The sequence below is a fragment of the Citrobacter sp. 506 genome (genome assembly GCF_050434985.1).
Lineage (GTDB): Bacteria > Pseudomonadota > Gammaproteobacteria > Enterobacterales > Enterobacteriaceae > Citrobacter > Citrobacter braakii.
Map to the genome: position 1 here is coordinate 1 of NZ_JBNDJN010000003.1, position 57,083 is coordinate 57,083.

Annotated in this window: 55 protein-coding genes, 4 tRNA genes and 1 rRNA gene (1 of these 60 running past the window's edge); 38 read left to right on the forward strand and 22 right to left on the reverse strand. The window is 52.0% G+C overall.

Going from position 1 to position 57,083, the window contains the following annotated elements; translation table 11 throughout:
- Positions 1 to 86 (forward strand): 5S ribosomal RNA (rrf, locus tag ABIE10_RS12930); the annotation flags it as partial.
- A gap of 409 nt (positions 87 to 495) precedes the next feature.
- Here the strand turns inward: rrf and ABIE10_RS12935 are convergent.
- The 6 genes from ABIE10_RS12935 to aspA form a co-directional block, all read right to left on the reverse strand.
- Positions 496 to 571: transfer RNA gene (locus ABIE10_RS12935), tRNA-Phe, on the reverse strand.
- A gap of 393 nt (positions 572 to 964) precedes the next feature.
- Positions 965 to 1,540, reverse strand: a complete 576-nt coding sequence (locus ABIE10_RS12940; RefSeq protein WP_008785982.1) for a transcriptional regulator — start codon at positions 1,538 to 1,540, stop codon at positions 965 to 967.
- 36 nt (positions 1,541 to 1,576) lie between these two features.
- Complete coding sequence (locus ABIE10_RS12945) at positions 1,577 to 3,286, reverse strand: protein-disulfide reductase DsbD (protein WP_429155974.1); 1,710 nt, start codon at positions 3,284 to 3,286, stop codon at positions 1,577 to 1,579.
- Positions 3,262 to 3,609, reverse strand: coding sequence for a divalent cation tolerance protein CutA (cutA, locus tag ABIE10_RS12950; RefSeq protein ID WP_003025447.1), 348 nt, complete (start codon positions 3,607 to 3,609; stop codon positions 3,262 to 3,264). Before cutA ends, ABIE10_RS12945 begins: the two co-directional genes overlap by 25 nt.
- A gap of 131 nt (positions 3,610 to 3,740) precedes the next feature.
- Positions 3,741 to 5,042, reverse strand: coding sequence for an anaerobic C4-dicarboxylate transporter DcuA (gene dcuA, locus ABIE10_RS12955; RefSeq protein WP_016151387.1), 1,302 nt, complete (start codon positions 5,040 to 5,042; stop codon positions 3,741 to 3,743).
- A 115-nt stretch (positions 5,043 to 5,157) separates the two neighbouring features.
- Entirely contained in the window at positions 5,158 to 6,594 is a 1,437-nt protein-coding gene (aspA, locus tag ABIE10_RS12960) for an aspartate ammonia-lyase (RefSeq protein ID WP_016151388.1), read from the reverse strand.
- 338 nt (positions 6,595 to 6,932) lie between these two features.
- Between aspA and ABIE10_RS12965 the strand changes: the two genes are divergently transcribed.
- Positions 6,933 to 7,409, forward strand: a complete 477-nt coding sequence (locus tag ABIE10_RS12965) for an FxsA family protein (RefSeq protein ID WP_103766926.1) — start codon at positions 6,933 to 6,935, stop codon at positions 7,407 to 7,409.
- 48 nt (positions 7,410 to 7,457) lie between these two features.
- Here ABIE10_RS12965 and yjeH read toward each other — a convergent pair whose 3' ends face one another.
- Entirely contained in the window at positions 7,458 to 8,723 is a 1,266-nt protein-coding gene (gene yjeH / locus ABIE10_RS12970) for an L-methionine/branched-chain amino acid transporter (protein ID WP_095715376.1), read from the reverse strand.
- A gap of 275 nt (positions 8,724 to 8,998) precedes the next feature.
- On the opposite strand from yjeH, the gene ABIE10_RS12975 reads away from it, so the two are divergent.
- The 3 genes from ABIE10_RS12975 to ABIE10_RS12985 all read left to right on the forward strand — a co-directional run bounded on the left by ABIE10_RS12975 (position 8,999) and on the right by ABIE10_RS12985 (position 11,588).
- Positions 8,999 to 9,292 carry a co-chaperone GroES gene (locus tag ABIE10_RS12975; protein WP_000027827.1) on the forward strand — a complete coding sequence of 98 codons (294 nt, stop codon included), beginning with the start codon at positions 8,999 to 9,001 and terminating at the stop codon, positions 9,290 to 9,292.
- A 43-nt stretch (positions 9,293 to 9,335) separates the two neighbouring features.
- Positions 9,336 to 10,982: a chaperonin GroEL gene (gene groL / locus ABIE10_RS12980; RefSeq protein ID WP_003025464.1), complete on the forward strand. Its 1,647-nt coding sequence runs from the start codon at positions 9,336 to 9,338 to the stop codon at positions 10,980 to 10,982.
- A 252-nt stretch (positions 10,983 to 11,234) separates the two neighbouring features.
- Complete coding sequence (locus tag ABIE10_RS12985; RefSeq protein ID WP_016151391.1) at positions 11,235 to 11,588, forward strand: DUF4156 domain-containing protein; 354 nt, start codon at positions 11,235 to 11,237, stop codon at positions 11,586 to 11,588.
- Positions 11,589 to 11,674: 86 nt separating this feature from the next.
- On the opposite strand, the gene yjeJ is transcribed toward ABIE10_RS12985, so the two are convergent.
- Together yjeJ and epmB are read right to left on the reverse strand one after the other, a co-directional pair.
- A complete protein-coding gene (gene yjeJ, locus ABIE10_RS12990) occupies positions 11,675 to 12,538 on the reverse strand; it encodes a YjeJ family protein (RefSeq protein ID WP_429155980.1) in 864 nt (287 codons plus the stop codon).
- 183 nt (positions 12,539 to 12,721) lie between these two features.
- Positions 12,722 to 13,750 (reverse strand): EF-P beta-lysylation protein EpmB, encoded by a 1,029-nt coding sequence (gene epmB, locus ABIE10_RS12995; RefSeq protein WP_046275849.1) that lies wholly within the window; start codon positions 13,748 to 13,750, stop codon positions 12,722 to 12,724.
- Positions 13,751 to 13,791: 41 nt separating this feature from the next.
- On the opposite strand from epmB, the gene efp reads away from it, so the two are divergent.
- The 3 genes from efp (at position 13,792) to ecnB (ending at position 14,804) form a co-directional block, all read left to right on the forward strand.
- Positions 13,792 to 14,358, forward strand: coding sequence for an elongation factor P (efp, locus tag ABIE10_RS13000; RefSeq protein WP_003025478.1), 567 nt, complete (start codon positions 13,792 to 13,794; stop codon positions 14,356 to 14,358).
- A gap of 57 nt (positions 14,359 to 14,415) precedes the next feature.
- Positions 14,416 to 14,550 carry a lipoprotein antitoxin entericidin A gene (gene ecnA / locus ABIE10_RS13005; RefSeq protein ID WP_016151394.1) on the forward strand — a complete coding sequence of 45 codons (135 nt, stop codon included), beginning with the start codon at positions 14,416 to 14,418 and terminating at the stop codon, positions 14,548 to 14,550.
- A 107-nt stretch (positions 14,551 to 14,657) separates the two neighbouring features.
- Positions 14,658 to 14,804 (forward strand): lipoprotein toxin entericidin B, encoded by a 147-nt coding sequence (gene ecnB / locus ABIE10_RS13010; RefSeq protein ID WP_016151395.1) that lies wholly within the window; start codon positions 14,658 to 14,660, stop codon positions 14,802 to 14,804.
- Positions 14,805 to 14,834: 30 nt separating this feature from the next.
- Here ecnB and ABIE10_RS13015 read toward each other — a convergent pair whose 3' ends face one another.
- Complete coding sequence (locus ABIE10_RS13015) at positions 14,835 to 15,434, reverse strand: helix-turn-helix transcriptional regulator (RefSeq protein WP_046275848.1); 600 nt, start codon at positions 15,432 to 15,434, stop codon at positions 14,835 to 14,837.
- A gap of 256 nt (positions 15,435 to 15,690) precedes the next feature.
- On the opposite strand from ABIE10_RS13015, the gene sugE reads away from it, so the two are divergent.
- Positions 15,691 to 16,008, forward strand: coding sequence for a quaternary ammonium compound efflux SMR transporter SugE (gene sugE, locus ABIE10_RS13020; RefSeq protein WP_016151397.1), 318 nt, complete (start codon positions 15,691 to 15,693; stop codon positions 16,006 to 16,008).
- On the opposite strand, the gene ABIE10_RS13025 is transcribed toward sugE, so the two are convergent.
- Positions 16,005 to 16,538, reverse strand: a complete 534-nt coding sequence (locus tag ABIE10_RS13025) for a lipocalin family protein (protein ID WP_016151398.1) — start codon at positions 16,536 to 16,538, stop codon at positions 16,005 to 16,007. The two genes, sugE and ABIE10_RS13025, sit on opposite strands and share 4 nt — an antisense overlap.
- 93 nt (positions 16,539 to 16,631) lie before the next feature.
- Positions 16,632 to 17,777, reverse strand: coding sequence for a CMY-2 family class C beta-lactamase (blaCMY, locus tag ABIE10_RS13030; protein ID WP_181636024.1), 1,146 nt, complete (start codon positions 17,775 to 17,777; stop codon positions 16,632 to 16,634).
- 131 nt (positions 17,778 to 17,908) lie between these two features.
- Here blaCMY and ampR point away from each other — a divergent pair, with 131 nt between their 5' ends.
- On the forward strand, positions 17,909 to 18,781 hold the full coding sequence (ampR, locus tag ABIE10_RS13035; protein WP_429155984.1) for a LysR family transcriptional regulator AmpR: 873 nt from the start codon (positions 17,909 to 17,911) through the stop codon (positions 18,779 to 18,781).
- A 44-nt stretch (positions 18,782 to 18,825) separates the two neighbouring features.
- Here ampR and frdD read toward each other — a convergent pair whose 3' ends face one another.
- The 4 genes from frdD to frdA are packed head-to-tail and all read right to left on the reverse strand — an operon-like array spanning position 18,826 to position 22,116.
- Positions 18,826 to 19,182: a fumarate reductase subunit FrdD gene (gene frdD / locus ABIE10_RS13040; protein ID WP_003025535.1), complete on the reverse strand. Its 357-nt coding sequence runs from the start codon at positions 19,180 to 19,182 to the stop codon at positions 18,826 to 18,828.
- A 10-nt stretch (positions 19,183 to 19,192) separates the two neighbouring features.
- Entirely contained in the window at positions 19,193 to 19,588 is a 396-nt protein-coding gene (frdC, locus tag ABIE10_RS13045; protein ID WP_016151401.1) for a fumarate reductase subunit FrdC, read from the reverse strand.
- Between the two features lie 10 nt (positions 19,589 to 19,598).
- Entirely contained in the window at positions 19,599 to 20,333 is a 735-nt protein-coding gene (frdB, locus tag ABIE10_RS13050) for a fumarate reductase iron-sulfur protein (RefSeq protein WP_016155500.1), read from the reverse strand.
- Positions 20,326 to 22,116 carry a fumarate reductase (quinol) flavoprotein subunit gene (gene frdA, locus ABIE10_RS13055; RefSeq protein ID WP_016151402.1) on the reverse strand — a complete coding sequence of 597 codons (1,791 nt, stop codon included), beginning with the start codon at positions 22,114 to 22,116 and terminating at the stop codon, positions 20,326 to 20,328. The genes frdB and frdA overlap by 8 nt, the downstream gene beginning before the upstream one ends.
- 324 nt (positions 22,117 to 22,440) lie before the next feature.
- On the opposite strand from frdA, the gene epmA reads away from it, so the two are divergent.
- On the forward strand, positions 22,441 to 23,418 hold the full coding sequence (epmA, locus tag ABIE10_RS13060) for an elongation factor P--(R)-beta-lysine ligase (protein ID WP_003830517.1): 978 nt from the start codon (positions 22,441 to 22,443) through the stop codon (positions 23,416 to 23,418).
- A gap of 214 nt (positions 23,419 to 23,632) precedes the next feature.
- A complete protein-coding gene (gene yjeM, locus ABIE10_RS13065; RefSeq protein WP_155574772.1) occupies positions 23,633 to 25,135 on the forward strand; it encodes a glutamate/gamma-aminobutyrate family transporter YjeM in 1,503 nt (500 codons plus the stop codon).
- An 80-nt stretch (positions 25,136 to 25,215) separates the two neighbouring features.
- On the opposite strand, the gene mscM is transcribed toward yjeM, so the two are convergent.
- The 3 genes from mscM to rsgA form a co-directional block, all read right to left on the reverse strand.
- The gene (gene mscM / locus ABIE10_RS13070; protein WP_016151404.1) at positions 25,216 to 28,530 is read right to left on the reverse strand and encodes a miniconductance mechanosensitive channel MscM; all 3,315 of its coding nucleotides are present in this window, start codon (positions 28,528 to 28,530) and stop codon (positions 25,216 to 25,218) included.
- A gap of 17 nt (positions 28,531 to 28,547) precedes the next feature.
- Positions 28,548 to 29,516 carry an archaetidylserine decarboxylase gene (gene asd / locus ABIE10_RS13075; protein ID WP_016155504.1) on the reverse strand — a complete coding sequence of 323 codons (969 nt, stop codon included), beginning with the start codon at positions 29,514 to 29,516 and terminating at the stop codon, positions 28,548 to 28,550.
- A 92-nt stretch (positions 29,517 to 29,608) separates the two neighbouring features.
- Positions 29,609 to 30,661 (reverse strand): small ribosomal subunit biogenesis GTPase RsgA, encoded by a 1,053-nt coding sequence (gene rsgA, locus ABIE10_RS13080; protein ID WP_019078196.1) that lies wholly within the window; start codon positions 30,659 to 30,661, stop codon positions 29,609 to 29,611.
- A gap of 105 nt (positions 30,662 to 30,766) precedes the next feature.
- Here rsgA and orn point away from each other — a divergent pair, with 105 nt between their 5' ends.
- The 4 genes from orn (at position 30,767) to ABIE10_RS13100 (ending at position 31,979) form a co-directional block, all read left to right on the forward strand.
- The gene (orn, locus tag ABIE10_RS13085) at positions 30,767 to 31,312 is read left to right on the forward strand and encodes an oligoribonuclease (protein WP_016151407.1); all 546 of its coding nucleotides are present in this window, start codon (positions 30,767 to 30,769) and stop codon (positions 31,310 to 31,312) included.
- 240 nt (positions 31,313 to 31,552) lie between these two features.
- Positions 31,553 to 31,628, forward strand: a tRNA-Gly gene (locus tag ABIE10_RS13090).
- Between the two features lie 156 nt (positions 31,629 to 31,784).
- Positions 31,785 to 31,860, forward strand: a tRNA-Gly gene (locus tag ABIE10_RS13095).
- A 43-nt stretch (positions 31,861 to 31,903) separates the two neighbouring features.
- Positions 31,904 to 31,979: transfer RNA gene (locus tag ABIE10_RS13100), tRNA-Gly, on the forward strand.
- Between the two features lie 269 nt (positions 31,980 to 32,248).
- Here the strand turns inward: ABIE10_RS13100 and queG are convergent.
- The gene (gene queG / locus ABIE10_RS13105; RefSeq protein ID WP_137380230.1) at positions 32,249 to 33,388 is read right to left on the reverse strand and encodes a tRNA epoxyqueuosine(34) reductase QueG; all 1,140 of its coding nucleotides are present in this window, start codon (positions 33,386 to 33,388) and stop codon (positions 32,249 to 32,251) included.
- Here queG and nnr point away from each other — a divergent pair.
- The 22 genes from nnr (at position 33,387) to ABIE10_RS13215 (ending at position 56,265) form a co-directional block, all read left to right on the forward strand.
- Complete coding sequence (gene nnr / locus ABIE10_RS13110) at positions 33,387 to 34,934, forward strand: bifunctional ADP-dependent NAD(P)H-hydrate dehydratase/NAD(P)H-hydrate epimerase (RefSeq protein ID WP_094761028.1); 1,548 nt, start codon at positions 33,387 to 33,389, stop codon at positions 34,932 to 34,934. The two genes, queG and nnr, sit on opposite strands and share 2 nt — an antisense overlap.
- On the forward strand, positions 34,906 to 35,367 hold the full coding sequence (tsaE, locus tag ABIE10_RS13115; RefSeq protein ID WP_016151410.1) for a tRNA (adenosine(37)-N6)-threonylcarbamoyltransferase complex ATPase subunit type 1 TsaE: 462 nt from the start codon (positions 34,906 to 34,908) through the stop codon (positions 35,365 to 35,367). Before nnr ends, tsaE begins: the two co-directional genes overlap by 29 nt.
- Positions 35,368 to 35,383: 16 nt before the next feature.
- Positions 35,384 to 36,715 (forward strand): N-acetylmuramoyl-L-alanine amidase AmiB, encoded by a 1,332-nt coding sequence (gene amiB, locus ABIE10_RS13120; protein WP_141876169.1) that lies wholly within the window; start codon positions 35,384 to 35,386, stop codon positions 36,713 to 36,715.
- A gap of 9 nt (positions 36,716 to 36,724) precedes the next feature.
- Positions 36,725 to 38,587, forward strand: coding sequence for a DNA mismatch repair endonuclease MutL (gene mutL / locus ABIE10_RS13125; protein WP_326978790.1), 1,863 nt, complete (start codon positions 36,725 to 36,727; stop codon positions 38,585 to 38,587).
- On the forward strand, positions 38,580 to 39,530 hold the full coding sequence (miaA, locus tag ABIE10_RS13130; RefSeq protein WP_429155991.1) for a tRNA (adenosine(37)-N6)-dimethylallyltransferase MiaA: 951 nt from the start codon (positions 38,580 to 38,582) through the stop codon (positions 39,528 to 39,530). The genes mutL and miaA overlap by 8 nt, the downstream gene beginning before the upstream one ends.
- 84 nt (positions 39,531 to 39,614) lie before the next feature.
- Positions 39,615 to 39,923 carry an RNA chaperone Hfq gene (gene hfq / locus ABIE10_RS13135; RefSeq protein WP_003025584.1) on the forward strand — a complete coding sequence of 103 codons (309 nt, stop codon included), beginning with the start codon at positions 39,615 to 39,617 and terminating at the stop codon, positions 39,921 to 39,923.
- Between the two features lie 74 nt (positions 39,924 to 39,997).
- On the forward strand, positions 39,998 to 41,278 hold the full coding sequence (hflX, locus tag ABIE10_RS13140) for a ribosome rescue GTPase HflX (RefSeq protein ID WP_016151415.1): 1,281 nt from the start codon (positions 39,998 to 40,000) through the stop codon (positions 41,276 to 41,278).
- A gap of 189 nt (positions 41,279 to 41,467) precedes the next feature.
- The gene (hflK, locus tag ABIE10_RS13145; protein WP_200080260.1) at positions 41,468 to 42,721 is read left to right on the forward strand and encodes an FtsH protease activity modulator HflK; all 1,254 of its coding nucleotides are present in this window, start codon (positions 41,468 to 41,470) and stop codon (positions 42,719 to 42,721) included.
- A gap of 2 nt (positions 42,722 to 42,723) precedes the next feature.
- Complete coding sequence (gene hflC / locus ABIE10_RS13150; protein ID WP_047500009.1) at positions 42,724 to 43,728, forward strand: protease modulator HflC; 1,005 nt, start codon at positions 42,724 to 42,726, stop codon at positions 43,726 to 43,728.
- A gap of 81 nt (positions 43,729 to 43,809) precedes the next feature.
- The gene (locus ABIE10_RS13155; RefSeq protein ID WP_019078201.1) at positions 43,810 to 44,007 is read left to right on the forward strand and encodes a DUF2065 domain-containing protein; all 198 of its coding nucleotides are present in this window, start codon (positions 43,810 to 43,812) and stop codon (positions 44,005 to 44,007) included.
- A 102-nt stretch (positions 44,008 to 44,109) separates the two neighbouring features.
- Positions 44,110 to 45,408, forward strand: coding sequence for an adenylosuccinate synthase (purA, locus tag ABIE10_RS13160; protein WP_429155995.1), 1,299 nt, complete (start codon positions 44,110 to 44,112; stop codon positions 45,406 to 45,408).
- A 216-nt stretch (positions 45,409 to 45,624) separates the two neighbouring features.
- Positions 45,625 to 46,050, forward strand: a complete 426-nt coding sequence (nsrR, locus tag ABIE10_RS13165; RefSeq protein WP_003025609.1) for a nitric oxide-sensing transcriptional repressor NsrR — start codon at positions 45,625 to 45,627, stop codon at positions 46,048 to 46,050.
- A gap of 38 nt (positions 46,051 to 46,088) precedes the next feature.
- Positions 46,089 to 48,551: a ribonuclease R gene (gene rnr, locus ABIE10_RS13170; RefSeq protein WP_047500007.1), complete on the forward strand. Its 2,463-nt coding sequence runs from the start codon at positions 46,089 to 46,091 to the stop codon at positions 48,549 to 48,551.
- Positions 48,552 to 48,621: 70 nt separating this feature from the next.
- Positions 48,622 to 49,353, forward strand: coding sequence for a 23S rRNA (guanosine(2251)-2'-O)-methyltransferase RlmB (gene rlmB / locus ABIE10_RS13175; RefSeq protein WP_137380234.1), 732 nt, complete (start codon positions 48,622 to 48,624; stop codon positions 49,351 to 49,353).
- Between the two features lie 124 nt (positions 49,354 to 49,477).
- Entirely contained in the window at positions 49,478 to 49,882 is a 405-nt protein-coding gene (locus ABIE10_RS13180) for a DUF2170 family protein (RefSeq protein WP_149381742.1), read from the forward strand.
- 15 nt (positions 49,883 to 49,897) lie between these two features.
- Positions 49,898 to 50,596: a PspA/IM30 family protein gene (locus tag ABIE10_RS13185; RefSeq protein WP_429155997.1), complete on the forward strand. Its 699-nt coding sequence runs from the start codon at positions 49,898 to 49,900 to the stop codon at positions 50,594 to 50,596.
- Positions 50,596 to 51,663 carry a potassium channel family protein gene (locus ABIE10_RS13190; protein ID WP_181221122.1) on the forward strand — a complete coding sequence of 356 codons (1,068 nt, stop codon included), beginning with the start codon at positions 50,596 to 50,598 and terminating at the stop codon, positions 51,661 to 51,663. Before ABIE10_RS13185 ends, ABIE10_RS13190 begins: the two co-directional genes overlap by 1 nt.
- Positions 51,663 to 52,322 (forward strand): YjfK family protein, encoded by a 660-nt coding sequence (locus tag ABIE10_RS13195; RefSeq protein ID WP_191221218.1) that lies wholly within the window; start codon positions 51,663 to 51,665, stop codon positions 52,320 to 52,322. The genes ABIE10_RS13190 and ABIE10_RS13195 overlap by 1 nt, the downstream gene beginning before the upstream one ends.
- Before the next feature lie 17 nt (positions 52,323 to 52,339).
- Positions 52,340 to 52,738, forward strand: coding sequence for a DUF350 domain-containing protein (locus tag ABIE10_RS13200; RefSeq protein ID WP_410398956.1), 399 nt, complete (start codon positions 52,340 to 52,342; stop codon positions 52,736 to 52,738).
- A 9-nt stretch (positions 52,739 to 52,747) separates the two neighbouring features.
- Complete coding sequence (locus ABIE10_RS13205; protein ID WP_181221124.1) at positions 52,748 to 53,389, forward strand: DUF1190 domain-containing protein; 642 nt, start codon at positions 52,748 to 52,750, stop codon at positions 53,387 to 53,389.
- Between the two features lie 2 nt (positions 53,390 to 53,391).
- Positions 53,392 to 54,558, forward strand: a complete 1,167-nt coding sequence (locus tag ABIE10_RS13210) for a glutathionylspermidine synthase family protein (RefSeq protein WP_149381752.1) — start codon at positions 53,392 to 53,394, stop codon at positions 54,556 to 54,558.
- An 84-nt stretch (positions 54,559 to 54,642) separates the two neighbouring features.
- On the forward strand, positions 54,643 to 56,265 hold the full coding sequence (locus ABIE10_RS13215; RefSeq protein WP_429155999.1) for an isovaleryl-CoA dehydrogenase: 1,623 nt from the start codon (positions 54,643 to 54,645) through the stop codon (positions 56,263 to 56,265).
- Between the two features lie 85 nt (positions 56,266 to 56,350).
- Here the strand turns inward: ABIE10_RS13215 and yjfN are convergent, their stop codons facing one another.
- Both yjfN and bsmA read right to left on the reverse strand, forming a co-directional pair.
- The gene (gene yjfN / locus ABIE10_RS13220; RefSeq protein ID WP_016151420.1) at positions 56,351 to 56,626 is read right to left on the reverse strand and encodes a DUF1471 family protease activator YjfN; all 276 of its coding nucleotides are present in this window, start codon (positions 56,624 to 56,626) and stop codon (positions 56,351 to 56,353) included.
- Positions 56,627 to 56,773: 147 nt separating this feature from the next.
- Positions 56,774 to 57,083, reverse strand: the 3' portion of a protein-coding gene (bsmA, locus tag ABIE10_RS13225) for a biofilm peroxide resistance protein BsmA (RefSeq protein ID WP_029139740.1). The gene runs 20 nt beyond the window's last position; only the last 310 of its 330 coding nucleotides appear in the window; its start codon lies off the right edge, out of view — the gene reads right to left on this strand; it ends in the stop codon at positions 56,774 to 56,776.

Consider the following 57,083-nt stretch of genomic DNA (forward strand, 5'->3'; position numbering starts at 1 on the left):
GACCCCATGCCGAACTCAGAAGTGAAACGCCGTAGCGCCGATGGTAGTGTGGGGTCTCCCCATGCGAGAGTAGGGAACTGCCAGGCATCAAATAAGTGAAGAAGCCCATCCTGCCGGATGGGCTTTTTTGCGTCTTCAGGGAATGAAAACTGCCGGATGCAGCGTACCATTTTATCCAGCCCATCATGTTGTAACCGGTGTGCAGGCCTGAGAAGCGCAGCACACCTGGCTCTCCCGGCAGCACATTGCCTGCTATCCGTGCACGGGATTGAGTAACAGGTACTGTCGCTCAGGATCGCGGACCTCTGTACATCCCATCACGTTAAACCCCATCTTCTTATAGAACCCAGATGTCAGCTTGTTAACAGGCACGACTAATCTTGCATATGGATTTTGTGAGGGGTAGAGCAGTAAAGATATTGAGAGATGATCGGTTGGAAAGTATCAGAAACTATAAAAGCAAAAACCCGCCTCTAGGGCGGGTTCTTTAAATAGTGGTGCCCGGACTCGGAATCGAACCAAGGACACGGGGATTTTCAATCCCCTGCTCTACCGACTGAGCTATCCGGGCAACGGGGCGCATTAAACCGTATTCACGTCTGCCAGTCAATCAAATTTCGGGAAAAGATGTTCAACCGCTTAATATTGCGACAATCTGTGCGATTATGCCTGAAGTTTGCACAAAACTTCCAGGCAATTTACCTATCTGACCTTCTATATGAGCAAAGGCTGACGAAAACGTTACGCGGCCTGTATTACTCCCGCACACAACCGCAAGTTGTGCACAAACCTTTCCGACGTTTCCAGTAACTAACGGTGCAATTGCTGCGGCAGGACCCGCTGGTGTGTCGGGCGATGAGTTGGGCGGGCGTTTAACAGTGTATTTCGCACCACCGTGGCGATGGTGCGTTTTAGAGACTGATGGCGCTGTGTTTACTCATTTCGGCTTGTCGGGCATGCTTGCTTAGGTCAGCGCACCGCCCATACGGCACTGAGCAAAGCGCAGGATATCTTCTGCCAGGCGGTGTGCCGTTTCGACATCAGCATGGCTACGATTCACCAGCATGCGGCTCAGACAGCCCTCCAGCACCAGTTCCATCTGTTTGGCAACCATTGCAGGGTCGTCAACTTCCAGCGTCGTCAGCAGCTCATGGGTGAAGTCATGTGCCGCCTTTTTTTGCTGATCGGCTAACTGATGGATCGGATGCCCGGGATCGGGGTAAAACGTACAGGCGGCGATAAACAGGCAGCCTGGGTAGCGATTATTGCTCACGCATTCGGACAGCGCGGTGTAGCGTGCCAGTAATTTCTGTTCAGCGCTCAGGGTGTCATCCAGCAAAAGTTGACGCCGCCAGATATCCACCCGCTGGCTGAGGTAACGTAACGCATCGTACAGAATGGCCTCTTTGTCGGGCCAAAAGCGTTGTAGTTCATCAAGAGGATAATCGATACGTTCGGCCACCATTTCCAGTGTGGTATTGGCTATCCCTTGAACCTCAAGTAATTTCAGGGCTTCTCCCAGGACATCTTCACGTTGCACGGTATTCTCCTCCGTATTTCCTGTTGCAAGTGTCGCTCACGGTTGGCGATCGCGCAAATGTGCGCTGAAGGTCGCGGCATCCATAAAGCCGGTTACCCGAGCCTCCGGATGCTCTTTCCCCTCGGCGTCAAAGAACAAAATAGTCGGCAAACCTAAAACTTGTAGATGTTTCAGCAGAGCGACATCCTGGGCATTATTTGCAGTCACATCCGCCTGCAAAAGCACCGTGTCGCCTAGCGCTTGCTGAACCTGCTGATTGCTAAACGTATACTTCTCAAACTCCTTACAGGCCACGCACCAGTCAGCATACAGATCCAACATCACGGGCTTGCCTTTAGCTTGTGCCAGCGCCTGATTTAGCGCATCTACCGAAGCCACAGGCGTGAAGTTAAGGTGTGTCTGGGTTTGAGCTTGCGGCACGCCGAACGCCCAGTCCTGCAATGGCCGTACGCTTACCAGCGCTGCAGCTAACAGGATAATTTGCACGATGCGCATCCAGGCGTGCTTTGCCTGCAGGCTGGTGATAAATGCCCAGCTAAAGAATGCGACGCCCAACAGCGACCACAGGCGAGCGCCCCAGTCGTCGCCAATGATGCGTTCGAGTAAGAAGACGGGGAGCGCCAGAATGACAAAGCCAAAAGCGGTTTTGACATGTTCCATCCATGGGCCGCTTTTAGGTAACAGACGATTACCGAATACGGTAATTAGCATCAGAGGTAATCCCATCCCCAGCGCGTACAGATACAGCGTGCCGCCTCCCAGCCACATGTTCCCGCTCTGAGCGATATACAGCAAAATCGCGCTTAGCGGGGCTGTTGTACAAGGAGAACAGATGAGGCCGGCAATCGCCCCCATCGCAAAGACGCTACCGGGGGAACCGCCTTGCTGACGGTTACTCAACAATGTGAGGCGTGTTTGCAGCGATGAAGGGAGCTGCAGCGTGAACAAGCCAAACATCGAAAGGGCCAGCAGCGTAAAGACGACGGCAAGGCCAATCAGGACGTAAGGATGCTGTAGCGCAGCCTGGAACTGCAATCCGGCGGCCGCAACAACCAGACCCAGCGCGGTATAAGTGAGCGCCATTCCCTGGACGTAGATAAACGTCAGCAGCAGCGCGCGTCCGGTTGATAAGCGTTGTTTGCCGCCCAGCACGATACCGGAAATCAGCGGATACATCGGCAATACGCAAGGTGTAAACGCGATGCCAATTCCGATTAGCAATGCCCACAGCGCAGAGAAGGGAAGCTGGGTTGCGGGTTGTGGTCTCTCTTGCAAAGCATCGGTGGCAGGCACTGGCACAGGTGTCGCCCTGGTATTGGCAGACACTTCACTTAATGGCACCGTTTTAGTTTCAGGCGGATAGCAAAAACCGGCGTCGGCACAACCCTGGTATGTGACCGTTAATGTTGCGCCAGATTTAGCCTGATTGACCGTGACCGGGATAGTCAATTGCTTACGGTAAATCTCACTTTTGCCATAAAACTCATCTTCATGCCAGACGCCTGGCGGTAGTTTTACCTCGGCGATATCGGCCTGAGATGGCGTAATGCTTATCTGTTTGCGATACAGATAGTAGCCATCTTTAACCTGCCATGAGAGGTTCAGATCGTGTTGGTTTTGCTGAAAATCAAAAACAAACGCCCGATCGGCAGGAACAAACTGCGAGCGGCCAGGCGCGTCAAATAATCCGGCAAAGGTAGATGTGCTGCACAGCAGCAGGATCAGCGTAAGGATGCGTTGAGCCATGAGCGGTAATCAAAGTCTCCGTGAGTGACGGGTAAAACCAGAAGTTCAGGCGTTTGGTATGGATGATGTGACTTCAGGCAATCGAGAAGGGCTTGCTGGTGTGTGACGGTGGTTTTTAAAATCATCTGGACTTCATATTCCTGCTCCAGTTTACCTTCCCAATAATAGAGGGAGGTCGCGCCAGGCAGCAGCGTCACGCAGGCAGCCAGTTTTTCCGCCAGTACTTTGGCGGCCAGATCCTGGGCGGTTGCTTCATCCGGGGCGGTACAGAGCACCACAACGGTATCGGGGATGGAAATATCCTGACTCTTTACATCAAGCATAAACACCTCGAAAGAACAGAGTAACCAGCTAAAGAGTGGTCACTATACAACGGACGAGGGAAGGATGTTAGTTAAAGCGGGATGATGAGGAGGAGGAACTGCAGGGCGCGAAGGCACCCTGCAGTAAAGTCTTACAGCATGAAGCTGCCCAGCAAGAAGCCGAAGCAGACAGCCAAAAGCACGCCCAGAGTACCCGGGATGAAGAACGGATGGTTAAAGACGAATTTACCGATGCGGGTTGTACCGGTGTCATCCATCTGCACCGCCGCAACCAGAGTTGGGTAGGTTGGCAGAATGAACAGGCCAGAAACAGCGGCGAAAGACGCAACAGCAGTCAGTGGGGAAACGTTCAGAGCCAGAGCCATTGGCATCAGTGCTTTAGCGGTTGCAGCCTGAGAGTACAGCAGTGCAGAAGCAAAGAAGAAGATGACAGCCAGCAACCACGGATGACCCTGAATTACGCTACCTGCAGTATCTTTGATCCAGTCAATGTTGTGAGATACGAAGGTATCACCCAGCCATGCAACACCCAGGATACAAATACAGGCGCTCATACCCGCTTTAAAGGTGCTGGAGTTCAGGATGGAGTCAGTTTCAACGCGGCAGACGATCGTAGTCAGCGTCGCGACGCTCAGCATGATGATCAGGATTGCGTTGGTGGTGTTCATCAGCGGTTTAGCGACCAGGCCGAGGCTTGGGCTGTTGATGATGGCGTATACAACTACGCAAATCACGCCCAGCAGGAACAACCAAACGGAGGTTTTCGCGCCAGCTTTGATTTCAACTTGTCTTTCACCACGCAGTTCAACCAAACCTTCTTCCAGACGCTTACGGTAAATCGGGTCGTCAGACAGTTTGGAGTTGAACAGCATCGTTACCAGGAAGGACATCACCAGAACGGCCAGCAGAGTGGACGGAATGACCACGGACAGCAGGTGAATGTAGCTGATGCCATGACCTTCCATTACGGAAGACATGTAAACCACAGCTGCGGAGATTGGCGACGCCGTAATCGCAATCTGTGCAGAAACCACTGCGGTAGAGAGCGGACGGCAAGGTTTGATACCTTGTTCCTTCGCGACTTCAGCGATAACCGGCAGAGTTGCCAGAGAGATGTTGCCGGTACCGGCAAAGATAGTCAGGAAATAGGTCACGATTGGTGCAAGGATCGTGATGTATTTCGGGTTTTTACGCAGCAGTTTTTCAGTTTGATGAACCAGATAGTCCAGACCACCGGCAATCTGCATGGCAGAGATGGCAGCGATAACCGCCATGATAATGGAAATAACATCGAACGGAATATTACCTGGTTTTACGCCAATAGCGGCAAGAACCAGAACACCCAGCCCACCTGCAAATCCAATACCGATACCCCCAAGTCTGGCACCTAAAAAGATTGCCAGCAAAACGATGATAAGTTCTAAAACTATCATATTAGCCTTCCTTGTTGTTTAACAAGTTGATATTAAATTGTTGTTTTTAAGTAACTTCGAGTAAGAAAAAAGGCACGTCATCATGACGTGCCTTCTCCGGTACTACCCTACACGATTACTGTTCGCTTTCATCAGTATAACGTTTTGCTTTATAAGCAGGGTGCATCAGGTTCTGTGCAGAGAAGATATCGTCCAGTTCAGACTCGGTCAACAGACCGCGTTCCAGGACAACTTCACGTACGCTCTTACCGGTTTCGGCACAAATTTTACCGACGATGTCGCCGTTGTGGTGACCGATGAACGGGTTGAGGTAAGTAACGATGCCGATGGAGTTGAATACAAACGCTTCACAGACTTCTTTGTTAGCAGTGATACCACTAACGCATTTTTCCAGCAGGTTGTAGCAAGCATTGCTCAGAATGTGAATGGATTCAAACATTGCCTGGCCAATGACCGGCTCCATTACGTTCAGCTGCAGCTGACCAGCTTCAGATGCCATAGTAACGGTGATATCGTTACCGATGACTTTAAAGCAAACCTGGTTTACGACTTCTGGAACAACTGGGTTCACTTTTGCTGGCATGATAGAAGAACCAGCCTGCAGTTCCGGCAGGTTGATCTCGTTCAGACCAGCACGTGGGCCAGAGGAGAGCAAACGCAGGTCGTTACAGATTTTGGACATCTTAACAGCCAGACGTTTCAGTGCGCCGTGAACCATAACGTATGCGCCGCAGTCAGAAGTTGCTTCAATCAGGTCTTCTGCCGGAACACAGGCGAAGCCAGTGACTTCAGCCAGTTTCTGTACTGCCAGCGGGGAGTATTCTTTCGGCGTGTTCAGACCCGTACCGATTGCAGTTGCACCGAGGTTAACTTCCAGCAGCAGCTCAGCGGTACGACTAATGTTTTTCACTTCTTCTTTCAACAGTACGCTGAAAGCATGGAATTCCTGACCGAGGGTCATCGGTACAGCATCCTGCAGCTGGGTACGGCCCATTTTCAGGATGTCCTGGAATTCAACAGCTTTTTGTTCGAAGCCTTCACGCAGCTGGTTCAGGGCATCGATCAGTTTGATGATGGATGCGTATACCGCGATACGGAAGCCAGTTGGGTAAGCGTCGTTGGTAGACTGACATTTGTTAACGTGGTCGTTCGGGTTCAGGTACTGATATTCACCTTTCTGGTGACCCATCAGTTCCAGACCGATATTGGCCAGCACTTCGTTGGTGTTCATGTTGACGGAGGTACCCGCACCACCCTGGTAAACATCTACCGGGAATTGATCCATGCATTTTCCGTTATTCAGGACTTCATCACACGCCGCGATGATGGCATTTGCCACACTCTTAGGAATGGTTTGCAGCTCTTTGTTGGCCATTGCCGCTGCCTTTTTAACCATTACCATACCGCGAACAAATTCAGGAATGTCGCTGATTTTGTTGTTGCTAATGTAGAAGTTTTCAATCGCTCTCAGAGTGTGAACACCGTAGTAGGCGTCCGCTGGAACTTCCCTGGTACCCAACAAGTCTTCTTCGATACGAATGTTGTTTAACATGTGAACCTTCTTTTTCAAGCTGCCAATGATTTGACTAAACACACAGGATATATGTGATTTCGATTGTTTCTCGACCGACGATTATCCCCTGCATCGGTCTGATACTCGAGATCATATGCTGGTTCAGGATTTCTACCGTAATCTGGATCACTTAAAGCGTGGAATTTACCCCTTATTTATTATTCTGTGAAATGGATCACCCCTTTAGGATTAATACTAAAAATAAGTGTACAAGCGACTTGAAATTTTGCTAACCACCTCAACATCTAATTGATGTGAGTCACATAATTCATCGGGCAGGCGTTGAAAAAAACGACTGTTATTGACAGGAGAACCCTTTGCGCTGGATACCATTAATTGCCATTTTTCTCTATGTTTACATAGAGATATCTATTTTTATTCAGGTTGCCCATGTCCTGGGTGTCCTGATGACGCTGATTTTGGTTATTTTTACGTCGGTTATCGGTATGTCTCTGGTTCGTAACCAGGGATTTAAAAATTTTTTACTGATGCAACAAAAAATGGCGGCTGGTGAAAGTCCTGCTGCAGAAATGATCAAGAGCGTGTCGCTGATCATTGCTGGTCTGCTGTTGGTACTGCCCGGTTTTTTCACCGATTTCCTCGGTCTTCTTCTTTTATTACCCCCGGTGCAAAAACATCTGACGATGAAACTGCTGCCGCATTTGCGTTTTTCGCGTATGCCGGGCGGTGGTTTCAGCGCCGGAACTGGGGGCGGTGAGACCTTTGATGGCGAATTTCAGCGCAAAGACGACGATCGCAACCGTATTGATCATAAAGACGATCCTCGGGATTAAGCATCAGTATGCGGGCCGGATAAGCGTGAGCACCATCCGGCAAAATGCTTATCTGCCGGATGACGGCGTCAACGTCGCCTTATCCGGCCTGCGGGGTAAAAACAGCCACAGCCCTGCCAGCATAATCAGCGCATACAGGCTCTTCCAGCCAACCATTGCCAACAGCAGCAGACACAGTAGACCGCCAATGACCGCCAGCATGCGATAATGCCCTTTCAGTAATCGACATCCCGCCAGCATGCACAGCAAATAAATCATAATAAAGATGCCGTTAGCATAGACGATTAACGCATCGAGATTGATTTTCAGCATATAGATGCACAACGTACTGATCACGCAGCAGCCCAATACGGCGTTTAGCGCATTGCGCGGAAGGTGACGGGGAGACAGACGCGCCAGATGACTTTCCGGCTTATATTGCGCTTGCGACCAGACGAGCCGGGCGAAGCTTTGAATATAAATGTTGAGACTGGCAAAACAGGCCAGATAACCAATGATGCAGGCGACCCACAGTGCCTGTACGCCAAATAACTGCACGACGATCTCTGGCAGTGAGGCCGCCGCCGCCATTTGCTCACCGTAGGCGCCAAAATGAAGCACGACGACGGTGCATGCCCAATAAACAGAGCCCGCAAGCAGCAGGCCGATCATCAGCGCGCGCGGGAAATCCCGCTCCGGGTTTTTGAATTCAGATGCCAGATGGGCAAACGCTTCAAGGCCAACAAAACACCAGAACATCACCGACAGCGCGGCGAACAGTCCGGGGAGCTCAATCTCGGTTATCGCAGGGAAGGGGATTTCGCCAGGTTTCACATCGCCCGCCCACCAGATGGCGACAATGAGGGCAACAATCAATCCGGCAATGACCGTTTGCAGATTAGCGCTAGAGCTGGCACCGTGGGAGCCGATATACCAAACCAATGCCAGCGTACCGAGCTCTGCCAACAGAAGCTGTTCGTCATGCCAGCCAAACATCGCCTGACCAAATCCGGCGGCAATATGTAATGCCGCAGGCAAGCCGACGGGAATCACCGACAAAAATAGCCATCCGGTGACGCGCTCCAGGCGTGAGCCAAAGGCCATACCAACAAAATGCGCCACGCCACCCGCGCTGGGAAAATGACGACCCAGTACGGCAAAGACAATCGCCACGGGAAAGACTAGAACAATCAGCACCGGCCAGGCCCACAGGCTGTTGTTGCCAGCCACCAGCGCGGCTAGCGCAGGGACGGCGAAAACGCCTGTACCTAGCAATGATGTCGACAACAGGCCAATGCCCTGAGCCAGTCCCAGCTCTTGTTTCAGTCCGCTCATAAGTTGTTATCCGGTTATGCCCATTGACCGGGCTACAGCGCAGATTTTTGATGGTATCACAATCGTATTTGCTTATGACGACGTGACTGAAATCGTTATAAAATGTGATGCGCGTCGGCGTTTTGACGGAATTTTCTGCTGATATAAATTTTTTTTCGCTTGCCCCCTTGAAGGTACAAAGCCCCATCCCCATTTCTCTGGTCACTAGCCGGGAAACCGTTCACGGGCCGGCGTCACCCATAACTGATAAAGACTTTCTCAAAGGAGAGCTATCAATGAGTATTCGTCCGTTACATGATCGTGTGATCGTCAAACGTAAAGAAGTTGAATCTAAATCTGCTGGCGGCATCGTACTGACCGGTTCTGCAGCAGGTAAGTCAACTCGTGGCGAAATCATCGCTGTCGGTAAGGGCCGCATCCTGGACAACGGTACCGTACAGCCGCTGGACGTTAAAGTCGGCGATATCGTTATTTTCAACGATGGCTACGGTGTTAAATCTGAGAAGATCGACAATGAAGAAGTGTTGATCATGTCTGAAAGTGACATCCTGGCAATTGTTGAAGCCTAATCCGCGAACGACACTGAACATACGAATTTAAGGGAAAGAGAAAATGGCAGCTAAAGACGTAAAATTCGGTAACGACGCTCGTGTGAAAATGCTGCGCGGCGTAAACGTACTGGCAGATGCAGTGAAAGTTACCCTCGGTCCAAAAGGCCGTAACGTAGTTCTGGATAAATCTTTCGGTGCACCGACCATCACTAAAGATGGTGTTTCCGTAGCCCGTGAAATCGAACTGGAAGACAAGTTCGAAAACATGGGGGCGCAGATGGTGAAAGAAGTTGCCTCTAAAGCGAACGACGCTGCAGGCGACGGTACCACCACCGCAACCGTACTGGCGCAGTCCATCATCACTGAAGGTCTGAAAGCCGTTGCTGCGGGCATGAACCCGATGGACCTGAAACGTGGTATCGACAAAGCTGTCGCTGCTGCCGTTGAAGAACTGAAAGCACTGTCCGTACCGTGCTCTGACTCTAAAGCGATTGCTCAGGTTGGTACTATCTCCGCTAACTCCGACGAAACCGTAGGTAAACTGATCGCTGAAGCGATGGACAAAGTCGGTAAAGAAGGCGTGATCACCGTTGAAGACGGTACCGGTCTGCAGGACGAACTGGACGTGGTTGAAGGTATGCAGTTCGACCGTGGTTACCTGTCTCCTTACTTCATCAACAAGCCGGAAACTGGCGCAGTAGAACTGGAAAGCCCGTTCATCCTGCTGGCTGACAAGAAAATCTCCAACATCCGCGAAATGCTGCCGGTGCTGGAAGCAGTAGCAAAAGCCGGTAAACCACTGCTGATCATCGCTGAAGATGTTGAAGGCGAAGCGCTGGCAACTCTGGTTGTTAACACCATGCGCGGTATCGTGAAAGTCGCGGCGGTTAAAGCGCCGGGCTTCGGCGACCGTCGTAAAGCAATGCTGCAGGATATCGCTACTCTGACCGGTGGTACCGTTATCTCTGAAGAGATCGGTATGGAGCTGGAAAAAGCAACTCTGGAAGATCTGGGTCAGGCGAAACGCGTTGTTATCAACAAAGACACCACCACCATCATTGATGGCGTGGGTGACGAGGCTGCAATCCAGGGTCGTGTGACTCAGATTCGTCAGCAGATCGAAGAAGCAACTTCCGACTACGACCGTGAAAAACTGCAGGAGCGCGTAGCGAAACTGGCAGGCGGCGTTGCGGTTATCAAAGTTGGTGCTGCGACTGAAGTTGAAATGAAAGAGAAGAAAGCCCGCGTTGAAGATGCCCTGCACGCGACCCGTGCTGCGGTAGAAGAAGGCGTGGTTGCTGGTGGTGGTGTTGCGCTGATTCGCGTAGCGTCTAAAATTGCCGGTCTGAAAGGTCAGAACGAAGACCAGAACGTAGGTATCAAAGTTGCGCTGCGCGCAATGGAATCTCCGCTGCGTCAAATCGTACTGAACTGCGGCGAAGAGCCGTCTGTAGTGGCTAACACCGTGAAAGCGGGTGACGGTAACTACGGTTACAACGCTGCAACTGAAGAATACGGTAACATGATCGACATGGGTATTCTGGATCCAACCAAAGTAACGCGTTCAGCTCTGCAGTACGCGGCTTCTGTTGCGGGTCTGATGATCACCACCGAGTGCATGGTTACTGACCTGCCGAAAGGCGATGCGCCTGACTTAGGTGCTGCTGGTGGTATGGGCGGCATGGGTGGAATGGGCGGCATGATGTAATTTAATCTTCATACTTCAAGCCGCAGGTTTATTGGCTGCGTTCGTTTACCCCAGTCACTTACTCATGTAAGTACCAGGGGATTCATGAACTTGCCGCCTGCCTGCAACTTGAATTATTTGATTAAATACGTATCTCGCGAAAAATGAGAAACCCTCGGGCAGAAATGTCCGGGGGTTTTTCTTTTGGTCATCTTTTTAGTATATGATTCAGCTACGGACATAACGTCCAGCTCATTGATTATGGGGAATGACATGCACGTGAAATATTTAGCAGGGATCGTTGGTGCCGCGCTACTGATGGCGGGTTGTAGCTCCAGCAACGAACTGAGTTCAGCCGGGCAAAGCGTACGCTTCGTCGAAGAGAAGCCTGGCGCAGAGTGTCAACTGATTGGCACTGCAACCGGTACGCAAAGCAACTGGCTTTCTGGCCAGCACGGCGAAGAGGGTGGCTCTATGCGTGGCGCAGCAAACGATCTGCGTAACCAGGCTGCGGCAATGGGTGGTAACGTGATTTATGGCGTCAGCAGCCCATCACAGGGAATGCTGTCCAGCTTTGTTCCTACTGCCAGTGAAATGACCGGGCAGGTTTATAAGTGCCCAAATTGATAAATGCTGTTGATGCCTGATGGCGACGCTAAAACGTCTTATCAGGCCTACGATACAAATTCGTCGGCCTGATAAGCGCAGCGACATCAGGCATTTTGAGCGTTATGCGCTGACTGAGCGCGTAAATGATGCAGCGCGCGCAGGCACTGATCCTGATTGAGCTTTTGCGCCTTATCACGCGTTAACGTTCTGACAAACACCTGGCACGGTACACCAGCAAGCTTTTTCAGCCGTGGGCTGAAATCGAGAAGACGGCGAGTAATGGCTTCGGCCTCTTTGCTGCCGGAAGGGGCGCGAGTTTTTACTACCGAACCACAGAACTGGGCTTTTCCTTGATCATCTGTATAGCGGTAAATAATCGCCAGATAATGATTAAACAGGCTTTTTTTCCATTCGGGGTGCGTATAAGAGTCGTATTCCAGATTGTCGTTTTCTTGGCAATCAACATCGTACAGCGGCAGGAAATCCAGCAGCGATGTAATTCGTAGCGCTAATTCCCGCATGCCAGCATTATTTATTGCATGAATAACAGCATGGACCAGCACCCGAATCTGTCGTTCATTAATCAGTAATTCACGCGTTTGTCCATCATGCAGTGTCAGAGAAAATGTTAAGTTTTCGCCTTTGTCATCCATTAACATCAGCGAATTTACGCGACGATTAATGTCGGCATTTTTTAGCTCATCTTCCTGAATCAAAGGAATATTTTCGTGCATCTTTTGGCTGACTTTATCGCATTCCTTCTCATATTGCGCATGCTCTTCTTCGCTAAGCTGATGTTTGACGGATAGCCTGCTTTCCAGGGCGATAAGCAGATCTCTTAGCCCAAGCGGAGAAAGAAAAAATAACGACGTTTTATTCCTTGGTTCTTTTATCTTTAATGCTAAAGCAATAAATTCATTCTTTTGACGAATAACACCGGTATTAATGCCTTTAATACTTATAGCCATAAAAGGTTCTCCCTAACCATATATTTATTAATATTCTGGATTTTGCTCTAATTATACAAATTATGAATTAATAACTTTATAGCGCTAATTAAAATAGCACAAATTAAAAGCGTGGCTCCACTTGTGAGGATTTAAATAATAAGTAATCGTGGTGAGTGTCCGGATTCGGACACTCAATAATCATTATTGTTGGCGTAGTTGCAGATCCAACGGCGTTTTACTTGGCTCTCCGCCAATTTCACGCGCCAGTTTGGGGACCATATAGCCGGAAACCAACGTCAGCAGTTCACGCATAATGTGACGTGCCTCATCGTCGCTGACCATAAAGTGGGCGGCACCTTGCACTTTGTCCAGTACGTGCAGGTAATAGGGCATCACCCCCGCATCAAACAGGGCGTTGCTCAGGTTCGCCAGCGTTTGTGCGTTATCGTTCACGCCACGCAGCAAAACGCTTTGGTTGAGTAGGGTGACGCCAGCGGTACGCAGTCGGACCATCGCCTGGTGAAACGCCTCATCGACCTCATTGGCGTGGTTAATGTGGTTGACCAGCAGAATCTGCAGGGAGGAACGCGCAAAGCGCTGGGCCAGTCCTTCAGTAATGCGCGCGGGGATCACAATCGGCAAACGGCTGTGAATGCGCAGACGCTTAATGTGCGGGATGGCTTCCAGTTGCGTGAGTAACCAGTCCAGTTCATGGTCCTTGGCCATTAGCGGATCACCACCGGAGAAGATAATCTCATCCAGCTCAGGATGCGCGCTAATGTAGTCCAGGGCGACCTGCCAGTTGCGCTTATTGCCCTGGTTTTCGGCATACGGGAAGTGTCGGCGGAAGCAATAGCGACAATTTACCGCGCAACCGCCTTTAACCAACAACAGCGCCCGATTGCGATATTTATGCAGCAAACCGGGGACCACGCTGTGCTGTTCTTCCAGCGGATCGGTCGAGTAGCCAGGTGCAGCAACAAACTCTTCCTGGGAAGTAAGTACCTGACGCAAAAGCGGATCGTCCGGATTGCCTTTTTCCATACGAGCAATAAAGGCGCGCGGTACGCGCAGGGCGAAAAGTCGTCTCGCGTCGCGTCCGGCCAACAGTTTTTCATCTGCGTCTATATTCAAAAGATGCAGAAGTTCATCAGGATCGGTCACAACATCGGCAAGTTGCGATAACCAATCTTCTCTGGATGGGGTATTTAGGGTTACAATATGCGCCATTTTGTGGCTTAGCTACCAGTTAACAATTTTCAGAGGGCCTTATGGCAACGTACTATAGCAACGATTTTCGTGCTGGTCTTAAAATCATGTTGGACGGCGAACCTTATGCGGTTGAAGCTAGCGAATTCGTTAAACCAGGTAAAGGCCAGGCATTTGCGCGCGTTAAGCTGCGTCGCCTGCTGACCGGTACTCGCGTAGAGAAAACCTTCAAGTCTACCGACTCCGCTGAAGGCGCAGACGTAGCCGACATGAACCTGACCTTCCTGTATAGCGACGGTGAGTTCTGGCACTTTATGAATAACACCACTTTCGAACAGCTGGCTGCAGACGAGAAAGCGGTAGGCGATAACGCTAAATGGCTGCTGGACCAGGCTGAATGCATCGTGACCCTGTGGAACGGTCAGCCGATCTCCGTGACTCCGCCAAACTTCGTTGAGCTGGAAGTCGTTGAAACTGACCCAGGTCTGAAAGGCGATACCGCTGGTACTGGCGGCAAACCGGCTACTCTGTCTACTGGCGCAGTCGTTAAAGTTCCGCTGTTCGTACAGATCGGTGAAGTGATCAAAGTGGATACTCGCTCCGGCGAATACGTTTCTCGCGTAAAATAAGATATCTATTTGATCTTATGGCGCAGGTTGCTGCGCCATACTTTTTCCAGGGCAGGAATGATGAAACGTCTTCTCAGTCTTGTAATGCTCATCCTTTTCACCAGCACTCTCCTGGCGGGTTGTAATACCGCGCGCGGCTTCGGTGAAGACATCAAACATCTTGGCAATTCAATCTCTCACGCCGCCAGCTAACACTCTCTCATAGTCTTAAAAACGGTTGTTTATCCATCACACTTGCGGATCTTGTCTATTATTAATGAGCTATACACAAACAATATTGGCTAGAAAAGGAAGACGTTATGGTTAAAAAGACAATTGCTGCGATCTTTTCTGTGTTGGTTCTTTCTTCAGTGTTGACTGCGTGCAATACCACGAAAGGTGTTGGGCAGGATATCTCTGAGGGCGGTAGCGCAATCTCTGGTGCAGCGACAAAAGCTCAACAATAATCATGAACGGTACGACGTCACGTCGTACCGTTAATTCCCCTTCCCGGGGAGTGAGAGAAATGGTGAGAAGCGGTTCCCCATGTGCAGTTTCATGCGGATATTCCGTTTATAGGTGTAGACCGTCTTGCCATGAATGCTGAGTGCGGCGGCTATCGCATTGTTACTCACACCATCCATCCACATCGACAATACTTTCTCCTCCTGCGGCGTAAGCAGCGGAGTCGCGTTTTCGGCTATTTCTAATGTGGGGCGAAGCTGTAGCGCCTCCTGAATCGTGTGTGAGAGCGCGTTCAGCGTGGTGTGCTTGGTTAAGACCGAATAGGCGACGGATTGAGAGGAAGCCATTGAGGTGTGCTGTCTTTCAACTGATTGCAGTAAAATCAGCGGGATGACGCCGCAGCTCATGAAAAAGGGTTTAATTGGCGGGCTGGTATGCGTCTCGCTAATAAAACTGTATAAATCCGCGATCACCAGATGCGGCTTCCACTGCAAAATATGCTCTTTTGCTAACAGGAGATTATTGATCCCTGACACAAGAAATGAGGAGCTGAACCTGCCAGAATGATTAAGCAAGGCCTCAATCCCTGTGCGGGTAAAGTGGCACCGGTCAATCACTAAAATTTTAAGCATAACCTTTTCGCATTCAGAAGAGAGGCAATCGACTTTCCGGATTCAGAAAGCCCTTCATCATAGAGAACTCCGATGAGTGCCAAATGCGGGAACTACGCCGCTAATTATGCTTAATTCTTGCTTTTAGCGGGCAGCGAATAAAAAGGTTGAAATTCATTTTCTCTCGGGCAAAAATGCCATTTCACACATCAGCTTTGCAGGACGACCTGCAAACGCTTCTTTCACTGGGGACGGCCCCATTGTTCTGGAGCCTGATATGTCCTGGATCGTTTTATTAATTGCAGGTCTGCTCGAAGTTGTCTGGGCGATTGGCCTGAAATATACCCACGGTTTTACGCGTTTGACGCCAAGCATTATCACTATTGTGGCAATGATCGTCAGTATCGCCATGCTCTCTTGGGCAATGCGTACGTTGCCTGTAGGAACCGCCTATGCCGTATGGACCGGTATCGGCGCAGTCGGGGCGGCCATTACAGGGATTCTGCTGCTGGGTGAATCTGCCAGCCCGGCGCGGTTACTGAGCCTCGGGCTGATTGTGGCCGGTATTATTGGCCTCAAGCTGAGCACCCACTAAGCGCCAGGCTGTTTTACCCAAATCAGCTTATTCACCTCAAACCCTTCCCGGGTCGCGATGGCCAGCATTTGCTGTTTCATTTCATCTGAAATAGTAGGGGTCCGTGAAAGGATCCACAGGTAGTCGCGATCCGGCCCGCAAACCAGCGCGTGACGATATTCCCTGTCGAGGGCAATCACGTTATACCCGCCATAAAAGGGGCCAAAAAACGAGACCTTGAGCGCAGCGCGGTTTGGGTCGCCAGTGAAGTAGGCTTTCCCCTCCGTTTTCTGCCACATTCCTCTATCCGGGTTATAGCCCTTGTTAATAACATTGATACCGCCGTCGTCGCGCAGGCTGTAGGTAGCAGTCACTTTTTCCAGTCCGCGCTCGAAGCGATGGTCGAAACGCGCAATTTCATACCAGGTGCCCAGATAGCGTGTGGCATCAAAGTTATTTACTACGGTAACACCTTTCGGTGGTGTTGGGGTGCTGCAAGCGACAACCAGAAATGCAGCCGTAACTGCAGCAACGACGGGCAGAATGCGCATGGGATTTTCCTTGCTGGATTTTTGTTAAGTGTAGATGACAGCAGGAAAAAAAGAGAAAGAAAGGAAGCCCGATATCCAGGGCCTCCTTGTCCGTTACTGCAGTTTTTCAAGAATGCGCCAGGCGGCCTCGACGCGAACAGGGTTTGGGTAGCTCTTGTTTGCCAGCATCACGATGCCAAGGTTTTTTTCTGGAACGAAAGCAACATAGCTGCCGAATCCGCCAGTGGAGCCCGTTTTATGCACCCATGAGGCTTTCACGGCAGGCGCGGGCGGGTTTACCTCAACGGCAGGAAGCGCTGCCAGTGCCACTTTGCTGTCGCTACCGCTAATTATCGAGTTGGCCTTCACCGGCCAGTTCAGCATCTCCCAGCCCAGGCCCTGGTACATATCGCCAATACGCCAGTAACGTGACTGCGCAAGCTCGATGCCCTGCTGGAGCGTTTTCTCCTGAACCTGGCTGGCGTCCATGTTGGCCTGAACCCAACGGGTCATATCGATAACGCTCGATTTCACCCCGTAGGCTTCAGCATCAAGTTGGCCAGGGGATACATGCACAGGCTTTCCTTCGCGATAACCCCAGGCATAATCTTTTTGTTCGCTCTGCGGAACCGTAATCCAGGTATGCGCCAGTTTTAAGGGGTGCAGGACGCGTTTGGTCATCGCCTCTTCGTAGCTCATGCCTGAGGGTTTCACCGCCAGGGCGCCAAACAGACCAATGCTGGAGTTAGCATAAAGACGTTTAGCGCCTGGGGCCCATTGCGGCTGCCAGTTTTGATAAAAGCGTAGTAACGCGGCTTTATCCGTAACGTCGTCCGGAACCTGAAGCGGCAGGCCGCCTGCCGTATAGGTGGCTAAGTGCAGCAGGCTGATACCCTGCCACTGCTTACCCGTCAGTTCAGGCCAGTACTGCGTGACCGGATCGCTGAGCTTAATTTCGCCGCGGGCGATAGCATCGCCGCCCAGCACGCCGTTGAACGTTTTACTGACCGATCCGAGTTCAAACAGCGTTTGTTGAGTGACTGGACGGTTATTGGCGATATCGGCTTTACCCCAGGTAAAGTAATAAGGTTTCCCCTGATAGATAATCGCAACGGCCATACCCGGAATAGCCTGCTCCTGCATCAGCGGTGTGATGGTGCGGTTAACGATATCGGCAATTTGTTGTTCTGTTTTTGCGGCGGCAAACGTGGAGAAAGAAGCTGTCAGCAGCAGCGCGCAGCATATCGATTTTTTCATCATGAAATCAGTTCCGTAATTAAAAGCGAAAGGGTGTCCGGGCCCGTCAGACGTAATCAGTGTGTTTGATTTGCACCGTGTTGACAAACGGTTAAATTTAGCAGCAGATATAAGTTTTTCTAACAGGCCAGATAATGACGTGTAGCTATATCCCCCTTAACTCGCTGCGGGCTTTTGAAGCAGCGGCCAGACATCTCAGCTTTACCCGCGCTGCGATTGAGCTCAACGTGACGCATTCTGCAATAAGCCAGCATGTGAAAGCGCTGGAGCAACAGCTGAATTGTCAGCTTTTTGTGCGTGGTTCTCGAGGGTTAATGTTGACGACTGAAGGGGAAAGTCTGTTACCTGTACTTAATGACTCTTTCGATCGTATGGCGGGGGTGCTGGATCGTTTTGCCACTAAACAGACTCAGGAAAAACTAAAAATTGGCGTGGTGGGGACCTTTGCGGTCGGCTGTCTTTTCCCTCTGTTGAGCGATTTTAAGCGCCACTGTCCGCATATTGATTTGCATATTTCCACCCACAATAACCGTGTGGATCCCGCCGCCGAAGGGCTGGATTATACTATTCGCTACGGAGGAGGAGCCTGGCACGATACCGATGCGCAATATTTGTGTAGCGCGCTGATGTCTCCGCTGTGTTCACCGACATTGGCCTCGCAGATTAAAGCACCTGTGGACATCCTGAAATTTCCGTTATTACGATCGTATCGGCGTGATGAATGGACGCTTTGGATGCAGGCCGCCGGAGAAGCGCCTCCGTCACCGACGCACAACGTGGTGGTGTTTGACTCGTCCGTCTCAATGCTGGAAGCCGCGCAGGCGGGGATTGGTGTGGCAATTGCACCGGTTAGAATGTTCACGCATTTGCTCAGCAGTGAACGTATCGTGCAGCCTTTTTTAACGCAGATTGATCTGGGGAGTTACTGGATAACGCGTTTACAATCTCGTCCGGAGACGTCCGCGATGCGTGAGTTTTCCCGCTGGTTGACCGGGATGCTGCACTAATAAAAAGGCCCGCCATTGGCGGGCCTGATAATTAACGCATGCGATTAGATGGTCAGGATCCCAATAGCCGTTACAACGGTCAGGATAGCTGCCAGTCCGTAGAATACCCATTTGCCCGCAGGCACGTGGATTTTCAGGTCATGCATCGCGTGGTGCATACGGTGTAAACCGCACCACAGCGGCAGAACGATCATCAGGAACAGAAACGCACGTCCGATGAAGCTCTGAGCGAATGCCAGTACGCGTTCATAGCTGAAAGCATCAGGAACAAAGCCCAGCGGCAGCATAATGCCGACCAGCAGGATCATCACCGGCGCAATGATTGCGCTCCACATACCGCCTGCACCAAACAGGCCCCAGAATACGGGTTCGTCAGAGCGTTTTGGATTTGGATTAATCATTCCGGACTCCTTACCAGAACAGGGCAACAAACAGTATTACTACTGTCGCAACCACAGTAACTGCCCAGAGACCTTTGATGATCGGCTCTGGCCCCATTTTTTCGTCTTTTACGATGATGTTGGCAGCTTTTGGCGCCAGCTCAAACCAGGTTTTGGTATGCAGCAGCGCTGCTGCCAGGGCGATAATATTCAGGATCACCACCACCGGGTTTTGCAAAAAGGCGACAAAGCCCATCCAGGACTCTGCACCATGCTTGAGTGCAAACAGGCCGATAATCAGTTCAATGCTGAACCAGACTGCCGGAACCGCCGTGCCTTCGCGCAGCATGTAAAAACGATAAAATGGCAGCTTTTTCCACCAGGTGGACGTCATTGGTCGCACATAGGGTTTGCGTTTAGTCGTCATCGTGCACTCCTTAGCGTGGTTTCAGGGTAGCGATAAGAAAGTCTTTTGAACTTTCAACTTTACCCTGCTGAATGGCCGCAGCCGGATCGACGTGTTTCGGGCAGACTTCGGAGCAGTAGCCCACAAAAGTACAGGACCAGACGCCGTTCGGGCTGTTCAACTGAGCCATACGCTCCTTCTTACCGTGGTCGCGGCTATCTTCGTTGTAACGATGCGCCAGCGTAATCGCAGCCGGTCCAATGAACTCTGGGTTCAGGCCGAACTGCGGGCACGCGGCGTAGCACAGACCACAGTTGATGCAACCGGAGAACTGATGATACTTCGCCATCTGCGCCGGAGTCTGGGTGTTTGGACCCTGATCCGGTGTACGCGGGTTACCGATGATGTACGGTTTGATCGCTTCCAGGCTTTCGATAAAGTGCGTCATGTCGACGACCAGATCGCGCTCAATCGGGAAGTTGCCCAGCGCTTCAACCTTCATGCCGCTGGTGTAATCACGCAGGAAGGTTTTGCACGCCAGTTTAGGTACATTGTTAACCATCATGCCGCAGGAGCCGCAGATCGCCATACGGCAGGACCAGCGGTAGCTCAGGTCCGGTGCCAGGTTATCCTTGATGTAGCCCAGCGCATCCAGCAGTGACGTGGTTTCATCATAAGGAACTTCGTAGAAAGCACTGTGCGGCGCGGTATCGGTTTCCGGGTTATAGCGCACCACCTCAACTTTCAGGTTTTTCATCTCAGCCATTCGCCTTCTCCTTCTTATCGGCTGCTTCCGCTTCGCCACCGTAAACACGTTTAGCCGGTGGCAGAGTGGTGATTTTCACGTCGCTGTATTCCAGGCGAGTCGTGCCGTCAGCATCGCGGAAGGCGAGGGTGTGTTTGAGGAAGTTCACATCGTCACGCTCGGTGCAGCCTTCATCCAGACGCTGATGCGCGCCGCGGGATTCTTTACGCGCCAGAGCAGAGTGCGCCATACATTCAGCAACGTTCAGACCGTGACCCAGTTCGATGGTGTACAGCAGGTCGGTGTTGAAGACGCTGGAGGTATCAGTGATACGGACGCGCTTGAAGCGTTCCTGCAGCTCAGCCAGTTTATCAACGGTTTTCTGCATGAGTTCCGGTGTACGGTAGATACCGCAACCTTCTTCCATGGACAGGCCCATTTCGTCACGGATCTTAGACCAGTTTTCGTTACCTTCCTGGTTAACCAGATCTTTCAGACGTTTTTCAACGCCAGCAACCTGCGCATCGAGCGCGGCACTGTTTGCAGCGCCAGCCGTTGCAGCACGTTCTGCAGCCTGTTCACCGGCCATACGACCGAAGACCACGAGTTCCGCCAGGGAGTTAGAACCCAGACGGTTAGCGCCATGCAGACCAACAGAGGAACATTCGCCCACAGCGAACAGACCTTTAATGCGGGTTTCACAGTGCTGATCGGTTTCGATACCGCCCATGGTGTAGTGCGCGGTAGGACGTACCGGGATCGGCTCTTTAACCGGATCGACACCCACGTAGGCTTTCGCCAGTTCGCAGATGAACGGTAAACGTTCGAGCAGTTTTTTCTCGCCGAGGTGACGCAGGTCGAGGTGAACCACATCGCCACGCGGGGTGGAAATGGTGTTACCTTTACGCCATTCGTGCCAGAAAGCCTGAGAAACTTTGTCGCGCGGACCGAGTTCCATGTATTTGTTTTTCGGTTCGCCCAGCGGGGTTTCCGGACCCATGCCGTAATCTTGCAGATAACGGTAGCCGTTTTTGTTGACCAGGATACCGCCTTCACCACGGCAGCCTTCGGTCATCAGGATACCAGAGCCTGGCAGACCCGTCGGGTGATACTGAACGAATTCCATATCACGCAGCGGAACGCCGTGGCTCAGCGCCATGCCCATACCGTCGCCAGTTACGATGCCGCCGTTGGTGTTGTAACGGTAAACACGACCTGCGCCGCCCGTTGCCATCACAACAGCATTAGCACGGATCTGCATCAGCGTGCCTTCCATCATGTTCATGGCAACCAGGCCGCGAGCATGGCCATCATCAACCAGGATATCCAGAACGAAGTGTTCGTCAAAGCGCTGAATCTGCGGGAACTGCAAAGATGTTTGGAACAGCGTATGCAACATGTGGAAGCCGGTTTTATCCGCGGCAAACCAGGTACGCTCGATTTTCATACCGCCGAAGCGACGTACGTTGACGCTACCGTCTTCACGGCGGCTCCATGGGCAGCCCCATTGTTCCAGTTGCGTCATTTCAGTTGGGCAGTGGTGGACAAAGTAATCCACGACATCCTGCTCACACAGCCAGTCTCCGCCTGCTACCGTATCGTGAAAATGGTAGTCAAAGCTGTCATGATCCTGCGCGACAGCAGCAGAGCCGCCTTCGGCAGCAACGGTATGGCTGCGCATTGGGTACACTTTTGAGATCAGTGCGATTTTAGCGTTGGGATTTGCTTGTGCGGCAGCAATTGCAGCACGTAATCCCGCGCCACCGGCGCCTATAATGGCAAGATCGGCTTGAAAGGTTTGCACGACATTCCTCCAGATTGTTGTTATTTCATTCCTGCCTGAAATCAGATGCTTCATCGGCTTCAAACAGGTTATGAACGCGTTTCCACTGCTCCTTTATAGGTACAATAGTATAGTCTCAGGGATGTGCGGGAAATTTGACGTGTTCGATTTTTTTAGCGTGTCAAAGGGGGGAATTATCATTGAATTTGATTAATTTAATTACTAAACCACCCCATGTCGCTTTTTTTATCCAATTGCCAGTGTGGATTATTGGCGCGCGAAATTTGTCTCGTTAACGCGATACGAGTAGACTTCGTGCCCTTGTCTTAAATCGGAGAAACAACCATGAGCGAAACGGCAACCTGGCAGCCGAGCGCGTCCATCCCCAATCTGTTAAAACGTGCAGCAATTATAGCGGAGATTCGCCGCTTTTTTGCCGATCGTGGCGTGCTTGAGGTTGAGACCCCTTGTATGAGTCAGGCAACGGTAACGGACATCCATCTGTTCCCGTTCGAAACGCGTTTCGTCGGCCCTGGACACTCCCAGGGAATGAATCTCTATTTAATGACCAGCCCGGAATACCATATGAAGCGCCTGCTGGTGGCAGGATGCGGCCCGGTGTATCAACTGTGCCGCAGCTTCCGTAATGAAGAGATGGGGCGTCATCATAACCCTGAATTCACCATGCTCGAGTGGTATCGTCCGCACTACGATATGTATCGCCTGATGAATGAAGTGGATGATTTGCTCCAGCAGGTGCTGGACTGCTCACCTGCGGAAAGTCTCTCTTACCAGCAAGCCTTCCAGCGCCATCTGGAGATAGACCCGCTGTCTGCGGATAAAACCCAACTGCGGGAAGTGGCGGCGAAATTGGATCTCAGCAATATCGCCGATACCGAAGAAGACCGGGACACCTTACTGCAGTTGCTGTTTACGATGGGCGTTGAGCCGCATATTGGCAAAGACAAACCGACGTTTGTGTATCATTTCCCGGCCAGCCAGGCATCACTGGCGCAAATCAGTACCGAAGATCACCGCGTGGCTGAACGTTTCGAGGTTTACTACAAAGGTATTGAGCTGGCGAATGGTTTCCATGAATTGACCGACGCGCGCGAACAGCAGCAGCGGTTTGAACAGGATAACCGCAAACGTGCCGCGCGTGGCTTGCCGCAGCAGCCTATCGACACTAACCTGCTTGAAGCGTTAAAAGTGGGTATGCCGGATTGCTCTGGTGTGGCGCTGGGCGTTGACCGTCTGGTGATGCTGGCGCTGGGCGCAGAGAGCCTGGCCGAGGTTATCGCATTTACCGTCGATCGCGCGTAACGCACTCTCCTTCCATACAAAGTGGCGGTGAAATGGCCACTTTGTAGCATATTTTTTCATTTACCCTCTAATAGCCACAATTTACTCCTGGATATTTGATATCGTTCAGGTATCAATTCTGTGTTGATTTTTCTATCGCTGAACTCTGAAAAGAGGGCAGTGCCAACCGGTGAGTGGCGTTTGTTAAACGCTTGCCAGAGTAAGGGATGGTTTAATGACCCAAACAATAAAAAAGATGAGCCTAATAGGTCTCATCCTCATGATATTTACGTCTGTTTTCGGTTTTGCGAATAGCCCCTCCGCATTCTATTTAATGGGGTATAGCGCGATTCCGTGGTATATATTTTCTGCATTATTATTCTTTATCCCATTTGCTTTAATGATGGCGGAAATGGGGGCTGCCTATCGGAAAGAAGAGGGCGGAATCTATTCGTGGATGAATAATAGCGTTGGGCCACGCTATGCGTTTATCGGCACGTTTATGTGGTTTTCTTCCTATGTAATATGGATGGTAAGTACCGCAGCGAAAGTTTGGGTACCTTTTTCAACCTTCTTATTTGGCGCAGACATGACGCAGCATTGGCGTTTTGCGGGGCTTGAGCCTACGCAGGTCGTCGGGTTGCTCGCCGTCGGTTGGATGATTCTGGTAACCTGCGTGGCCTCCCGGGGTATTAATAAGATTGCTCGTATTACGGCTGTAGGCGGAATTGCCGTAATGTGTCTTAATTTAGTTCTGTTGTTAGTGAGTGTCGCTATTTTGTTATTAACTGGTGGTCACTTTGCGCAGGATATTAATTTCATCTCCTCGCCTAATCCGGGATATCAGTCCGGTCTGGCCATGTTGTCATTTGTTGTGTTTGCCATTTTTGCATACGGCGGAATAGAAGCCGTGGGGGGATTAGTTGATAAAACAGAAAAGCCAGAAAAGAACTTTGCGAAAGGCATTGTCTTTGCCGCGATTGTCATTTCTGTCGGTTATTCACTGGCCATATTTTTATGGGGCGTTAGCACCAACTGGCAGCAAGTATTAAGCAATAGCTCGGTCAACCTCGGCAATATAACGTATATCCTGATGAAAAGCCTCGGGATGACGTTAGGTAACGCGCTGCATGTTTCTCCTGAAACCGCGATGGCGACGGGGGTGTGGTTCGCGCGTATCACCGGGCTTTCTATGTTTCTCGCTTATACCGGCGCTTTTTTCACGCTCAGCTATTCGCCACTGAAAGCGATTATTCAGGGAACGCCGAAGGCGCTGTGGCCAGCGCCAATGACCAAACTGAATGCCGTGGGGATGCCGACGACGGCAATGTGGTTGCAGTGCCTGCTGGTGAGCCTGTTTATCCTGCTGGTTTCGTTTGGCGGCGATACGGCTTCAGCGTTCTATAACAAACTGACGCTGATGGCGAACGTCTCGATGACGCTGCCGTATCTGTTCCTCGCGCTGGCGTTTCCGTTCTTTAAAGCCCGTACGGGCCTGGAAAGACCGTTTGTTGTCTTTAAAACCCGAGCGGCGACGTTGCTGGCTACATCGGTGGTTGTGCTGGTGGTGACGTTTGCCAATGTGTTCACCATCATCCAGCCGGTGATTGAAGCTGGGGACTGGAACAGCGCATTGTGGATGACCGGAGGCCCGATCTTCTTCTCGCTGTTGGCAATGGCGATTTATCAGAACTACAGCCGCCGCACGGCCAACGAGCCTGAGTGGGCGGTGGAGTAAACTTCCTGCTGAATCCGGCCTACAAAAATGATTCTTCGTAGGCCGGATTCGGCGAAGCTGCCATCCGGCATCATTTTTGTTTACAAACTCCCCGCCGGGCGACTGCTTCTGCCCGCAGAACTTAAGGTTCTTCCCGTTTGCTTACCGCCGAGGCTCTCCAGACGCATCTGGAACGGTGGGAACGGCATATCGATACCGTGCTCACGGAAGCCTGCCAGAATCAACTGGTGGATTTCGTGGCGCAGCGGCATACGATGCCCCATTTCAGCGGCATAAATACGCAGTTCGAAGATTTGAATCCCTTGCTGCAGGTCAACCAGGAAGACTTCTGGTGCCGGGTTATCGATAACCAGCGAGCAGCGTTGTGCGGCAGTAAGCAGGATCTGCGTAACCTCCTCGCTGTTAGCCTCCGACGGTGCCGGGATGGTTAATACCACACGGGTGACCGAATCCGATAACGACCAGTTGATAAACTGCTCGGTGATAAAGGCTTTGTTGGGGACGATGATCTCTTTGCGGTCCCAGTCGCTGATGGTCGTGGCGCGGGTATTAATTTTCGTCACGCTACCGGTAAGATCGCGAATCGTCACCGTGTCGCCAATGCGGATTGGTTTTTCAAACAGGATAATCAGGCCGGAAATAAAGTTGGCGAAGATCTCCTGCAAACCAAAGCCCAGACCGACACCGAGAGCCGCTACCAGCCATTGCAGTTTGGACCACTCAATACCGATCATTGAGAAGCCAACCAGACCGCCAATCAGCATCAGCAGGTACTTGGTGATGGTAGTGATGGCGTAACCGGTGCCGGGGGTTAAATCGAGATGTTGCAGCAGCGCCAGCTCCAGCAGCGCGGGCAGGTTGCGCACTAACTGGGTAGTGATGATAAACACCAGGATTGCGATAAGCACTGCACCCAGCGTTATCGGCTCTAAACTTTCCACACCCTGCACCGTGGAGGTGACATCCCACAACGAGATGTTTTCCAGGAAGCCGAAAGCGGAATGAATTTCTGACCACAGCACAATGACCGAGAGCAGGGCGATAAGCATCAGGATAGAGCGCACCAGGCGCAGTGATTGCGCGCTGATAGCATCCAGATCCACTTCGCTTTCATCAACATCAATCGTGCCTTCAAGGCTGGTGGAATGCGCTGGTTCTTCTTCACCCCGTGCGCGCTGCGCCAGCATTTCAGCACGTCGATGCTTGGCGCGGTCAAACGCCAGCCGGCGGCGCTGGATCAGCATCCAGCGGCGGATAACGTGATACACCACCAGTAACAAGAACCAGATAGCTACGGACGTTTCAAGACGCGCCAGTAAAGCTTGCGACGTGGCGAGATAGCCCACTGCCGCAGCGAGAATGGCAATCAGCGGTGCGCCCATCAGCATATTCCACAGCATGCTGTTGACCATGTTATCGCTGTTGCCTTCTTTATCGAGGTACAGCGGTATTCCGGCGCGTTTCAGGCTCAGGGTCACGACCGCCAGCGCACCGCAAATCAGAATAAAGCACAGACGCCCCAGTGAGGCGGAGAATTCCCGGTCATTGAGATTATCAAACATAATCACCGCCATGATCAGCGGCACAATCAGCCCGATACTCATCAGGTAATAGTGCATGGCTTTCGCGACGCGGTTACGCGGCCAGCCAAAGTGGGCAATGAACAGACCGTTGGGGCGCGCAAAGGTGGCGCAAATCATTACTGCCCACAGCATGGGCACCGTGGCGGTAACGCCATCGCCGATAGCGACAGCTAATGGATAAGGCCAGGCTTCCTGCAATCCGTAACCGAGCGTTGCCCACAGCACCGGCAACGGAGAAGCGACGAGTATCGACCAGAACACCGTGCGTATCGTCAGCCAGAAGTGGTCCTGGGTGACTTTCCCGACCCGCGCAGATGAACGCTCCAGAAAACGGGTGAAGTGTTTGCGTGAAGAGAGGCTAAAGCCAACCAGCACCAATGCCGCGAAAAGCGGCAGCAGCGTTTCTTTGCTGGTCAGCATCATGATGCTGGCTTTGCCCAACTGATTAAACGTATCTAATGAGATCAGACGCCGCAGATCCTGGACGATGTCGACAGGCCAGGAGAGGGAGATGGGGCTAACGTCCGACGTCCAGAAAAGATAGCGGTGCGTTGCTTCGTTGACCTCTTTTAGCGCATCTTCCAGTTGGCTGTTAGAGACTTTGAGCTTGGTCAGCTCAAGGATCAGCGTATCGCCACCCTGTAACAAAGAGTTCAGCAGCTCACGTTGGGTGCGTAACTGGGCGTTGAGAATGCTGCTCTGTTCAGCGGTCAGCGGTTGTCCATCGGCCTGATGAATCTGACGCAACTGCGGCTGTTTATTGAGGAGATCCTCATAGCGCATACGGTGCACGCGAAGCTGCGCCATTTCGGTATCCAACTGCTGAGGCTTGGGCATTTCCGGTAAACGGGATACCTGCGCGCGCAGTGCTTCTCCCAGCATATTTGAGACCCCAAGCCACTGAGACTGCTCTCGCAGCGTATTCAATGCCTGGCGCACCTGTAGCGTTTGGCTGGCGGCTTGACGCTGTTGCGAGGCGACCAGGTCCATACGTTGCGCCTGCTGGTTTAATGCCTGAGACAGTTCGCGGTTAACCTTGAACTGGTCGACAATACCTTCCGGCAGTCCCGCGCTGTTTTCCGCCAACAGTTCGGTGCTTTCCAGCGCTCGCTCTGCCTCACGCTGACGTTGACTGTTGAGCTGGTTGCGCAAAGCCTGCAGGTAAGTATCGAGCTGCTGGCTCTGTTTTTCCGCCAGCTCTGAGCGCATACGCGCCAGCTCCTGGCGGTTATTAGCGGAAAGCTGCGCCAGCTCCAGTTCATCGACCAGGGCTTTGAGTTTGGCGGATTCAGCCTGCATCGCCTGATTCTGCGCGGGATTAGAGTTGGCGGTACCAATACGTCGCTCAAGCTCATTTAGCTGGCGGCGGGCATCGGTTTGCTGTTGAGGAAGCTGGCTTAACGAGTCGGCGATTTCCCGGGCGCGATCCTGCTCCTGCTGGGCCTGACGACTCTTTTCCAACAGTTGGCTGCTGACCTGGAGGATCTCCTGGTTTAACGCATCGGTGGTGAGTCCGGTTGGCACATTGCGCGGTTCGTCGCGCAGGTTGCTAAGCTGCGCGCGTAATGTTGCGGACAGCTTGGGGAAGTTATCAATAACTTGCTGATATTGCTGGGCACGCTCGAGAGAACCTTTACGCTCCTCGAGGGCATTCAGCGCGGACTGGAGCGCCTCGACGGTTTCTGGCTGAGCAGGTTTCGCCGCTTTTGCCTGCTCCAGTTCCTGGGTGAGTTGTTTGGCATCGGGGGCCGTCGCAGCGTACGCCCCCAGGCTGAGGCACCAGGCCATCAGAAAAGTGATAATCAGGCGCACAGCAGCGATTCCTATGTTTAACTTTCGTCTTTTTTGTCGTCAACCAGCGGGCTGGCGTCGTGTTCTGCTTCGATTTCTTCTTTCGCAAGCGGGGCTGGTTCTGCCTCTGGCGTCACGAATGTCTCGGTCGAGATGGCCATTGGCTGGCCGATTTTGGTCACAGAAAGGTCCTGTAACTGCTCAACCAGGTTAACTTTACCAGGCGCGAACAGGTTGATAACGGTGGAACCGAGCTTAAAGCGGCCCATTTCCTGACCTTTCAGCAGTGCCACCGACCCTTCGCTTTCGCCTTCCGGCCAGGTCCAGCGTTTGATGACGCCTTCACGCGGTGGGGTAATGGTGCCAGCCCATGCGGTTTCAATACTGCCGACGATGGTCGCGCCGACCAGAATCTGCACCATCGGGCCAAATTCGGTATCAAACAGACAGATTACGCGTTCGTTGCGTGCAAACAGGTTTGGAACGTTTTGCGCAGTCAGGATATTTACAGAGAAGAGATCGCCTGGCACGTACATCATTTCACGCAGGATACCGTTACACGGCATATGTACACGGTGGTAATCGCGTGGAGATAAGTAAGTGGTCACAAACGTACCGTTGCGGAATTTGTCCGCCATCTGGTAGTTGCCGGCCAGCAGTGCTTCAAGGGTATAGCTGTGCCCTTTGGCCTGCAGCAGTTTGTCTTCTTCGATGTTTCCTAACTGGTTAATCACGCCGTCAGCAGGCATGACCAGTACGTTTGGATCGGTGTTAATCGGGCGAACGTCGTCGCGCAGTGGGCGAACAAAGAAGTCGTTAAAGGTGCGATAGCTGGCGGTGTCCGGTTTTTGCGCCTCTTTCATATCGACCTTGTAATATTTCACGAACAGATCGATAACCAGTTTAGTCAGCCATCCTGCTCGTTTGCTCGCACCCCAACCCGCCAGGCGAGTGAGCCATAGTTTCGGCAGAATGTATTGTAGCGAAAGCTTAAATGAGTTTAACAAGGTAGCCTCCAGGCCATAATTTGTTCCCGATCCGGCATACGGGCCGGATCCTGAAAAAAGGGGGACGATTCTAGCGATGCTTAGCTTAGTTGTCAGTTGTCTGTATCAGAAAAGTTTTTACGTGTTTTTACCTGCGCCATGCTTTCCAGGATGCGGTGATAATTTTCAAACCGAGTTTCAGCTATTGCCCCTTTTTCTACGGCCTCACGGATAGCGCAGCCTGGATCGGTATCATGCTTGCAGTCGCGGTATTTGCAGTGGCCCAGGTAGTCATGGAATTCGACAAAACCATGTGTGATTTGTTCCGGCTCCAGATGCCACAACCCGAACTCACGTACGCCAGGGGAGTCGATAACGTCGCCACCGTGCGGGAAATGATACAGGCGAGAGGCAGTGGTGGTGTGCTGTCCAAGGCCGGAGTTGTCGGAGACATCGTTGGTCAGGATCTCTTCCTGCAGACCGAGAAGATTATTGAGCAGGCTAGATTTACCAACGCCCGACTGACCGGCAAAAATGCTGATGCGATCGGTTAATGCTTCTTCAAGCGGTTTCAGGCCGTCTTTCGTGCGGCTTGATACCATCAACACGCGATAGCCAATGTGGCGATAAATATCCATCTGTTCGTTAACAAAGGCCATGCCTTCGTCATCCAGCAGATCGATCTTATTCAATACGATAATTGGTTCAACGTGTAGCGTTTCACAGGCTACCAGATACCGGTCGATAATATTGAGTGACAGCTCGGGTAAGATGGCTGAGACAATAACGATCTGGTTGATGTTGGCGGCAATGGGTTTCACCCCGTCGTAAAAGTCGGGACGTGTCAGTACCGAGGTACGCTCGTGTACCGCCTCAACGATGCCTTTGACATTCACGCCTTCTGCTGCTGCTTTTCCCGGGCGCCAGACAACGCGATCGCCGGTCACCAGCGAGCGAATTGTACGGCGGATGTTGCAGCGGTGAATCTCACCGTCAGCAGATTCCACGTCGGCATGCATGCCAAAACGGCTGATTACGATGCCTTCAGCGGTTTCGCCAAACAGGTTGTCGTCGTAGTCTGGCTTCTCCGTGGACGTTTTCAGACGACGCTGGTGATTGGCGTTCACACGGCGCTGTTGGCCTTTGGAGAGTTTATTCTTACTCAATCGGACTGACTCCTGGTCGCCCATAATGGGCAAAACATTTATGATACACGCAATTTTAGATGAATATAGTCACACTGAATGTGACGCTGAAGGGTGGAAAATAGCATGAGTGCCAATGAAAACAACCTGATTTGGATCGATCTGGAGATGACAGGTCTGGATCCCGAGCGCGATCGCATAATTGAGATAGCCACGCTGGTGACGGATGCCAACCTGAATATTCTGGCTGAAGGACCGACAATTGCGGTGCACCAGTCCGACGAACAGCTGGCATTAATGGATGACTGGAACGTACGTACGCATACCGGTAGTGGGCTAGTGGATCGCGTGAAGGCGAGCACCATGGGGGATCGTGAAGCTGAACTGGCTACGCTGGCTTTTTTGAAAGAGTGGGTTCCAGAAGGGAAATCACCTATCTGCGGCAACAGCATCGGTCAGGATCGCCGTTTCCTGTTTAAATACATGCCGGAGCTGGAGGCGTATTTCCATTATCGCTATCTTGACGTCAGTACTCTGAAAGAGCTGGCGCGTCGTTGGAAGCCGGAAATTCTTGCTGGCTTCACCAAGCAGGGAACGCATCAGGCGATGGACGATATTCGTGAATCTGTTGCTGAGCTTGCTTACTATCGCGAACATTTTATTAAGCTTTGATTTTGTGGATGGCCGGACGGCGCTGTGGCTTACCCGGCCTACGAATATCGTTCCTGCGCGCTTGCACTGAGGCTGGATTGTCGCTAAATTAGACGACTTGCCGATAAATTCAGCACTTAAACAGAAAAACGAAAAAATCGCTTTTAGGGGGGTTGCAGCTAAACGGATTTCTCGTATAATGCGCCTCCCGTAACGACAGAGAATTACACGTTACGGCAGCAGCAAAAGCAGTACAAATTTGCGGGAATAGCTCAGTTGGTAGAGCACGACCTTGCCAAGGTCGGGGTCGCGAGTTCGAGTCTCGTTTCCCGCTCCAAAATTTGAAAGTGCTTGTAAAGCACAGACCACCAATCGCAGAATTTCGAATTGCGACAAGGCGGCAACTGAATGAGTCCTTAGGAGCTTACTAAAGTAAGTGACTTAGGCGAATGAAGTCAGCCAACGCAGTAGCGGTTCGAAAGACGAAGATTAAGCGGGAATAGCTCAGTTGGTAGAGCACGACCTTGCCAAGGTCGGGGTCGCGAGTTCGAGTCTCGTTTCCCGCTCCAAAATTTGAAAGTGCTTTTGTCTACAAAGCACAGACACACCCAAGCGGGAATAGCTCAGTTGGTAGAGCACGACCTTGCCAAGGTCGGGGTCGCGAGTTCGAGTCTCGTTTCCCGCTCCAAATTCTTACCCCAATAAAAATATCCACAGCGAATAAATACGTTGGGGACGTTTTGTTTCGTCATTGACATACTCTTGTAAACAGACTTATCCACAGGTTCGGGTATTATTCCTGGAATGCAAAAAACTTAGTCGGGTGAATAGTATCATTTTAACTATTTGAAAATATTGAATTAATTATCATTTCAAATTGTTAATGCGATCACTTGACGATTTTTTCCCTCTTGAATATCAATGTGTTTTTATTTTTATACACAAGCTGTGGATGACTTAAGCGTCACGCGGCAGACCCTTTTCAATGACCCTGACCAAACGTTGTTTCTTCGGTAACTGCACTTCAACTACGCAGGCATTTCGCTTCTCGATTTGCTGAGCAACCGCCCACTCTATGTGTTCGTCGAGAAGTGGGTGCTCACCTCTGCGACTTTCCAGCGCGTGAATAATGGCTTCATCCCATGGGGCATTACCCAGCGCAACGGCGATATTTCGCAGCCAGCGCAGGTGACCAATACGACGAATAGCAGACCCCTCCGTGACTTTTAAAAACCACGCTTCGCTCCAGCTAAACAGCTCTATTAACTCCGGAGCATGAAGCTGTTTGCGTGGGTTGAAGTCATCCTCTGTCGTCAACTGCGAGTAACGGTTCCACGGGCAAATGAGCTGGCAATCATCGCAGCCGTAAATTCGATTCCCCAACAGGGGACGAAATTCTTCCGGGATCGCGCCTTCCAGTTCGATAGTGAGATAAGAGATACAGCGGCGCGCATCTACCGTGTAGGGTTCAACGATGGCTCCGGTGGGACAGATGGTCATACAGGCGACGCATTTCCCGCATCCTTCTTCTACTGGGTTGTCGACCGGCAGGGGCAAATCGATCAGTAATTCCCCGAGAAAGAAAAATGAACCAGCTTCGCGATTGAGGATAAGTGAGTGCTTACCTGTCCAGCCAAGCCCGGCTTTTTCCGCTAATGGACGCTCAAGAATGGGCGCAGAATCGACAAAAGGTCTAAAATTCAGCGAAACGCAGTGCTGTTGAATCCTCTCCCCCAGCTTTTTTAAGCGGTTACGCAGCAGTTTATGGTAGTCGCGCCCAAGCGCGTAACGGCTGACGTAACCCAGAGAAGGGTTTTTCAACGTGCTGGCAAAGGCCGCATTGGCAGGAAGATAGTTCATACGTACGCTGATGACACGTAGCGTACCGGGTAATAATTCGTGAGGTCGGGCGCGCATCATGCCGTGACGGGCCATCCAGTCCATCTCGCCGTGATAGTGTTTATCCAGCCAGGCCTGCAGTTTGGGCTCCGCTTCGCTGAGGTCGGTATCGGCAATACCGACCTGCTGAAAGCCAAGCTCCAGCCCCCACTGCTTAATATTTTGCGCTAACTGATTGAGATCGAGGGGCTCTGACATGACGGACCATACAATGAAGAAAAACCCCGCAAGTATACCACACTCCATTTGGCACGCCGATGACATCAGGCGGATGGAGCGAGAGGCGGCAGACAGTTTAGGACTGACGTTGTACGAGCTGATGCAACGGGCGGGAGAGGCGGCGTTTCAGGTCACCCGCGAGACATATCCAAACGCTCAGCACTGGCTGGTGCTATGTGGTCATGGCAACAACGGTGGTGATGGTTACGTGGTGGCAAGGCTTGCCAAAGCTCAGGGGCTTGATATTACGTTGCTGGCGCAGGAGAGTGATAAAGCGCTCCCTGAGGAAGCACAGCAGGCACGCGACGCCTGGCTTAACGCCGGTGGCGTCATTCATGCTGCGGATATCAATTGGCCAGATCGCGTGGACGTCATTATTGATGCGCTGTCAGGCACGGGCTTAAAACACGCGCCGCGTGAGCCGCTCTCGGCATTGATCGAACGAGCTAATCACCATCCTGCCCCTGTCGTGGCAATAGACATTCCATCCGGCCTGCTGGCGCAGACGGGCGCGGCGCCGGGCGCGGTTATCAATGCGGCGCACACCGTGACCTTTATTGCGTTGAAGCCTGGTCTGCTAACCGGTAAAGCGCGCGATGTCACCGGACGCCTGCATGTTAACGCACTCGGTCTGGACGACTGGCTGGCGGGGCAGAACGCGCCGCTGCAACGGTTTGATGCTCAACAGCTTGTACACTGGTTAACGCCGCGTCGACCCACCTCGCACAAAGGCTCCCACGGTCGGCTGGTGATCATCGGTGGTGACCACGGCACGGCTGGCGCAATACGCATGGCCGGTGAAGCGGCGCTGCGTGCAGGAGCCGGGCTGGTTAAAGTGCTGACCCGTAGTGAAAATATTGCGCCTATTCTGACTGCCAGACCGGAACTGATGGTCGATGCGCTGACGCCGCAGACTCTGGAGGAGAGCCTGGCGTGGGCGGATGTTGTGGTAATAGGACCAGGGCTTGGTCAGCAGGAATGGGGTAAAAAAGCGCTGCAGAAGGTAGAGAATTTTCGCAAACCGATGCTCTGGGATGCGGATGCGTTGAACCTGCTGGCAATCAACCCCGATAAACGTCACAATCGCGTGATCACGCCGCATCCTGGTGAAGCCGCGCGACTTCTGGGCTGTTCCATTGCAGAAATTGAAGACGATCGCTTACTTTGTGCACAACGTCTGGTAAAACGGTACGGAGGCGTCGTCGTGCTGAAAGGCGCGGGTACGGTTGTTGCTGCCGAACAGGCCGAATTGGGTATTATTGATACCGGCAATGCTGGAATGGCCAGCGGCGGAATGGGTGATGTGCTTTCCGGTATTATTGGCGCATTGCTCGGACAGAAGCTTACCCCGTATGATGCGGCATGTGCGGGATGTGTCGCGCACGGTGCGGCGGCGGATGTGCTGGCGGCGCGTTTTGGTACGCGCGGCATGCTGGCGACAGATCTCTTTACCACGCTACAGCGTATTGTTAACCCTGATGTGATTGACGTTTATCATGATGAATCGAGTAATTCCACTACCTGATGAGCAGGCGACTTTAGACCTGGGACTGCGGGTAGCCAAAGCCTGTGATGGCGCGACGGTAATTTATTTGTACGGCGACCTGGGGGCGGGTAAAACCACTTTCAGCCGGGGATTCCTGCAGGCGTTAGGTCACAAAGGAAATGTAAAAAGCCCCACCTATACGCTGGTTGAACCCTATTCGCTCGATAATTTGATGGTATATCACTTCGATCTGTACCGACTTGCGGACCCAGAGGAGCTGGAATTTATGGGGATCCGCGATTATTTTGCCAATGACGCCATCTGTCTGGTGGAATGGCCGCAACAAGGTAAAGGTGTACTGCCAGACCCGGACGTCGAAATACACATTGAATATCAAGCGCAAGGTCGAGAAGCGCGCATAAGCGCAGTCTCCTCATCGGGTGATTTATTGCTGGCGCGTTTAGCCGATTAACCTTAAGGGTGGCGGGATGATTTATCGCATCAGAAACTGGCTGATGGCAACACTGGTCCTGCTGTGCGCGCAGGCAGGGGCCGCCAGCCTCTCCGATCTTCAGGTGTCCAATGGCAATCAGCAAGCGCGGATTACGCTGAGCTTTATTGGCGATCCTGAATACGCAGTTTCGCAGGACGGGAAACGAACCGTCGCGTTGGATATTAAACAAACCGGTGTGATTCAGGGGTTACCGCTGCTGTTTAGCGGCAATAATCTGGTGAAATCTATCCGTTCCGGCACGCCAAAAGATGCGCAGTCTCTGCGCCTGGTTGTGGATTTAACCGAGAACGGCAAAGCCGAAGCCGTAAAACGCCAGAACGGCGGCAATTATACCGTCGTGTTTACCATCAAAGCTGATGCGCCACCGCCGCCTCCACCACCTCCAGTGGTTGCGAAGCGTGTTGAAGCGCCGGTTATCGCCCCGCGCCCTGCCGAGCCTGCGCGTAATCCGTTTAAAGCGGAAAACGATCGCACCACGATGGTAACCAACAGTAATACCTCCACACGACCTGCGGCGCGCGCCAGTACCAGTAACGGCGAAAAAGTAGTTATCGCCATTGATGCCGGACACGGCGGGCAGGATCCTGGCGCTATTGGTCCCGGTGGCACACGTGAGAAAAACGTCACGATTGCCGTGGCGCGCAAACTGCGCAGTTTGCTCAATGATGACCCGATGTTTAAAGGCGTACTCACCCGTGATGGCGATTACTTTATCTCGGTGATGGGGCGTTCAGACGTTGCGCGTAAACAAAACGCCAACTTCCTGGTCTCTATACATGCAGATGCCGCACCAAACCGGGATGCCACAGGTGCTTCCGTCTGGGTACTGTCAAACCGTCGGGCAAACAGTGAAATGGCCGGCTGGCTGGAACAGCACGAAAAGCAATCGGAACTGTTGGGTGGGGCGGGCGATGTGCTGGCAAACAGCCAGTCCGATCCTTATCTCAGCCAGGCCGTGTTGGATCTTCAGTTCGGTCATTCGCAACGCGTTGGGTATGATGTAGCGACCAGCATGATCGGCCAGTTAGAACGTATTGGCTCGATGCATAAGCGTCGTCCGGAACACGCCAGCCTTGGGGTATTACGTTCGCCTGATATCCCGTCAGTGCTGGTTGAAACTGGCTTTATCAGTAACAACAGCGAAGAGCGTCTGTTGGCGAGTGATGACTACCAGCAGCAGCTGGCCGAGGCAATTTACAAAGGATTGCGTAACTATTTCCAGGCGCACCCGATGCAAACCGGGCCTCAAGGCACACCGGCGCAAACCGCGAGTGCGGTATCGCCTGGCAACACGTTAACAAATTAAGGATTAGCCATGCCGATTCAGGTTCTACCGCCACAGTTGGCGAACCAGATTGCCGCAGGCGAGGTGGTAGAACGGCCTGCGTCAGTGGTGAAGGAGCTGGTGGAAAACAGTATCGATGCCGGTGCGACGCGCATTGATATTGATATTGAGCGCGGCGGCGCGAAGCTTATCCGTATTCGTGACAACGGCTGCGGGATTAAAAAAGACGAGCTGGCGCTGGCGCTGGCGCGTCATGCCACCAGTAAAATTTCCTCGCTTGACGATCTCGAAGCCATCGTGAGCCTCGGGTTTCGCGGCGAAGCGCTGGCCAGTATCAGCTCCGTTTCTCGTTTAACCCTGACGTCGCGTACGCAAGAACAACCTGAAGCCTGGCAAGCTTATGCCGAAGGGCGCGACATGGATGTGACGGTTAAACCCGCTGCGCATCCGGTGGGAACCACGCTGGAGGTGTTAGATCTGTTCTACAACACTCCGGCGCGGCGCAAGTTTATGCGCACCGAGAAAACTGAATTTAATCATATCGACGAAATAATCCGCCGCATTGCGCTGGCACGTTTTGATGTGACGATTAATTTGTCGCACAACGGCAAAGTGGTGCGTCAGTACCGGGCAGTGGCCGCGGATGGGCAGCAGGAGCGCCGACTGGGCGCGATTTGCGGCTCGCCGTTTCTGGAACATGCGCTGGCGATTGAATGGCAGCATGGCGATTTAACGCTGCGCGGTTGGGTGGCCGATCCTAACCACACAACGGCGGCGCTGGCGGAAATCCAGTACTGCTATGTGAATGGCCGGATGATGCGCGACCGGTTGATCAACCATGCTATTCGTCAGGCCTGTGAAGATAAGCTGGGAGCCGATCAGCAGCCCGCTTTTGTGTTGTATCTGGAAATCGACCCGCATCAGGTGGATGTTAACGTACATCCCGCCAAACATGAGGTCCGTTTTCATCAATCACGCCTGGTGCATGATTTTATTTACCAGGGCGTGTTGAGCGTCCTGCAACAGCAGCTTGAAACGCCGCTGCCGTTGGCTGATGACGACGAGCCCGCGCCAAGGCACATCCCGGAAAACCGCGTCGCGGCCGGGCGTAACCATTTTGCCGAACCGGCCCCGGCGCGTGAACCTGCGACACCGCGTTACTCAGCATCTGCTGGCGCTGGCAGCAGTGGTGGCCGTCAGACGGGGGCCAGTTGGCCTCATGCCCAGCCTGGATATCAAAAGCAGCAGGGTGAGATTTATCAGCAACTGTTACAGACGCCGGTTCCGCCGCGTAAAACGCCGGTTTCTGAAACGCCATCAGCACCTCTGACCGGCAACAGCCAGGGCTTTGGGCGGGTGCTAACCATTGTCGGTACGGACTGCGCATTACTCGAATGCGATGGTCATATTCGGTTGCTGGCATTGCCGGTGGCGGAACGTTGGCTACGTCAGGCGCAGTTAACGCCGGACCAGGGCGTCGTTTGCGCTCAGCCGTTACTGATCCCTTTACGTCTAAAAGTGACCGCTGATGAAAAAGCGGCGCTGCAAAAAGGGCAGAGCCAACTGGCTGAGTTGGGTATTGAATTTCAACTGGATGCACAGCATGTGACCATCCGGGCGGTGCCTTTACCCTTACGCCAACAAAATTTACAAATCTTGATTCCTGAACTGATAGGCTACCTGGCGCAGCAGTCCGAATTCGAACCGGGCAATATTGCACAGTGGATTGCACGTAATCTGATTAGCGAGCATCCGCAGTGGAGCATGGCTCAGGCGATTACGCTGTTAGCGGATGTTGAGCGGCTTTGCCCACAACTCGTGAAGGCGCCGCCGGGTGGTTTGTTACAACCTGTTGATTTACATTCGGTAATGAATGCCCTGAAACATGAGTGATACCCGTAAGGCGAGCCTGCCAAAGGCGATTTTTTTGATGGGGCCGACGGCCTCCGGTAAAACGGCACTGGCAATTGAATTGCGTAAAGTTTTGCCTGTAGAGTTGATAAGCGTTGATTCCGCCCTTATTTACAAGGGGATGGATATCGGTACAGCCAAGCCTGATGCAGATGAATTACAGGCCGCGCCTCACCGGTTGCTGGATATCCGCGATCCGTCCCAGGCGTACTCTGCTGCGGATTTTCGCCGCGATGCGTTAGCCGAGATGGCCGATATCACCGCCGCGGGGCGTATTCCGCTGCTGGTGGGCGGCACAATGTTATATTTCAAAGCCTTGCTTGAAGGGCTGTCGCCGTTACCGTCGGCAGATCCGGAAGTCAGGGCCAGAATTGAGCAGCAGGCGGCAGAGCATGGGTGGGACGCGTTACACCGACAGCTTCAGGAAATAGATCCGGTGGCTGCGGCGCGTATTCATCCAAATGATCCGCAAAGACTTTCCCGGGCACTGGAAGTTTTTTTCATTTCGGGTAAAACTTTAACGGAGCTGACGCAAACGTCAGGAGATGCTTTGCCGTATCAGGTGCATCAGTTTGCTATCGCCCCGGCGAGCCGTGAACTGCTCCATCAGCGAATTGAGCAGCGTTTTCATCAGATGTTGGCTTCAGGTTTTGAAGCAGAAGTCCGGGCGCTATTTGCCCGTGGAGATTTGCATACGGATTTGCCTTCCATTCGTTGTGTAGGGTATCGCCAGATGTGGTCATACATTGAAGGCGAAATTTCATACGATGACATGGTTTATAGAGGTGTTTGCGCCACGAGGCAGTTGGCGAAGCGACAGGTAACCTGGTTGCGTGGTTGGGAAGGGGTGCACTGGCTTGACAGTGAAAAGCCTGACCAGGCGCGAAACGAAGTATTACAGGTTGTTGGTGCTATCGCGAACTGAATGTGTACAATTGAAACGTATCGTGCGCAATTTTTCAGAATCGAAAGGTTCAAAGTACAAATAAGCATATAAGGAAAAGAGAGAATGGCTAAGGGGCAATCTTTACAAGATCCGTTCCTGAACGCACTGCGTCGGGAACGTGTTCCAGTTTCTATTTATTTGGTGAATGGTATTAAGCTGCAAGGTCAAATCGAGTCTTTTGATCAGTTCGTGATCCTGTTGAAAAACACGGTCAGCCAGATGGTTTATAAGCACGCGATTTCTACTGTTGTCCCGTCTCGCCCGGTTTCTCATCACAGCAATAATGCCACCGGCGGCACTGGCAGCAACTACCATCACGGTAGCAACGCGCAAGGTTCATCTGCGCAACAGGACAGCGAAGAAACCGAATAAGGTTGTTAGCTGTTTTACACACGGGGAGCCAGCGATCCTGCGTTCCCCGTTGATATATATTAAGGGGTTGACGCTTGTTTGACCGTTATGATGCCGGTGAGCAGGCGGTACTGGTACACATCTATTTTTCGCAAGACAAAGATATGGAAGACCTCCAGGAGTTTGAATCTCTGGTTTCTTCCGCCGGTGTCGAAGCAATGCAGGTGATTACCGGGAGCCGTAAAGCACCGCACCCGAAGTATTTTGTTGGTGAAGGTAAGGCAATCGAAATTGCGGAAGCCGTAAAAGCGACTGGCGCTGCGGTGGTGATTTTTGATCATGCTCTAAGCCCCGCCCAGGAACGTAACCTGGAACAGTTGTGCCAGTGTCTTGTTATCGACAGGACAGGTCTTATTTTAGATATTTTTGCCCAGCGTGCGCGCACCCATGAGGGTAAGTTGCAGGTTGAGCTGGCGCAGTTGCGCCATATGGCTACTCGTCTGGTCCGTGGCTGGACCCACCTTGAAAGGCAAAAGGGCGGGATTGGTTTGCGCGGTCCGGGTGAAACCCAGCTCGAAACCGACCGTCGTTTGCTGCGTAATCGCATTTTGCAAATACAGTCGCGCCTGGAAAAAGTTGAAAAGCAACGTGAGCAGGGGCGACAGTCGCGCAAGAAAGCGGATGTCCCAACCGTATCACTGGTGGGATATACCAACGCCGGAAAATCCACCCTGTTCAACCAGATCACCGAAGCCCGGGTTTACGCAGCGGATCAGCTGTTTGCAACCCTGGACCCAACGCTGCGCCGTATAGACGTAGCGGACGTCGGTGAAACCGTGCTGGCGGATACCGTAGGGTTTATCCGTCATTTGCCGCACGACCTGGTGGCGGCGTTTAAAGCCACCCTGCAGGAAACGCGTCAGGCGACATTGCTGCTGCATGTTATTGATGCTGCAGATTTTCGTGTGCAGGAAAACATCGAGGCCGTCGACACGGTGCTCGAAGAGATCGATGCGCATGAGATCCCGACTCTGCTGGTGATGAATAAAATCGATATGCTGGATGATTTTGAACCACGTATCGACAGAGATGAAGAGAATAAACCCATTCGCGTTTGGGTTTCAGCGCAAACGGGAATAGGTATACCACAGCTTTTTCAGGCTTTGACTGAGCGACTTTCCGGTGAGGTGGCGCAGCATACGTTGCGTTTGCCGCCGCAGGAAGGGCGTCTGAGAAGCCGGTTTTACCAACTTCAGGCAATAGAAAGAGAGTGGATGGAGGAGGACGGCAGCGTGGGTCTGCAGGTTCGTATGCCGATCGTAGACTGGCGTCGCCTCTGTAAACAAGAACCGGCACTGGAAGACTATATTGTCTGACCTGACGGATATGGCCTGAAGATTTTTTCGCCTCTATACCTTGTGGGTTTTGTGCAGCATGAAGGTGGCAAGTCCTGAAATCTTCAGGAGCATAGTCAACTATGTGACTGAGATTAAGGGGCGTAGCCAACGCATCGGCAGCGCAAAATACGCAGGTATAGCATCGCATAACAAATATGGAGCACAAAAATGGCGTGGAATCAGCCCGGTAATAACGGACAAGACCGCGACCCGTGGGGAAGCAGCAAACCTGGCGGCAACCCTGAGGGAAATGGAAACAAAGGTGGTCGCGATCAGGGACCTCCCGATCTGGATGATATCTTCCGCAAACTGAGTAAAAAGCTCGGTGGTCTGGGTGGCGGTAAAGGTGCTGGTTCTGGCGGCGGTAGCTCATCGCAAGGCCCGCGTCCGCAATTGGGTGGTCGAGTCTTTACTATCGCAGCGGCAGCTATCGTCATTATCTGGGCGGCCAGCGGTTTCTACACCATTAAAGAAGCGGAACGCGGCGTGGTGACACGCTTCGGTAAATTCAGCCATTTGGTTGAACCGGGTCTGAACTGGAAACCGACCTTTGTCGACGAAGTGACCCCGGTCAACGTGGAAGCCGTGCGTGAACTTGCCGCATCCGGCGTGATGCTGACCTCTGACGAAAACGTCGTACGCGTTGAAATGAACGTGCAGTACCGCGTGACCGATCCGCAGCGTTACCTGTTTAGCGTAACCAGCGCGGATGACAGTCTGCGTCAGGCAACCGACAGCGCCCTGCGTGGGGTTATCGGTAAATACACCATGGACCGTATCCTGACCGAAGGGCGTACCGTTATTCGTAGCGATACCCAGCGTGAACTGGAAGAAACGATCCGTCCGTACAACATGGGTATCACCCTGCTGGACGTCAACTTCCAGGCAGCACGTCCGCCGGAAGAAGTAAAAGCCGCGTTTGACGATGCCATTGCAGCACGTGAAAACGAGCAGCAGTACATCCGTGAAGCAGAAGCGTACACCAACGAAGTTCAGCCACGTGCTAACGGTCAGGCACAGCGTATTCTGGAAGAAGCGCGTGCTTACAAAACGCGAACCATCCTGGAAGCACAGGGTGAAGTGGCTCGTTTCGCAAAAATTCTGCCGGAATATAAAGCCGCACCGCAAATTACTCGCGAGCGTCTGTATATCGAAACCATGGAAAAAGTGCTGAGCAATACCCGCAAAGTCCTGGTTAACGATAAGGGCAGCAATCTGATGGTTCTGCCGCTGGATCAAATGCTGAAAGGCGGTAGTGCGCCAGCAGCAAAGAGTGACAGCAGTTCAAACCTGCTGCGTCTGCCGCCAGCAACGACGTCCGGCGCTGGAGCAAGCAATACCTCGTCCACCAGTCAGGGCGATATTATGGACCAACGCCGCGCGAACGCGCAGCGTAACGACTACCAGCGTCAGGGGGAATAACGATGCGTAAGTCAGTTATTGCGATTATCATCATCGTTCTGGTAGTTCTGTTCATGTCTGTCTTTGTGGTCAAAGAAGGCGAGCGCGGGATTACTCTGCGCTTTGGTAAAGTTCTGCGTGACGATGAAAACAAGCCGCTGGTTGTTGCACCAGGCCTGCACTTCAAGATTCCGTTTATTGAATCTGTGAAGATGCTGGATGCGCGTATTCAGACCATGGACAACCAGGCCGATCGCTTTGTTACCAAAGAGAAGAAAGACCTGATCGTTGACTCCTACATTAAGTGGCGCATCAGTGACTTTAGCCGTTACTACCTGGCAACGGGCGGTGGCGATGTTTCTCAGGCAGAAGTCCTGCTGAAACGTAAGTTCTCTGACCGTCTGCGTTCTGAAATTGGTCGTCTGGACGTGAAAGACATCGTTACCGATTCCCGCGGTCGTCTGACGCTGGAAGTTCGTGATGCGCTGAACTCCGGTTCTGCTGGCACGGAAGATGAAGTCGCGACACCGGCGGCAGATAGCGCGATTGCCGAAGCGGCTGAGCGTGTTCAGGCTGAAACAAACGGTAAAGTACCGGTCATCAACCCGAACAGTATGGCGGCATTGGGCATCGAAGTGGTTGACGTGCGTATCAAGCAAATCAACCTGCCTGCTGAAGTGTCTGAGGCTATCTACAACCGTATGCGCGCTGAGCGTGAAGCGGTAGCGCGTCGCCATCGTTCACAAGGTCAGGAAGAAGCGGAAAAACTGCGTGCCACGGCGGATTATGAAGTGACTAAAACGCTGGCAGAATCTGAGCGTCAGGGCCGCATCATGCGCGGTGAAGGCGATGCAGAAGCCGCTAAACTGTTTGCCGATGCGTTCAGCCAGGATCCTGACTTCTACGCCTTCATCCGTAGCCTGCGTGCTTACGAGAAGAGCTTTGAAGGCAACCAGGACGTGATGATCATGAGCCCGGACAGCGATTTCTTCCGCTACATGAAGACACCGAGCACTACGACACGCTAATAAAGTTCCAGCGGTTTTAAACCAGCAAAACCACCGGCATCCCCAGGGATGCGGTGGTTTTCTTTTTATAAAGGACGATGGATGAATTCAACAATTTTGCTGGCGCTCGCGCTGGTTTTGGTGCTGGAAGGCCTGGGCCCTATGCTTTATCCACGCGCGTGGAAGAAAATGATTTCCGCAATGGCGCAACTTCCCGAAAATACTTTGCGTCGTTTTGGTGGAGGTCTTGTGGTTGCGGGCGTTGTGGTCTACTACATGTTGAGGAAAACGATTGGCTGATCAATAAGTAGCCTATTTTGCGGATTTTCGCATGCAAAAAGTGCTGTATATCTGAAAAAGCGGTGGTAGAATCCATTTTTAAGCAAACGGTGATTTTGAAAAATGGGTAACAACGTCGTCGTACTGGGCACCCAATGGGGTGACGAAGGTAAAGGGAAGATCGTCGATCTTCTGACTGAACGGGCTAAATATGTTGTGCGCTACCAGGGTGGTCACAACGCAGGCCATACTCTCGTAATCAACGGTGAAAAAACCGTCCTCCATCTTATTCCATCAGGTATTCTTCGCGAGAATGTCATCAGCATCATCGGTAACGGTGTTGTACTGTCTCCGTCCGCGCTGATGAAAGAAATGAAAGGACTGGAAGAGCGTGGCATCCCGGTTCGCGAGCGCCTGCTGTTGTCTGAAGCTTGTCCGCTGATCCTTGATTATCACGTTGCGTTGGATAATGCTCGTGAGAAAGCGCGTGGCGAGAAAGCGATCGGTACTACCGGTCGTGGCATCGGTCCGGCTTATGAAGACAAAGTAGCTCGTCGCGGTCTGCGCGTTGGCGATCTGTTTGATAAAGCAACCTTCGCTGAAAAACTGAAAGAAGTGATGGAATATCACAACTTCCAGCTGGTGAATTTCTATAAAGTTGAAGCAGTTGACTACCAGAAAGTGCTGGATGATGTGATGGCGATTGCCGACATCCTGACCTCTATGGTTGTTGATGTTTCCGATCTGCTGGACCAGGCGCGTAAGCGTGGCGATTTCGTCATGTTCGAAGGCGCACAGGGTACCCTGCTGGATATCGACCACGGTACCTATCCGTACGTAACGTCTTCCAACACCACCGCAGGTGGCGTGGCGACCGGCTCCGGCCTGGGTCCACGTTATGTGGATTACGTTCTGGGTATCATCAAAGCTTACTCTACACGTGTAGGCGCGGGTCCGTTCCCGACCGAGCTGTTTGATGACGTTGGCGAGTTCCTGTGCAAACAAGGTAACGAGTATGGCGCGACCACCGGTCGTCGTCGTCGCACCGGTTGGCTGGACTCTGTTGCTGTACGCCGTGCAGTACAGATTAACTCCCTGTCTGGCTTCTGCCTGACCAAACTGGACGTACTGGACGGTTTGAAAGAGGTGAAAATCTGTGTCGCTTATCGTATGCCGGATGGCCGTGAAGTAACGACTACCCCGCTGGCTGCAGACGACTGGAAAGGTATCGAGCCGATCTACGAAACCATGCCGGGCTGGTCTGAATCCACCTTCGGTGTGAAGGAACGTAGCGGTCTGCCGCAGGCAGCACTGAACTACATCAAGCGTATTGAAGAACTGACCGGTGTGCCGATTGATATTATCTCAACTGGCCCAGACCGTACTGAGACCATGATCCTGCGCGACCCGTTCGACGCATAATTATGGTTATAGCGTGGCGTCGAATGGCGCTGCGCTTGCACTATCTTAGGCCGGATGAGGCGCTTTGCATCATAATCCGGCTTAAAATCACGTAAGTTCCTCGCTTTTTTCCTTCCTGAACTGAAATAAATTAGCGACCTGGCTGGTGGCTGGTTTATCATCAATGTAATTAATACCACCAGGTTTATCCGTTTTATCCCTTTTCCTGAGGTTGATGTGCAGTTAACAAGTTTCACCGATTACGGATTACGTGCGCTAATCTACATGGCGTCACTTCCCGAAGGACGTATGACCAGTATTTCTGAGGTGACAGAAGTCTACGGCGTGTCCCGTAATCATATGGTCAAAATAATCAATCAACTTAGCCGTGCGGGCTTCGTTACTGCTATTCGAGGAAAAAATGGCGGTATCCGCCTGGGTAAACCAGCTAAGGATATTGGTATTGGTGATGTGGTTCGCGAGCTGGAACCACTATCGTTGGTCAATTGTAGCAGCGAGTTTTGCCACATTACCCCAGCCTGTCGACTTAAACAGGCGCTTTCTAAGGCAGTGCAAAGTTTTCTCACGGAACTGGACAACTACACACTTGCTGATTTGGTTGAAGAGAATCAACCGCTTTATAAATTATTGCTGGTGGAGTGACGAAAATCTTCATCAGAGCTGACAATGGAGGAACCTCGATGTCACAAGATCCTTTCCAGGAACGCGAAGCAGAAAAATACGCGAATCCTATCCCGAGCCGGGAATTTATCCTCGAACATTTAACTAAACGTGAAAAACCGGCCAACCGCGATGAGCTGGCCGCTGAACTCAACATTGAAGGTGAAGAGCAGCAAGAAGCGCTGCGTCGCCGCCTGCGCGCCATGGAGCGTGACGGGCAACTGGTCTTCACTCGTCGTCAGTGCTATGCGCTGCCGGAGCGTCTTGACCTGCTGAAAGGTACCGTTATTGGCCACCGTGATGGCTACGGCTTTCTGCGCGTTGAAGGCCGCAAAGATGACCTGTACCTGTCCAGCGAGCAGATGAAAACCTGCATTCATGGCGATCAGGTGTTGGCACAGCCGCTGGGCGCGGACCGTAAAGGTCGTCGCGAAGCGCGTATTGTGCGCGTACTGGTGCCGAAAACCAGCCAGATTGTCGGTCGCTACTTCACCGACGCTGGCGTTGGGTTTGTCGTCCCTGACGACAGCCGCCTGAGCTTTGATATCCTGATCCCGCCGGAAGAGGTGATGGGTGCTCGTATGGGCTTTGTGGTCGTGGTTGAGCTGACCCAGCGTCCGACGCGTCGCACTAAAGCGGTGGGTAAAATTGTTGAAGTCCTGGGCGACAACATGGGAACCAGCATGGCCGTTGATATGGCGCTGCGTACTCATGAAATCCCGTATATCTGGCCTCAGGCCGTCGAAAAACAGGTCGCCGGACTGAAAGAAGAAGTGCCGGAAGAAGCGAAAGCCGGACGTGTCGATCTGCGCTCCCTGCCGCTGGTCACTATCGATGGCGAAGATGCGCGTGATTTCGACGATGCGGTTTACTGCGAGAAGAAACGCGGCGGCGGCTGGCGTTTATGGGTGGCGATTGCTGACGTAAGCTATTACGTTCGCCCGCCGACTCCGCTGGACCAGGAAGCGCGCAGCCGTGGCACATCCGTCTACTTCCCATCGCAGGTTGTTCCGATGCTACCGGAAGTGCTGTCTAACGGATTGTGTTCGCTCAACCCGCAGGTGGACAGGCTGTGTATGGTCTGTGAAATGACCATTTCGTCGAAAGGCCGCTTAACAGGCTTTAAATTCTACGAAGCGGTTATGAGCTCCCATGCGCGTCTGACCTACACCAAGGTCTGGCACATGCTGCAGGGCGATCAGGAACTGCGTGAGCAGTACGCGCCGTTGGTTAAACACATTGAAGAGCTGCATAACCTCTACAAAGTGCTGGATAAAGCGCGTGAAGAGCGTGGCGGTATCTCGTTTGAAAGTGAAGAAGCGAAGTTTATCTTCAATGCTGAACGCCGTATTGAGCGTATTGAGCAGACGCAGCGTAATGACGCGCACAAACTGATTGAAGAGTGCATGATCATGGCGAACATCTCAGCGGCGCGATTCGTTGAGAAAGCCAAAGAGCCGGCGCTGTTCCGTATTCACGATAAGCCGACGACCGAAGCGATTAATTCGTTCCGTTCGGTGTTGGCGGAGCTGGGGCTGGAGCTGCCCGGCGGTAATAAACCCGAGCCGCGTGATTACGCTGAACTGCTGGAGTCGATTGCTGACCGTCCTGACGCAGAAATGCTGCAAACTATGCTGCTGCGTTCAATGAAGCAGGCGATTTACGATCCGGAAAACCGCGGTCACTTTGGTCTTGCGTTGCAATCTTATGCACACTTTACCTCGCCGATCCGTCGTTACCCGGATCTCTCCTTGCACCGGGCGATTAAGTATCTGCTGGCGCAGGAGCAGGGCCATAAAGGCAACACCACGGAAACGGGTGGCTACCATTATTCGATGGAAGAGATGCTGCAGCTGGGTCAACACTGTTCGATGGCCGAGCGCCGTGCTGACGAAGCCACACGCGACGTCTCTGACTGGCTGAAGTGCGACTTCATGCTGGATCAGGTAGGTAATGTCTTCAAAGGCGTGATCGCCAGCGTGACCGGGTTTGGTTTCTTCGTCCGTCTTGATGAGCTGTTTATCGACGGTCTGGTGCATGTCTCCTCCCTGGATAACGACTACTATCGTTTTGACCAGGTTGGGCAGCGTCTGACGGGGGAATCCAGCGGTCAAATGTATCGCCTGGGCGATCGCGTGGAAGTTCGCGTGGAAGCGGTCAACATGGACGAGCGTAAAATCGACTTCAGTTTGATCTCCAGCGAACGTGCACCGCGCAATGAAGGTAAAACCGCGCGTGAAAAAGCGAAAAAAAGCGATGCGGGTAAAAATACCGGTAAGCGTCGTCAGATGGGCAAAAAAGTAAATTTCGAGCCGGATAGCGCTTTCCGCGGCGAGAAGAAAGGCAGAGCCAAACCTCAGGCGGATAAAAAAACGGCTGAGAAGAAAGGCGATAAAAAAGCGAAAAAGCCATCGGCAAAAACGCTTAAAATCGCTGCCGCCACCAAAGCTAAACGCGCGACGAAAAAGAAAGTCGCGCAATAACAGGCATAAACAGTAAGTCGGGCAACCTCGCGTTGCCCGCGTTACGCATAAACTATTAACGAGTACATTCATGAGTGAAATGATTTACGGCATCCATGCGGTGCAGGCTCTGCTGGAACGTGCGCCTGAGCGCTTCCAGGACGTCTTTATTCTCAAAGGTCGTGAAGATAAACGCCTGCTGCCGCTGATCCACGCACTGGAAGCACAGGGTGTTGTCATTCAGCTGGCTAACCGCCAGTTCCTGGATGAGAAAAGCGAGGGTGCGGTACATCAGGGAATTATTGCTCGCGTGAAACCGGGTCGTCAGTATCAGGAAAACGATCTGCCGGATCTGATTGCTACGCTCGATCAGCCGTTCTTTTTGATCCTCGATGGTGTTACCGATCCGCATAACCTGGGGGCATGCCTGCGTAGCGCCGATGCTGCTGGCGTCCATGCTGTTATCGTACCGAAGGATCGTTCTGCGCAGTTGAATGCAACGGCGAAAAAAGTGGCATGCGGCGCGGCAGAAAGCGTACCGCTGATCCGTGTGACCAACCTGGCGCGCATTATGCGTATGCTGCAGGAAGAGAATATCTGGATCGTCGGAACCGCAGGTGAAGCTGACCATACTCTCTACCAGAGCAAAATGACCGGACGTCTGGCGCTGGTGATGGGCGCAGAGGGTGAAGGTATGCGTCGTTTGACCCGCGAACACTGTGACGAACTGATCAGCATCCCGATGGCTGGGAGCGTTTCGTCGCTGAACGTTTCAGTTGCGACGGGCATCTGCCTGTTTGAGGCTGTACGCCAGCGCGGCTAAACTTATTTTTCGGAAAAAGCCATCCAGATTTGGATGGCTTTTTTTTATCTTAAACAAGTATGATAAATGGTGGAAAATGATATTCATTTTATTTATTTTTAACTAACTAATATATGGAAAATATATGGCATGGACTCCGCAGTTGCTTGCTAAAGCACTACAAACTCTTCCTGAATTAAATATAAATACTGAATATAACGAACAATCATTAATGGTCAAAATGAATGATTTTGGTGATTTGTCGCTCAGTGTTCTATTCACTTCCCGCCAAATTATTATAGAAACTGTTATTTGTTCTGTTAGTAGTATTCATGATCAGGATGAATTTAATATTTTCTTATTACGTAATCAAAAAATCCTTCCTTTGTCTTCTGTGGGAATTTCTCGCGTTCAGCATGAAGAATATTACGTCGCATTTGGCGCCCTCTCGCTTAATTCATCGTTGGATGATGTGGTTCTGGAGATGACTACGCTTGCAGATAACGCGCTGGATCTCGCTGAAATAACTGAAGAATACACTTACGAATAACAAGGAACGCTATTTATGGGAATTTTGAAAAGCCTGTTTACTCTCGGCAAGTCTGTGCTTTCGCAAGCGGAAGAGTCAATCGAAGAAGCGCAGGGGGTGCGGATGCTGGAACAGCATATTCGCGATGCGAAAGGTGAACTGGATAAAGCCGGAAAATCACGGGTTGACTTGCTGGCGCGCGTGAAGTTGAGCAACGATAAATTAAACGATCTGCGCGAGCGCAAGACCAGTCTGGAAAACCGGGCACTTGAGGCGCTGAGTAAAAATGCTAATCCGTCTCTGATTAACGAAGTTGCGGAAGAGATTGCTCGTCTGGAGAATGTCATAACCACCGAGGAGCAAGTGCTTACTAACCTTGAAATCTCTCGTGATGGCGTTGAAAAAGCGGTTAATGCCACCGCGCAGCGGATTGCGCAGTTTGAACAGCAGCTTGAGGTGGTAAAGGCAACGGAAGCGATGCAGCGTGCCCAACAGGCCGTAACCACATCGACTGTCGGCGCGTCTTCCAGTGTCTCTACGGCGGCGGAGTCGCTCAAGCGTTTGCAAACACGCCAGACAGAGCGTCAGGCCCGCCTGGATGCGGCCGCACAGCTTGAGAAAGTTGCAGATGGGCGTGACCTTGACGAAAAACTGGCAGAGGCAGGCATTGGCGCAACTAATAAAAGCTCTGCTCAGGATGTTCTGGCGCGACTGCAACGGCAGCAAGGCAAGTAATGCTGTTCACTTGGGTCATCAAAATATGCCAACGGAATCTCTCAAGACTGACCTGGCCTGCTTTGATTGGGCTATTTGTAGGGCAGTACCTGTTTTGTTACCTGGTGCTGAGGTTACTGGGCGAAGAGATGCTGGTTGGTCGCCTGAGCGATTTTATCTATTACTGCTCGGTCGTGGGTTCTACGCTGGGGTTCGGCGACCTTAGTCCGCAGACAGCAGAAGGGCGAGTTTTTACCGCTCTCTGGCAGATCCCAGTCAGCGTTGGATTATTCGGCGCATTAATGGGTAAGGTTATTGGCATGGTACAAGGACTGTTAGCAAAAGGAATGATGGGGATGGGGGATTATCGTCATTTGCGCAATCATATACTGGTGGTTGGCTGGCGCGGCCACCAGACGGAAAAAATGATATCGCTGCTGTTGTATGACACCCGGCGTGCTTTCGAGCGGGTGCTCCTGTGTGAATCGGATGATATTCAACATCCTTTGCAGGGGAATCACTGGGTTGATTTCATTCGTATTCGTAATTTTAATGACGCACATGAGCATGCTCGTATGGGGTTATGCACGTGCCAGAGCGCTATCATCTTTGCCCGTACGGATGAACTTACGTTTACCATCGCACTTTCGCTGGCTGATTCGATCCCTGATCAGTGCCATGTTGTTGCTTATATGGAAGATGAGCGTTACGCAGGATTGCTTGAGGTGCATTGTCCGCGCATTGAAATTGTACGCAATCTCTCTGCTGAACAAATTTCTCGATCCATTCAGGATCCTGGTTCTTCCCAGTCGGTTGCATCCATTATGAATCCTATGCTGGGCGACACGGGTTTTGCCGTACCGATTCCGGAAGAGGTGACTTCAATTCGTTATGGCAATTTAATGCGTTATATGAAGCTCCGCCATGATGCAACCGTGTTGGGCATTAGCACCTGTAAAAATGGTCGTGGTATGGAATTGAACCCGGTCATCTCGACGGAGGTAAAAGGAGGAATGTGGCTACATCTGATTGGTAATAGCCGCATTCTGGCGAAGGAGATTGCCTGGCTGGAGATCGAGGATAAATGATGACAAGTTTTTTCCAACGTTTATTTGGTAAGGCCGCTGCTGTTGCGCCAGTTCGTGGGCCGTTGGGGTTACATCTGAATGCAGGATTCACGATCGATACATTGGCATTTCGCCTGTTAGAAGAAGCTTTATTGATTGAATTGCCGGGTGAAGAGTACACCGTTGCAGCCGTCAGCCACATTGATTTAGGTGGTGGAAGTCAGATTTTCCGCTACTACACGTCTGGAGAGGAGTTTTTGCAAATCAATACCTCCGGTGGAGCAGATATCGATGATATCGACGATATCAAACTCTTTGTTTATGAAGAAAGTTACGGGATTTCGCAAAAAAAACACTGGCAGTCTGCCATTAGCCCGTCAGTGATAGGTACGCCAACACTTAGCTGGCAGGAAGAACGTTGGCAGCGCTTTTTTAACGATGAAGAACCGGGGAATATTGAACCGGTTTATATGCTGGAAAAGGTGGAAAACCAGCAGCACGCCACATGGGAAGTGCACAATTTTACCATGGGCTACCAGCGACAGGTGGCAGATAATACCTGGGAATACCTGCTGTTAAACGGTGAAGAGTCGTTTAATGAGCAGGGAGAACCTGAGTGGGTATTCTCCCGGGCGTTGGGCATCGATATTTCTTTAACATCAATCAATATTATTGGTTAATTTCAGGGACGGTTACAATGCATATACTGGATTCATTATTGGCTTTTTTCGCCTATTTTTTTATTGGTGTAGCCATGGTGATAATTTTCCTTTTTATTTATTCGAAAATAACGCCGCACAATGAATGGCAACTTATCAAAAATAATAATGCGGCAGCGTCGCTGGCATTTAGTGGAACCTTGCTCGGTTACGTTATTCCGCTATCCAGTGCGGCAATTAATGCTGTTAGCATTCCAGATTATTTTGCCTGGGGTGGTATTGCACTGGTAGTTCAACTCGTTATTTACGGCGGTGTGCGCTTATATATGCCGACGCTGAGTGAAAAAATCATTAATCACAATAGCGCCGCGGGATTATTTATGGGAACCGCTGCGCTGGCGGGAGGCATTTTTAACGCCGCCTGCATGACATGGTAATGGACGATCATGGCAAGAAAACGTAAATCAGGAAGCAAAAACAAGGTGGTGGGGCATTCTGCTATTACGCGGATTAACCGCCCGATTAATCCCTTTGAAAAAAAACGTAGCCGTTACAGCGGCAAATATCTGACGCTGGCTATTATGGGCGGCGCGGCATTTTTTATTCTTAAAGGATGTGCAGACGACGCCGATACCGATAATGATGGCGACGGTAAATTTTACTCAACGGTGAGTGAATGCATTGATGATGGCAATAGCGCCACCGTTTGTACCGATGGCTGGAACAACGCGAAAGCTGAATTCTATGCCAGCTTGCCAAAGCAAATGAGTAAGGAGAGTTGTCAGGCACAGTTTGGTGACTGTTATCTCGATAGCACGGCTCAGAGCTGGGTACCTGTGGTCACCGGGTTTTTACTCACCAGGATGATTCGCAAAGATCGCGATGAACAGTATGTTTACAGCAGCGGCGGTTCTTCATATGCTTCGCGCCCGGTCTGGCGTACGACTTCGGGAGAGTATGGCTGGCGTTCCGGCAGCGGAAAAAATGATACCGCTACCACCCATACTTATACGACGAAGAAAGTATCGACGGTTTCTCGTGGCGGCTATGGAAGATCATCCAGCGCACGTGGGCACTGGGGAGGTTAACGATGCTGCGACATGATGTCCCTATACGCCGGGATCTGAACCGGATCGCTTACGATCACGGTTTTGATTTTCATATCATCGACAATGAGATTTATTGGGATGAGAGCCGGGCATACCGCTTTACGCTTCGGCAAGTGGAAGAGCAGATCGAAAAGCCCACTGCGGAACTGCACCAGATGTGTCTGGACGTTGTCGAACGAGCAGTTAACGACGAACAGATTATGCAGCAACTGGCGATCCCGCCGCTGTACTGGGACGTTATTGCCGAAAGCTGGCGCAATCGTGATCCCTCTCTGTACGGCCGCATGGATTTTGTCTGGTGCGGAAATAACTCCCCGGTCAAGCTGCTGGAATACAATGCTGATACGCCAACGTCGCTCTATGAGTCGGCGTATTTTCAGTGGCTATGGCTGGAAGATGCGCGTCGTAACGGCGTTATCCCACGCGATGCCGACCAGTATAATGCCATTCAGGAACGGCTTATATCCCGTTTTGCTGAACTTTATAGCCAGGAACCCTTCTACTTCTGCTGCTGTGAAGATACCGATGAAGATCGCACTACCGTGCTGTATTTACAGGATTGCGCGCAGCAGGCAGGGCAAGAATCGCGGTTTATGTATATTGAAGAACTGGGGCTTGGCGTCGGCGGTGTGCTCACGGACCTGGATGACAATGTGATTCGTCGCGCTTTTAAGCTCTATCCCCTGGAATGGATGATGCGAGATGAAAATGGTCCCTTGCTTTGCCATCGTCGCGAGCAGTGGGTTGAACCGTTGTGGAAAAGTGTGCTCAGTAATAAAGGGTTGATGCCATTGCTGTGGCGTTTTTTCCCCAATCATCCCAACCTACTGCCAGCTTGGTTCGACGGAGAAGTACCGCAAATTGCGCAGGGTGAAAGCTATGTGCGTAAACCCATATTCTCCCGTGAAGGGGGAAACGTCACCATTTTTGATGGTCAGCAACATATCGTCGAACACGCTGAGGGCGACTACGCCGAAGAGCCGATGATCTATCAGGCATTTCAGGCGCTACCGCGTTTTGGTGATAGCTATACGCTGATTGGCAGTTGGATCGTGGATGATGAAGCGTGTGGCATGGGGATCCGCGAAGATAATACGTTGATCACGAAAGATACTTCTCGCTTTGTTCCTCACTATATTGCGGGCTAACCGTGCTTTTGTGATCTCCCTCCGTCGCGAATAATGTGGTTCTGACCATACTTAAGGTGACGGCCATTGACGGAGGGAGACACAATGCACTGGCAAACGCATACCGTTTTTAACCAACCTGTACCGCTCAATAACAGCAACTTATATCTGTCCGATGGCGCGCTGTGTGAAGCGGTTATCCGTGAAGGCGCTGGCTGGGACAGCGATCTTCTCGCCAGTATTGGTCAGCAACTAGGGACTGCCGAGTCGCTCGAGCTTGGCCGTCTGGCCAATGCTTTTCCACCCGAGTTGTTGCGCTACGACTCGCAGGGTCAGCGGCTGGATGATGTGCGTTTTCATCCTGCCTGGCATTTGCTGATGCAGGGATTGTGCGCCAATCGCGTACATAATCTGGCCTGGGAAGAAGACGCGAGGCAGGGAACATTTGTCGCCCGGGCAGCCCGTTTCATCCTGCATGCGCAGGTGGAAGCGGGCACGTTGTGTCCGGTTACCATGACTTTTGCCGCCACGCCGTTGTTACTTCAGATGTTACCTGCACCCTTTCACGACTGGTTTACGCCGCTGCTAAGCGACCGTTATGACTCGCATTTACTGCCAGGAGGGCAAAAGCGTGGGTTATTGATCGGCATGGGAATGACCGAGAAGCAGGGGGGGTCAGATGTGCTGAGCAATACCACTCAGGCAGAACGTCTTACAGACGGCTCGTATCGGCTGGTGGGACATAAGTGGTTTTTCTCCGTGCCGCAAAGCGATGCCCATTTGGTACTGGCCCAGGCAAAGGGAGGCTTATCCTGCTTTTTTGTACCGCGATTTTTACCCGACGGGCAGCGTAATGCTATCCGTCTGGAGCGGCTGAAAGATAAGTTAGGCAATCGCTCCAACGCCAGCTGCGAGGTTGAATTCCACGATGCGATTGGCTGGCTATTGGGTGAAGAAGGGGAAGGTATACGTCATATCCTGAAAATGGGCGGGATGACGCGTTTTGACTGTGCGCTCGGCAGTCATGGCATGATGCGACGTGCTTTTTCCGTCGCGATTTACCATGCGCACCAGCGACAGGTTTTTGGCAAACCATTGATCGAACAACCGATGATGCGCCAGGTATTAGGTCGGATGGCGCTCCAACTGGAAGGTCAGACGGCGTTACTGTTCCGACTGGCACGGGCCTGGGACCGTCGCGCTGATGCCAAAGAATCTCTGTGGGCCAGGTTGTTCACGCCAGCAGCGAAATTCTCTGTTTGCAAGGCCGGTATGCCGTTTGTTGCAGAGGCGATGGAAGTGCTCGGCGGGATTGGCTACTGCGAGGAGAGTGAATTGCCGCGCCTGTATCGTGAGATGCCGGTAAACAGTATCTGGGAGGGCTCTGGCAACATTATGTGCCTCGATGTATTGCGGGTGCTGACAAAACAACCCGGCATATACGATATGCTCAGCGAAGCCTTTGCTGAGGTAAAAGGGCAAGACCGACATTACGATCGAAGGGTACGTCAACTACAGCAGCGTTTACGTACACCCAGTGAGGAGTTGGGACGGGAGATTACACAGCAGCTTTTCCTGCTCGGTTGCGGGGCGCAGATGTTGCGCTATGCCTCTCCGCCAGTGGCGCAGGCCTGGTGTCAAATGATGCTCGATACGCGTGGTGGACTACGATTGTCCGAGCAGGTGCTGAACGACTTGCTCCTGCGGGCAACGGGGGGATTACGGTAATAATATGCCTGATGGCGACGCTGGCGCGCCTTATCATGCCTCCATTCAATGTAGGCCGGATAAGTTTACGCCATCCGGCGATCTGTTAAGCATAGAGTATGGCCTGTACGCGCCAGTTGTCGGGCTGCTGGTCTTCGTACATCTGAATGATCCGATACCATGAGGCACCCTGTTCATCCGCTTTTAACGCGACTACTCGTTCTACATCCTGCGGATTCCCTGCAATGTTACTGACAGATATCAGGCCAATTTCGTTCAGGCCTGTAACGCAGTCAGCACTGGCGAACTCGGCAGACTGCGCCGTAGTACCTACCAGTCCGGCAGAAAGCAGCAGTGAGGATAAGGCAAGTGATTGTTTCATCGTCAGCTCCATTATTCGTACCCCTACACACGGCAGGGCATTCCATCGCGATCATAAACCTCAAGCTTCCTGCTGTTGGTTTATTGTGCACAGGTAAACGCATAGCGGCGCAAAGCAATGTAAAGCTGACTAAATTCCAACCCAATGTTATTTACGATACAAAATAGCCTGTGAATACCATTGGCCTGTCACGATGGTTTCATCCACTAATAAAACCACGTAGTAATCAGCTTTAGCCGCGACGGCTTTGTCACGGATCTCTGCCAGCGCATCATCCGGAGAGCCTCTTACCAGTGCGCTGACCGTTCCTATTCGCTGTAACCCATTACTCTGGTCACGGCGGATCTCCTGCGGGTGGTCGGCAACGGGCGGTGCGGGTTGCGGCGTTCCCTGTAGCACGCTACAGGCGCTTAAAAGCATCACCAGCAATAAAGAGGCAAACCGACGCATAACTCTA

Coding starts and splice junctions, on each gene's coding strand:
- frdD (WP_003025535.1), bottom strand. CDS start 19,182: ATGATTAATCCAAATCCAAAACGCTCTGACGAACCCGTATTCTGGGGC.
- efp (WP_003025478.1), top strand. CDS start 13,792: ATGGCAACGTACTATAGCAACGATTTTCGTGCTGGTCTTAAAATCATG.
- yjeM (WP_155574772.1), top strand. CDS start 23,633: ATGACCCAAACAATAAAAAAGATGAGCCTAATAGGTCTCATCCTCATG.
- epmB (WP_046275849.1), bottom strand. CDS start 13,750: ATGGCGCATATTGTAACCCTAAATACCCCATCCAGAGAAGATTGGTTA.
- ABIE10_RS12975 (WP_000027827.1), top strand. CDS start 8,999: ATGAGTATTCGTCCGTTACATGATCGTGTGATCGTCAAACGTAAAGAA.
- ABIE10_RS13015 (WP_046275848.1), bottom strand. CDS start 15,434: ATGCTTAAAATTTTAGTGATTGACCGGTGCCACTTTACCCGCACAGGG.
- yjeJ (WP_429155980.1), bottom strand. CDS start 12,538: ATGGCTATAAGTATTAAAGGCATTAATACCGGTGTTATTCGTCAAAAG.
- hflK (WP_200080260.1), top strand. CDS start 41,468: ATGGCGTGGAATCAGCCCGGTAATAACGGACAAGACCGCGACCCGTGG.
- ABIE10_RS13190 (WP_181221122.1), top strand. CDS start 50,596: ATGCTGTTCACTTGGGTCATCAAAATATGCCAACGGAATCTCTCAAGA.
- rlmB (WP_137380234.1), top strand. CDS start 48,622: ATGAGTGAAATGATTTACGGCATCCATGCGGTGCAGGCTCTGCTGGAA.
- ecnB (WP_016151395.1), top strand. CDS start 14,658: ATGGTTAAAAAGACAATTGCTGCGATCTTTTCTGTGTTGGTTCTTTCT.
- ABIE10_RS12985 (WP_016151391.1), top strand. CDS start 11,235: ATGCACGTGAAATATTTAGCAGGGATCGTTGGTGCCGCGCTACTGATG.
- hflC (WP_047500009.1), top strand. CDS start 42,724: ATGCGTAAGTCAGTTATTGCGATTATCATCATCGTTCTGGTAGTTCTG.
- ABIE10_RS13185 (WP_429155997.1), top strand. CDS start 49,898: ATGGGAATTTTGAAAAGCCTGTTTACTCTCGGCAAGTCTGTGCTTTCG.
- tsaE (WP_016151410.1), top strand. CDS start 34,906: ATGATGAATCGAGTAATTCCACTACCTGATGAGCAGGCGACTTTAGAC.
- mutL (WP_326978790.1), top strand. CDS start 36,725: ATGCCGATTCAGGTTCTACCGCCACAGTTGGCGAACCAGATTGCCGCA.
- groL (WP_003025464.1), top strand. CDS start 9,336: ATGGCAGCTAAAGACGTAAAATTCGGTAACGACGCTCGTGTGAAAATG.
- ABIE10_RS13195 (WP_191221218.1), top strand. CDS start 51,663: ATGACAAGTTTTTTCCAACGTTTATTTGGTAAGGCCGCTGCTGTTGCG.
- ampR (WP_429155984.1), top strand. CDS start 17,909: ATGACGTGTAGCTATATCCCCCTTAACTCGCTGCGGGCTTTTGAAGCA.
- epmA (WP_003830517.1), top strand. CDS start 22,441: ATGAGCGAAACGGCAACCTGGCAGCCGAGCGCGTCCATCCCCAATCTG.
- blaCMY (WP_181636024.1), bottom strand. CDS start 17,777: ATGATGAAAAAATCGATATGCTGCGCGCTGCTGCTGACAGCTTCTTTC.
- ABIE10_RS13155 (WP_019078201.1), top strand. CDS start 43,810: ATGAATTCAACAATTTTGCTGGCGCTCGCGCTGGTTTTGGTGCTGGAA.
- yjfN (WP_016151420.1), bottom strand. CDS start 56,626: ATGAAACAATCACTTGCCTTATCCTCACTGCTGCTTTCTGCCGGACTG.
- ABIE10_RS13200 (WP_410398956.1), top strand. CDS start 52,340: ATGCATATACTGGATTCATTATTGGCTTTTTTCGCCTATTTTTTTATT.
- yjeH (WP_095715376.1), bottom strand. CDS start 8,723: ATGAGCGGACTGAAACAAGAGCTGGGACTGGCTCAGGGCATTGGCCTG.
- ABIE10_RS13180 (WP_149381742.1), top strand. CDS start 49,478: ATGGCATGGACTCCGCAGTTGCTTGCTAAAGCACTACAAACTCTTCCT.
- dcuA (WP_016151387.1), bottom strand. CDS start 5,042: ATGATAGTTTTAGAACTTATCATCGTTTTGCTGGCAATCTTTTTAGGT.
- purA (WP_429155995.1), top strand. CDS start 44,110: ATGGGTAACAACGTCGTCGTACTGGGCACCCAATGGGGTGACGAAGGT.
- ABIE10_RS13025 (WP_016151398.1), bottom strand. CDS start 16,538: ATGCGCATTCTGCCCGTCGTTGCTGCAGTTACGGCTGCATTTCTGGTT.
- miaA (WP_429155991.1), top strand. CDS start 38,580: ATGAGTGATACCCGTAAGGCGAGCCTGCCAAAGGCGATTTTTTTGATG.
- orn (WP_016151407.1), top strand. CDS start 30,767: ATGAGTGCCAATGAAAACAACCTGATTTGGATCGATCTGGAGATGACA.
- ABIE10_RS13205 (WP_181221124.1), top strand. CDS start 52,748: ATGGCAAGAAAACGTAAATCAGGAAGCAAAAACAAGGTGGTGGGGCAT.
- frdC (WP_016151401.1), bottom strand. CDS start 19,588: ATGACGACTAAACGCAAACCCTATGTGCGACCAATGACGTCCACCTGG.
- ABIE10_RS12945 (WP_429155974.1), bottom strand. CDS start 3,286: ATGGCTCAACGCATCCTTACGCTGATCCTGCTGCTGTGCAGCACATCT.
- queG (WP_137380230.1), bottom strand. CDS start 33,388: ATGTCAGAGCCCCTCGATCTCAATCAGTTAGCGCAAAATATTAAGCAG.
- ABIE10_RS13210 (WP_149381752.1), top strand. CDS start 53,392: ATGCTGCGACATGATGTCCCTATACGCCGGGATCTGAACCGGATCGCT.
- ABIE10_RS13215 (WP_429155999.1), top strand. CDS start 54,643: ATGCACTGGCAAACGCATACCGTTTTTAACCAACCTGTACCGCTCAAT.
- nnr (WP_094761028.1), top strand. CDS start 33,387: ATGACGGACCATACAATGAAGAAAAACCCCGCAAGTATACCACACTCC.
- hfq (WP_003025584.1), top strand. CDS start 39,615: ATGGCTAAGGGGCAATCTTTACAAGATCCGTTCCTGAACGCACTGCGT.
- aspA (WP_016151388.1), bottom strand. CDS start 6,594: ATGTTAAACAACATTCGTATCGAAGAAGACTTGTTGGGTACCAGGGAA.
- cutA (WP_003025447.1), bottom strand. CDS start 3,609: ATGCTTGATGTAAAGAGTCAGGATATTTCCATCCCCGATACCGTTGTG.
- sugE (WP_016151397.1), top strand. CDS start 15,691: ATGTCCTGGATCGTTTTATTAATTGCAGGTCTGCTCGAAGTTGTCTGG.
- ecnA (WP_016151394.1), top strand. CDS start 14,416: ATGATGAAACGTCTTCTCAGTCTTGTAATGCTCATCCTTTTCACCAGC.
- rnr (WP_047500007.1), top strand. CDS start 46,089: ATGTCACAAGATCCTTTCCAGGAACGCGAAGCAGAAAAATACGCGAAT.
- frdB (WP_016155500.1), bottom strand. CDS start 20,333: ATGGCTGAGATGAAAAACCTGAAAGTTGAGGTGGTGCGCTATAACCCG.
- amiB (WP_141876169.1), top strand. CDS start 35,384: ATGATTTATCGCATCAGAAACTGGCTGATGGCAACACTGGTCCTGCTG.